We start from the raw sequence: 57,671 nt of genomic DNA on the forward strand, positions 1-57,671 counted from the left end.
GCCGGAACTCAAGTGACGAGCAAGCGCGGATCGGGTGGCGCTCAGGAAGGCTTCGCCCGCATTCTGGCGAACACCGGCTGGCTGCTGGGCGGCAAGGGCGTGGGCGCGGTGCTCAGCCTTGCCTATCTGGCCATCGTCACGCGCACCTTGGGCGTCGCGGATTTCGGTCGGTTCGCGCTGGTGCTGAGCGCCGCCAACGTCATCAAGACGCTGGTCAGCTTCGATAGCTGGCAGATCGTCGTGCGCTACGGCCAGCCGCATCTGGCCGCAGGCAATGGCGATGCGCTGAACCGGGTGCTGCGCTTCTGCATCCTGATCGACCTGGCCTCGGCCGTCGCGGGCGGGCTGATCGCGGCCTTCATCATCCTCGCCTTCGGATCGCTGATGGAATTGTCGTCCGCCCTGGGGTGGCAGGCCTGGATCTTCTGCATGGTGATGATGATCACCATCCGGTCCAGTCCGACCGGCGTGCTGCGGCTGTTCGACCGCTTCGATTCCGGCGCCTTTGCCGAAACGATGATCCCGGTCGGACGCATGATCGGCGCGGGGCTGGCCTGGGTGCTGATGCCCGACGTGACCGGCTTCCTGATCGCCTGGGGCGCGGCGGAATTGCTGTGCGCGGTCAGCTATTGGTGGCTGGCGCTGCGGGCCGGGGGGGAGAAACTGGGGAACTGGCGGGCGGGCCGGGCACTGGACGCGCGGGCGGAAAATCCCGGCATCGTCGGCTTTCTCACGGCGACCAATTTGCAGACGACACTGTCTTCGGTCGGCCAGCAGGTGGCCGTGCTGGTGGTCGGCCTGTTCGTCGGTCCGGCCGGAGCGGGGTTGTACCGGCTTGCCAACCAGCTCGCCAATTCCCTGACCAAGATTTCCAGCCTGCTGTCGCGCAGCATCTTCGTGGAGTTGAGCCGCACGCATTCGAGCCATGGCCATGAAGCGCTAGGCACGTTATTCCGGCGGACGAACAGGCTGGCGCTGATCGCAGGCGCGGTCATCATCGCCCTGATCCTGACCATCGGGCATCCTCTGCTGGGGTTGATCGCGGGCAAGGAATTTCTGCCCGCCTATCCCCTGCTGCTGCTGCTGGGCGTCGCGGCCTGCATCGATCTGGTCGGCGTGAGCTACCGCCCGCTGCTGATGGCGACCGACCGGGCCAGCCTGTCGCTGCGCATCACGTTGATTTCGACGGCGCTGCTGTTGGGAATGCAGGCGGCGTTACTGCCGATCTATGGAACGATCGGAGCGGCAAGCGCGAATATCATCGCCTCGATCGTGGGCTTCGCGATGATGGGATTGGCGAGCCGGCAGGCCGTGGGACGGCGTGCCGACAACGCCGAATAATGGAGTATCCGAAACCTTATTCCGCTTCTTCAACCGCCGCGCCGGGGCCGTTTTTCAAGATGGATTCGATAGCATTCTTCGCCCCAGCCTTGTTGGTGTAGCCTTCGGTCCAGAAGATCGTTTCACTATTATATTTGAACTTGGCGACGAACTCGCCAGCCTTGTTCTTCTCGATCACGAACTTGTGCGCCATGGTCCATCCTCCGGGCTTGTTGCGTTACCGAAACCGGGCCGGAGAATAGGGCGCCGCATCGATGCTGGCAACTGCCTGTGACGGCGCTTCGCTTCTGAGCAGGTCAGCAGCCAGCAAGGCGGCGGCGGGAGAAGTCTGGATACCGAATCCGCCCTGTCCCGCGAACCAGAAAAAGCCCCGCGCCGCCGGATCGAAACCATAGACTGGCGCCCGATCGCGGGAGAAGCTGCGCAGTCCCGCCCATTTGCGCTCCACCGCCTCCACCGGCCAATCCACCACCGCCTCGAACCGCGCAATCGCCTCAGCCACGGCCAGTTCCTCAGGCGCGGCATCGCAAGGCAGTGAGGGTTCCTCATCATGAGGAGTCAACCAGACGCGCCCCTCCCCCTCCGGCTTGAAATAGAATTGCGAGGCGAGGTCCATGACCAGCGGCAGATCGGCGGAGGGCATGGCTGGCACGCGCAGTTGCACCACCGTCCGCCGTAGCGGTGCGATCCCAATCGGCGCCACCCCGCAGGCTCTGGCCACATCGTCCGCCCAGGCGCCCGCCGCGTTGACGATAACACCGCAGTCGATCGCGCCCTCATCCGTTTCGATCCGCCAGCCATCGTCCAACGCCTCGGCCCGCCGCAACGCCGTCGCCAGCCGAACCTCTCCGCCCAGGCGCCGGAACCGCCGCAGCCAGGCCTGATGCAGCGCCGCCACGTCGATGTCGCACACCCCCGGCTCCAGCACGCCTAGCGTCCATTCCGGCCGCAGTCCCGGCACCAGCGCGGCAGGATCGACCATGTGCAAGGCCACCTTGCCACCAAATTCCTCCAGCAGCCGATCCCGCGCCGCCGCATCGCCCACCCTTCCGACATGCAGTGTCCGGCGCGGCGTCAGAAAGGAAGCGTCGGAAAATTCCGGATCGGGCGCGGCCAGCATTGGCCCCGACGCGGTGGTCAGCGGCTGCACCGCCAGCCCGCCATAGGTTTCCTCCCAGAAGGAAACCGCCCGCCCAGTGGCGTGATAGCCCGCGCTCGGCTCCATCTCCAGCAGCAGCACGCGCGCGCGCCCGGCCAGTGTCGCGCCAAGGCTCGCCCCGGCGATCCCGCCGCCGACGATGACGATATCGGGCCTGTTCATCGGGGTGCGACTTCATCCAGAAAGCCGTCGATCCGCGCCAGCGCATCCAGCCGCACCGGGTCCAGCTCCCGCAATATTTCATGCGCCGCCTCACGCCCATAGACGTGCAACCGCGCGCCCGGAATCCGGGCCGCGATCCGCCTGATGGCAGGTGTCGAAACGAGCTGGTCGGTCTGCGCGGCCAGAATCAGCAAGGGCACCGCAATCCCCTCAATCCCTCGCCCCTGCTCCAGCGCATGGGTCGAATGCAACGCCTGCTCCACCCATTTCCAGCTCGGCGGCCCCAGCGCCACGTCCCGGCTATGGTCGCGCCACCACAGCTCATCGGCATAGCGCTCCGGATCATGGGTCAGACGCTTTTGCCGCATGTGCCGCTGGCGCTCCGACTCCTCCTTCTGCGTCCAGGCCTGCTTCCGGTCAAAGCCCAAAGCGCACATCGTCTCGGCAATCGCCACCGCCAGCCAGCGTGGCAAGGGCGCGCTATGCACCCCCATCATCGGCGCGACCGTCACGGCGGCATCGGGCGACGCCATCCCCTCGGCCAGGGCGCGCAGCAGCAGATGCCCGCCCATGCTGTGCGCGACGATCACTGTTGGCCCGTCTCCTTCCGCGCGCCAGTCGGCGGCGAAGGCGTCGAGATCAGCGATCCACTGACCGAAATCCCCGATATGCCCGCAAAGCGGATCGTCGGTCAGTCGCCCGGAACCACCCTGCCCACGCCAGTCGAAGCTGGTGACGGCCCATCCGCGTCCGGCCCAATGGTGGATCACTTCGAGATATTTCTCGATCATGTCGCCCCGGCCGCCCAGCACCAGCATCCGGCCGCGCGCGCCATCGCCCAGCCGATAGCGACGCAGCGGCCAGCCGTCGGGGGCAGTCCAGTAATCGAGCCGCCCGTCCATCGGCCAGGCGCGGCGATCAAACAGGGCGGGAACGGAGCGGGGCGAATCCATCGGCGGCATGGTTACGCTTTGGTAAGCCATCGGGTCTACTGTTTCGAATCCATGACGGGGGATATTTTCAGAATGGCGCTGATCGGCGCCCTGGCACTGCTGCTGATCGTGGCGTCTGTCACGGATTTGCGGTCACGCATCATCTCCAACCGGCTGAACCTGACGGTGGCCGCGCTGGCGCCGCTCTGGTGGCTGGCCTGCGGTTTGCCGCTGTGGCCGGGCATAGCGGTGCAACTGCTGGCAGCCCTGATCGTGTTCATCGCCTTTGCCGTGCTGTTCTCTCTTGGCTGCATGGGCGGCGGCGACGTCAAGCTGCTGGGCGCGCTGGCGCTCTGGTTCCCGTGGCAGGCGACCTTGTCGATGCTGATGCTGATGGCGGTGCTGGGGGGCGTCGTCACCATCGTGACTGTCGTGCACCATCGCATGACCCGGCGGCTGGGTCAGCCGCAAATCCCCTATGGCATTGCGATCTCGTTCGCCGCGCTTTGGCTGCTTGGCGAACGATATATTAACCAATTTGCGTGAATATCCGGGGGCTCGGACGCAACTCGTCTGATTGAGGGAGGCGAATTTCATCATGGATGCCAAGAAGATCGTGCTGCTGGTGGGGGCGCTTATCATAGCGATCACTACAGCCTTGCTCGCACGCAACATGCTGAGTTCGTCAGGCACGCCTCAGGCCGGCGCATCATCCATGCCCGTCGAAGCGGACCAGCCCCATGTGCTGGTCGCGACCAAGGCATTGCCGGTGGGCACCATATTGGACGCGGAAAGCTTCCGCTTCCAGCCCTGGCCCAAGGACCTTGTCGAACAGGCCTATTATATCAAGGGCCAGTCCGATCCGCAGAAACTGGTGGGCAGCGTCATCCGCACCGCCATTTCCGCCGGCCAGCCGATGACGCTGGGTTCGGTGATCAAGCCGGGTGAGCGCGGCTTCCTGGCCGCAGCGCTCGGGCCGGGCATGCGCGCCGTGACCGTGCCGGTGTCGGCGCAGAATTCGGTCGCGGGCTTCGTCTTTCCGGGCGATCGCGTCGACCTGATGCTGACGCAGAGCGTTAGCGGCGGTGGCGATGGCGAACCGCTCAAAGTGTCCGAAACCATCCTGCGCAATCTGCGCGTGCTTGCCACCGACCAGCGCATGGACGCGCTGGGCGCCGACGGCAAGCCCGTCGTCCAGACCTATTCCAACGTCACCATCGAAGTGACGCCCAAGATTGCCGAGAAGATCGCGGTGGCGCAGACCATCGGCTCCCTTTCGCTCACGCTGCGTTCGCTGGCCGACAATTCGTCGGAACTGGACGCCGCCATTGCGGGCAGCGATGTCGACCTGTCCGCTGCCAGCAATCCCAATGCCGAAAAGAAGCTGCTCGCCAGCCTTTCGGCCCGCCCGGTCGACAAGGGCAGCACCTATTCCACCGGCGCCGACGTTTCGCGCTACCAGCGCAGCAGCGTCCCCGCCAAGCCTTTGCAAGCCATGCCCGCAGGCGGCGTTCCCATGGGCGGCGCGCCCTCCATGGCTGCCGTGGGCCAAGGCCCGGTGATCCGCATCGCCCGCGGCACCAGTGTGACCGTCGTTCCGGTCGGGGGGAAGTAAGATGAAGGGGTTCACTGTCCATACCGGCGCGGCCAGGCCGCTGCTCGGCCCGGCCATCGCGATCGGTCTGGCGGTTGCCGCCGCCGCGGCGCCGACCACCGCGCTCAACGCTGCGCCTGCCGCCATGCAGGACAATGCGATCCTGCTATCCGTAGGCGGAAGCAAGGTCATCAACCTGCCGTCCAAGATGTCGGACGTGGTGATCGGAGATCCCAATGTCGTCGACGTCCATGTCCGGTCGCAGAACCAGCTTTACCTGATCGCGAAAGCGGCCGGCGAAACCACGGTCTTCGTCACGGCCACCAACGGCAAGGTGCTGTTTTCCGGCACGGTGCGCGTCGGCAACAACCTGACCAGCCTCGATCAGATGCTGAAGCTGGCGATGCCGAACGCCGATATCGCGGTCAACAAGATGAACGGCATGGTCCTGCTGACCGGCACCATCGCCGCGCCGGAAGATGCGGCGGAGGCCGAACGGCTGACCCAGGCCTTTGTCGGCAAGGATGTGACGGTGGTCAGCCGCCTGCGCACCGCGACGCCGCTGCAGGTCAACCTGCAGGTCAAGATTGCCGAAGTGTCCCGCGATATCGGGCACAAGATCGGCATGAACTGGAAATCGCAAGACGTCAGCGGAGGCAAGTGGGCGGGCGGCATCGGCGGCGGCACGCGCGATGCCCTCACCTTCAACGCAGGCGGTGGGGGAACATTCAACTTCACCGCGGATGGCGGTTACAGCCTTGGCGGTGTCGCGCGCGTGCTGGGCCTGGATATTGGCGCCGTGCTGGACCTCGCGGAATCGAGCGGCCTTGCGACCACCCTCGCCCAACCCAATCTGACATCGCTGTCGGGTGAAACCGCCAGCTTCCTGGCAGGCGGCGAATATCCCTATACGGTCAGCAACGGCACGCAGGGCAACAGCATCGAATTCAAGCAATATGGCGTGCAGTTGGCGTTCACGCCGACCGTGCTGGCCGATGGCCGCATCTCGCTGCGTGTCCGCCCGACGGTGTCGAGCCTCGACTTTTCGGTCGACTCCAGCGTACCGGCACTCAAGAGCCGGACCGCCGAAACAACGGTGGAACTGGGTTCGGGCCAGGCCTTCATGATCGCCGGCCTGCTCAACAACGATACGGCAAACAATATCAACAAGGTTCCCGGCATCGGCAACCTGCCGATCCTGGGCAGCCTGTTCAAGTCGCGCAGTTTCCAGCGCCACGAGACGGAACTGGTCATCGTCGTCACCCCCTATCTGGTGAAGCCGATCAACGCATCCGACGTGCGCCTGCCGACCGATGGGTTCCGCAACGCCAATGAGGGCCAGGGTCTGTTCCTGGAGCAGATGCATGACGGCATCAGCGGCGCCCGCGCCCCGATGCCGAGTCGCGCGCCTAACGGCCCCGTCCCGGCACCCGGCCCGCAGACATCGGCCGCCCTGCCGCCCATCGCCGCCCGAGACTCCGGAAAGCGTTCGAAGGACGCCGCACCGGGCTTCAGCTTCTGATCCGAAGGACGAAAGACATGACTTTCCAGTCTCGCAAAACCCCCGTCCGCTTCGGTGTCCGCCTCGGCGCTCTGGCCCTGATGGCATTGCCGCTGGCCGCTTGCCAGACCGACCAGGCCGCCAATCGCGGCGTGGAATCAGTGCGCCAGCCGGTCGTCAGCCACAACGCCTTCACCTATGACGTGCAGGCCGGCCCCGACGGCGGCCTGACCGTTTCGGAGGCCCGCCGCCTGGACGACTGGTTCGTTTCCATCGGTCTTGGCTATGGCGACCAGGTCGCCGTGGCGACGGACGCAGCCTATTACAGCCCTGCCCTGCGCGAAGGCATAGCCGATGTCGTCGCCCGCCACGGCATGCTGGTGGGAGAGGACAGCTCTGCCGTCGCCGGCACCGCGCCGCAGGGCGCCGTCCGCCTGATCGTGCGCCGCGCCACCGCCAGCGTGCCGGGCTGCCCCAACTGGTCGGACAAGCCGGAAACCGACATCCAATTGGGCGCATCGACCAATTTCGGCTGCGGCGTGAACGGCAATCTGGCGGCGATGATCGCCAATCCGGAGGATCTGGTTCGCGGCCAGACCACCGACAGCGACCTGCGCACCGCCACGTCCAACCGGGCGATTTCCACCTATCGCGAAAAGGCGCCGACCGGCTCTGGCGACCTCAAGACCCTGTCGGGAGGCAAGTGATATGAACGCACCCTGGAAACCCGGCGCGTCCGGCCAGCGTGACCCCTTCCACGCCTTCGTCTGCGACGATCACAGCTTCGATCTGCTGCGCGTGGTCGCAGCCGAAATGGGTTGGGCGCCGGAAAAAGTGAACAAGGGCGGCATGCGCAACGCAGTGCAGAGCCTGTCGATCACCGCTTCGCCGCAGATATTGTTCATCGACATGTCGGAAAGCGGCGATCCGCTCAATGACATCAACAGCCTGGCGGAAGTGTGCGAACCCGGCACGGTCGTCATCGCGGCGGGTCAGGTCAATGACGTGCGCCTCTATCGCGACCTGCTGGCGAGCGGCATTCAGGACTATCTGCTCAAGCCCTTCGGCGCCGATCAGTTGCGCGACGCGCTGGCGCAGGCGCAGGCGGTGTTCTTCGCACCCCGTGACGCTGGGCCTGAACGCCCGCACATGACCACGGCGGTCATCGGCACGCGTGGCGGCGTGGGCGCGTCCAGCCTCGCCACCTCGCTCGCCTGGCTGCTGAGCGACAAGAAGAAGCGACCGACCGCGCTGCTCGACCTCGACGTCCATTTCGGCACCAATGCGCTGGCGATGGACCTGGAGCCGGGTCGTGGCCTGACCGACGCGATCGAAAATCCCAGCCGCATCGACGGGCTGTTCATCGAACGCGCCATGGTCCGCGCCAGCGACACGCTGGCCATCCTGTCAGCCGAAGCGCCGATCAGCCAGCCGCTGCTGACCGATGGCGGCGCCTTCTACCAATTGCTGGAGGAGTTCCGCGCCGCCTTCGAATGCAGCGTCATCGACCTGCCGCGCGCCATGCTGATTCAGCATCCGCACCTGATGAGCGACGTGAACGTCACCGTGGTCGTCACCGAACTGACGCTGGCGGCGGCACGCGATTCGATCCGCATCCTGTCCTGGCTCAAGACCAATGCGCCGCAGTCCCGCGTGCTGGTGGTTGCCAACCGCGTCCATCCCGGCTCGCCGGAAATCAGCCGCAAGGATTTCGAACAGTCGATCGAACGCAAGGTCGACATCCTCATCCCGTTCGACATCAAGGTCGCGTCGCAGGCGGCCAAGCTCGGCAAGACGCTGGCGGAAACCGCGAAGGGCAGCAAGGTCGGCGCCGCCTGCACCATGCTGCTCGACAGCGTATTGGGCGCGGCGGAGGAAGGCGAAGCGGCGGAAAACGGCGCTCCCCCGGCCAAGAAGGGGGATTCCCTGCTCGGCAAGATCACCGATCTCAAGAGCATGATCCCCTCGCGCCGCAAGGACAAGGCTTCGGCCTGAGCATGACGGGTCACGCCGCTTGAACGCGGCATGACTCCTTTGACGGAACCGGATTTGGAACGGGCAGGCACATGAACGGCAATTTCATCCTGATCGCGGTGCTGCTCGCAACCTTGCTGGGTCTGGTCGCCATGGCCTTTGGCGGCCCCTCGCCCGACAAGGCCCGCAAACGCCGCATGGAGCTGATCCGTGGACGGCACAGCGATTCCACCGACGCGATTCTGGAAGCGCGCATGCGCAAGGCGATTTCCAACCGCCCCGTCGGCACCGAATCGACGATGCTGGTGTCGCTGGTGCCCAATCCGGAAAATCTGGCCAAGCGCATCCGCATGACCGGCAAGAAATGGACGGTCAGCCAATATATGACCTCTTGCGCGGTCATATTCCTGGTCCTGTGCGCCCTGCTGATGCTGCGCGGCTTCCCGCCGCTGTTCGCGGTGATGCTGGGCCTCGCCGCCGGACTGGGCCTGCCGCATATGTGGGTCAGCCGGCTGATCAAGGGTCGGGTGCAGAAGTTCAACGCCAAATTCCCGGACGCGCTGGAACTGCTGACTCGCGGTCTGCGCTCGGGCCTTCCCATCGCGGAAACCCTGAACGTGGTGTCGACCGAAGTTCCCGGCCCGGTGGGCGAGGAATTCAAGATGATCACGGAGCGGATCAGGATCGGCAAGACCATGGACCAGGCGCTTCAGGAAACCGCCGACCGGCTGGGCACGCCGGAATTCCAGTTCTTCGTGATCAGCCTGGCTATCCAGCGCGAGACGGGCGGCAACCTGGCCGAAACCCTGTCGAACCTGGCCACCGTGCTGCGCCAGCGTTCTCAGATGAAACTCAAGATCCGCGCCATGTCCTCGGAATCCAAGGCATCCGCCTATATTATCGGCGTGCTGCCGTTCCTGGTCTTCGGCCTGATCTGCTATATCAACTACAACTATATGTCGCCCTTCTTCACGCCCGATCCGGCGGGAGTATTCGGCCTTTCGACCATGCAGGTCATCGGCATCGGCGGCATGTGCTGGATGGCGATCGGCGCCTTCATCATGGCACAGATGATCAACTTCGAGATCTGACGAGGAAGCCGACCAGATGGAAAATGTTCCCGTCCCCGCCGGCACACTGTTCGGTCTGACCGCCACCGATTTCGGCACGCTGCTGGCCGCGCTGGCGACGCTGGCGACCCTCTTCGCGCTCTATGCGGTGATGACCGTGCGCGACCCGATGGCGAAGCGCGTCAAGGCATTGAACGAACGGCGCGAACAGTTGAAGGCCGGCATCACCGCCTCCACCGCCCGCCGCCGCGCCAAGCTGGTGAAGAAGAATCAGGCGACCGATCAGATGCGGTCGCTCCTCTCCAGCCTGAAGGTTTTGCAGGACGATCAGCTTAAGGACGCGCAGATCAAGCTGGCGCAGGCGGGCATCCGGTCGAAGGACTGGGCCGTCGCGGTGATCTTCAGCCGCATGATCCTGCCGATCGTGATCGGCGGCATGGCCGCGCTGCTGCTTTATGCCGTCGGCATCTTCCCGGAATGGGGCGGGGCCAAGCGCTTCATGGCCTTCGCCGCCGCGCTGCTGCTGTCCTACAAGGCGCCCGACATCTTCATCGACAACAAGATCGCCAAGCGCTCCGCCGCGATCCGCAAGGGGCTGCCCGACGCGCTCGACCTGCTGGTGATCTGCGCCGAGGCGGGCCTGACCGTCGACGCCGCCTTCAGCCGCGTCGCCCGCGAATTGGGCAAGGCCTATCCGGAACTGGGCGACGAGTTTCACCTGACGGCGATCGAACTCAGCTTTCTCACCGAACGGCGCATGGCGTTCGAAAACCTTGCCAACCGCGTCAAGTTGGATGCGGTGAAGGGCGTGGTGACGACCATGATCCAGACCGAGAAATATGGCACGCCGCTGGCGTCCGCACTTCGAGTGCTGTCCGCCGAGTTCCGCCATGAGCGCATGATGCGCGCCGAGGAAAAGGCCGCGCGCCTGCCCGCGATCATGACCGTGCCGCTGATTCTCTTCATCCTGCCGACCCTGTTCGTCGTCATTCTGGGCCCGGCCGCCTGCTCGATCAGCAAGGCCTTCTAAAAATAAGAGGGGGCGAAGGGGCGCTGCCGTAGCGTCCCTTCGAAATCCACGGAAAGCCGTTGATTTTCGGCCTTGGCGAAGCGTCCGATCCTGTCTTATCCCCTTCCGCAAAGACGCAAATCCGGAGAGGTCCATGGTCGCCATCACCCGCATCGCCGCCCGCGCCGCGCTGCTCATCCTGCCCCTGGTCACGGCTCTGCCCGCCAAGGCGGCGCAGCCCATCACCGGCCGCTGGGCCACAGTGGACGGCAAGGCCATCGTCCAGATCGCCCCTTGCGGAAAGACGCTGTGCGGCAGGATCGAGAAAATCGTGAAGCCCACCCCCGGGCGTCCGCAGACCGACATCAAGAACCCCGATCCCGCCCTGCGCAGCAAGCCACTGGCGGGCCTAGCGCTGCTCACCGGGTTTAAAGATGCGGGCGATCTCTGGAAGGGTTCGATCTACGATCCGGAAAGCGGCAAGACCTATAACAGCAAGGTCAGCCGCAATGGCGACGGCACGCTGAAGGTGCAGGGCTGCATCATGTTCTTCTGCAAAACCCAGACCTGGACGCCGATGCGTTGAGTTGGTGTTCGGTTTGGCTGGATTCCCGCCCTTGCCATGATCGTCATTCCCGGAAAATCGGGAATGACGGAGGCAAACGCACTCAATCCCTGGTCGGAACGAAGGCGCCCTTGACGCGATCCTTCACGACCTTGCCGGCGTTAAAGACGGACCCGCTCATGGTGATGTAGACGCCGGGCGCCGCGACCTGGACCGTGGCGAAGGCCATACCGAGATTGAAGCTGGCGTCACTCTCCCCGAAGCGCGCCGGGGCAAGCGCACCGACCAGAACCACCGTCTTGCCGGGGATGGCGGAGAGAAATTTCGCCGTTTCCGTCATCGTATCGGTGCCGTGGGTGATGATGACATGGCTTTCCGGCGCGGCGGCGACGCGATCGCGGATCAGCGCCCGGTCGGCATCGTCCAGTTCCAGACTATCCTTGCGCACCACTTCCTCGATGCGGAAGGGCCGCTTGACCCGAGCGATGTCGAGCAGCTTCGCCATCACCGTCTCCCCGACCTGATAATCGGACAGCGCATCGAAATAAATCTTGTCGATCGTCCCGCCGGTGGTGAGGACAAGAATGGGCGTTTCGGGCGACAGCATTGCAGGACTCCAGAGGGGGAAGGCCGCCCCCTTAAAGCATTTCCGTAGTGACGTGAACCGCCGCGGCCTTATTGACCCCTGGCCATTTCCTCGCCCCGGTCGCGGGCGGCGACCAACGTATCGGTAAGCAGCTTCAGCAACCGATCATCGGCGTCGAGCACGTTCAGCCCCTGCCGCGTCATGCCGCCGGGGCTGGCTACGCGGTCGGCCAGCACGGCGGGGCTTTCGCTGGCCATGGCCGCCATGCTGGCCGAACCGCGCACCGTGGCGAGCGCCATGCGGGCGGCCTGATCGGCGGGCAGGCCAAGCGCTTCACCGGCACGCGCAAAAGCGTCGATAAAGCGGAACAGAAAGGCGGGGCCGCATCCGGACAGCGCGGTGACTTCGTTGAACTGGCCCTCATCCGCGATCCATTCGGCAAGGCCGAGCGGGGCGATGAACGCCTCCACCGCCGCTCGCGACGGCGCCGCGATGCCAGCATCCGCATGGAGCGCGGTCACACCCTCCCCTATGCCCACCGGAAGATTGGGCATGGCGCGGACGATCTCGCCCGCCGCCGGAAAGGCGGAGCGCAGATCGGCCAGCGGCGTTCCCGCCAGAATCGAGATGATCCGCACATCGGCACCGCAAAGCGGCGCGAGAAAGGCCGCGACATCGCCAAGCTGATAGGGCTTCATGCCAAGCAATATCGTGGTGCCGGCGGGCAGCGATGCCGGATAGTCCGTGACCACGGCCACCCCGTCCGCCACCGCCTTGCCGCTCGGGCGCAGCACGGTGACTTTTGCCGGATCGAGGCCGCAGGCGAGCCACCGCCGCAGCATCTGTCCCGCCATATTGCCGCAGCCGACAAGGAAAAGATGGTCGGGCCAAATATCGGTCATGGGGAATGTCTCAGGCTTCACCGCGGGTTTCGATGAGGCTGGCGGAAATGGCTTCGGCCGGGGTCTTGCCGCCCCACAGCACGAACTGGAACACCGGGTAGAAGCGCTCGCATTCGTCGATGGCGGTTTCGACGAGTATCTGCGCCTGGTCGAGCGTCAGCACGCCGCCTGCGCCTAGCAGCGCACCGTGACGGAAGAGGACGATGCCGCTCGACGACCAGAGTTCGAAATGGCCAAGCCAGAGCTGTTCGTTGATCAGACCCAGCGTTTCATAGATGGCGGAGCGCTTGTCCTCGTTCACCCGGATGTCGGGCAGGGCGAGCAATTGCAGCACCTGATCCTCGTCGCGCCAGATGCCGCGCAACTCATATTGCGCCCACGACCCCTGCGTGCTGGCGACGATTTCATCCTCACCGACCTGATCGTAGCTCCAGCCATGCGCCTCGAAATAGGCGGCCAGCATGTCGATCGGCGCAGCCTCCTGGCCGCCATTTTCATATTCGTCGCTGTCCATCATTTGCGCGCCTTAAAGCATTTTTACCGCCGGAGGAAACCGGGGCGAGGTGGAAAATGCGTGGACAACTTCGCTTCTGCCGTGGAAACCGGCAGTTATTCCCCATCCTTGGGCTTGGCGCGTACCGTCTTCTTGACCGGTTCGGGCGCCTTGCCCTCCAGCGCGTCGAGGCGGGCCTTCAGCAACTCCACCTCCTCGCGGGCGGCGGCGGCCAGCGCCTTGACCGCGTCGAATTCGTCGCGGCTGACGAAATCCATGCCGCCGATCCATTGTTTGGCCTTTTCGCGGGCGTTGGTCTCAAATTCCCGGCTCATGCCCGCAACCGTTCCGGCCGCGCCGTTCACCAGCTTGGCAAGGTCGTCGAAAAAGCGGTTTTCGCTCTGCATGATGCTTCGTCCTTCCGTGCGGCGCCATTCTGTCCGGCGCCAAAAATCATATCTGGGTCTGGAATGCGGGTTTGCCAAGGCTTTCCGCATCCGGATTGAGGCGGCCGATCTCATAGTTGAGGTAGGAGGCGAAGGCCAGCCAGCACAGATAGGGCAGCAACAAAAGGCCCGCGACGCGGCGGACGCGCCAAAAAAGCACGGTCGTGACAGCGACCAGCACGGCCAGCGCGACGATCAGGACCAGAGCCTGATCCACCTGATGCGCGCGGAAGAAAAGAGGAGACCAGAGGAGGTTGAGGATGAATTGCGCGACGAAGGCGACGATGGCCGTCCCCCTCCCCCTTGCGCCACGCGCATGCAGGACGATGGCGAAGGCCAGGGCCATCAATATGTAGAGAACCGTCCAGGCCACGCCGAAGGCCCAGCCGGGCGGGATCAGATCCGGCTTGGCCAGCGCCGCGAACCAGCGATTGCCATAACCACTATTGGCGAGCTTGCCGGAAAGAAAGCCAAGGAAAACAATGGCGGGCACAGTAATCAATGCCCAGCGCGCATAGGCAAGACGTAATTGACCCGGAGACGCAATCTCGTTCATCGGCAACGAAGCTCCACCTTTTACTCAGCGGCTTCGGGCGAATCCTTCAAGGCCGAGTCAAGCCGCCGACTGACGGTTTGCGGTGAAACGGTTCGTCCTGCAACCCGCGAATAGAGGATGGGGATCAGGAACAGCGTGATCAGCGTCGCCAGGCTGACGCCGGACACCACCACCACGCCGATCGAATGGCGCGCCGCAGCCCCCGCCCCGCCGCGAATGACCAGCGGAACCGCGCCGATGACCGTGGCGATGGACGTCATCAGGATCGGACGCAGGCGGCGGGCGGCGGCCTGACGGATGGCCGCGCCGATCTCCAGCCCCTCGTCGCGTAGCTGGTTGGCGAATTCGACGATCAGAATGCCGTTCTTCGCCGCCAGCCCCACCAGCATGACGATGCCGATCTGGCTGTAGAGATTGACCGACCCACCCGTCAGCGCAAGGCCCAGCACGCCGCCCGCGACCGCCAGCGGGACGGTGGCGATGATGATGCCGGGATGGATGAAGCTTTCGAACTGCGCGGCCAGCAGCAGATAGACGATCAATATGGTGAGCCCGAAGACCAGCCAGATCGACCCGCCGGTTTCGCGCAGCGACTGGCTCTCCCCGCGATAGCCGATGGCAAGGATCTCCGGCGATTGGCGGGCCTGGTCTTCCAGGAAGTTCAGCGCCTCGCCCAGCGAATAGCCGGGCGCCAGCGCGGCGGTCAGGGTGATAGCGCGCAGCTTGTTATAGCGGTTGAGCTGGCGCGGGCCGGCGACTTCGCGGACGGTGACGACGGCGGACAAGGGCACCAGGGCGCCTGTGCGGCTGCGCACATTGATGCGTTCCAGGTCCGCCTGGGTCTGACGCCCCTCCCGCTCGGCCTGCACCAGCACGCGATATTCCTCGCCCCGGTCGACATAGGTGGTGACGCGGCGGGAGCCGAGCAGGGTCTGCAACGCCTGGCTGATGTCGTTGGCCGACACGCCCAGATCGCCCGCCCGCTGCTGATCCACCTCGATCCGCATCTGGGGCTTGGTTTCCTTGTAATCGGAATCGAGGTTGATGAAGCCCGGATTGGTCGCGGCGGCGGCCATGATGCGGTCGCGCGCGGCGACCAGCCCCTCATAGGTCGATCCGGCCAGCACCAGATTGACCGGCAGGCCACGCCCCCGGCCAAGCCCCGAACGCGGCGCGACATTACCGCGCACGCCCGGCTGGTTGGCGATCACCTTGTTGATCGTGTCGGCCACCTGCGCCGTGGTGATCGTGCGATTCTCCCACGGACGCAGGAAGGCGATGATGTTGCCGCCGTTGAAATCGTCGCTGCTGCTGAAACCGGCGGGCGCGCGGATGTTCAGCACCTGAAGCGTCCCCTGGTCGCGCAGCGGCTGAAGATCGGCTTCAATCTTTTGCATATAGGTCTTCATGCGGTCGAAGCCGGTGCCTTCGGGCGCCGTCACCTGTCCATCGACGACGCCGGTATCCTCCGCCGGGGCGAGTTCGGTCGGCAGCATGGTGAACAGGGCGCCCGCGGCGGCGAGGAACAGCAGCACAGGGACGATGGCCAGAACAGGCCGTTGAAGCACGCGGTCGAGCAGGCGCGCATAGGCCGCCTCCAACCGCTGGAACCGGGCATCCACCCAATGCGACAGGCGGGATCTTTCGGAATGCCGCAGCAGCTTCGAACAGAGCATCGGCGCGAGGCTCAAGGAGATGAAGCCCGAAAAGGCGATGGCGGCGATCATCGCAATGGCCAGTTCACGGAACAAAAGGCCGGTCTGCCCGGCCAGGAACATCACCGGCACGAACACCGCGCAGACCACCAGCGTCGTCGAAATGATCGCAAAACCCACCTGCCGCGTGCCAAGATAGGAGGCGACCAGCGGGTCTTCCCCCTGTTCGATGCGGTGATAGACATTTTCGAGCACGACGATGGCGTCGTCCACCACCAGCCCGATCGCCAGCACGAAGGCGAGCAGGGTCAGCAGGTTGATCGACAGGCCCAGCAACCACATGACCGCGCAGGTCGCCAGCAGGCAGATCGGCACCGTGATCGACGGGATGATCGTCGCCCGCAACGAGCCGAGGAAGAGAAAGATGACGAGGACCACCAGTAAGGCCGCTTCGCCCAGCGTGTCATAGACATTGTCGATGGCGCGGCTGATGAACAGCGATTCGTCCGATCCGATGGTGACCTTCATGCCCGCCGGAAGCGTGGGACGCAGTTCAGCGATCAGCGCCTTCGCCTTTTCCGCGACGTCCAGCGTGTTGGCGCCCGACTGGCGGATGATGCCCACGCCGACGCCGGTCGCGGCATTGGAGCGGAAGGAGGTGTAGGGATTTTCCGCGCCCTGCTCGATCCGCGCCACATCGCCCAGCTTCACCTGATAGCCGTCCGCGCCGCGCCCGACGACCAGCCCGGCAAATTGTTCTGGGGTGGAAAAGGCGCGCTCGACACGCAGCGTCTGGTTCTGGTCCTTCGATTCGAAGCGTCCGGCCGGCAGCTCCACATTCTGGGCGCGCAGGGCGGCTTCGACGTCACCGGGCGTGATGCCGAAGGCGGCGAGCTTCTCGGCATTCAGCCAGATGCGGGTGGAGGGCCGCTCGTCGCCGCCGCCGGTAACGCGGGCGACGCCGTCAATGGCCGAAAAGCGGTCCAGCACGTTGCGGTCGAGATAGTCGGCAATCTGCGTGGGGGTCCAGCCATCCCTGGTGAAGACGATGAACAATATCGCCCGCGCATCGGCATCGACCTTCCGGATTTCCGGGGCCAGCGCATCCTCGGGCAAATCCTCCACGACGCCGCCGACGCGATCGCGCACGTCATTGGCGGCGGAATCGATGTCCCGCGACGGATCGAATTCGATGCTGACCGATGAAACGCCGTCCCGCGAGGTCGAGGTGATGTTCTGAATGCCCTGGACGCCCGCGACGCCATCCTCGATAATCTGGGTGATGCGGGTTTCCACCACCGAAGCCGCCGCGCCGGTATAGCTGGTCTCGACCGAAACGATCGGCGGGTCGGTATCGGGATATTCGCGGATGGAAAGGCTGAGATAGCCGACCACCCCGACGATACAGAGCAGCACCGCGATGACCGCCGCGAAGACCGGACGACGGACGGACAGGTCCGAAAGCTGCATGGCCCTGCCTCCCTAACCGGCCGCCCGGTCGGCGCTCGCGCTTTTCGCTTCCGGCTTGTCGCCCGGCAGGCGCACCGGCACGCCATCGGTCAGCTTGACGACACCATCGGTGACGACGGTCTGGCCCGGCTTCACCCCGCCCAATATCTCCACCAGGCCGTTTTGGCGGATGCCGGTATCGACCTTGGTCCGCTTGGCCTTGCCTTCCTCCACCACGAAGACGAAGCGATCCTCGCCGTCGCCCACCACCGCCAGTTCGGGGACGGCCAGCGACTGGCGCTGCTTTGCGATCACGTTGACGGTCAGCAGCATGCCGGGTTTCAGGGCGCGGTCGGGATTGGGCAGGATGGCGCGTATCCTGACAGCGCGGGTGGCGGGATCGATCACCGGGTCGATGGTCGCGATCGTGCCGGTGAAGGGCCGGTCGGGCCAGGCGGCGGAGACCGCCTTGATCGCCTGCCCTTCCCGGATCATCGACAGGCGGGTTTCGGGAATGGTGAAGTCCAGCTTGATCCGCGAAATATCGCTGACCGTCGCAATCGGCGTGCCGGCGGTGACGATGGCGCCGGGCGATACGGTGCGCAGGCTGACCCAGCCGGGGAAAGGCGAGCGGATCACCCGGTCACTGATGGAAGCGCGGGCCTGTTGCGCGCTGGCGCGGGCGGCATTGGCCAGCGCGACCTGTTGGTCGAGGCTGGCGGCGGTCGCGAAGCCACGCGCTTTCAACGCCTGGATGCGGTCCAGTTGCTGCTGGGCTGCAAGCGCCTGGGCCTGGGCGGCGGCGAGTTCGGCCTGTTCCTGCCCCACGGCCAGAGTGGCGATCACCTGCCCCTTGCTGACAAAGCCCCCGTCGCTGAAATGGATAGAGGTTATACGCTCCGTCACCGGGGCGGACAGCACCACCTGTTCGTTGGCGAAGGCGGTGCCGACGGCGTCCAGATTGTCGGTGAAGCTTTCGGACGCGATCGGCGCGGCTTCGACCAACGCTGGCGGACGCGCCTTCTTTTCCTTTTGACCGCCACAGGCGGAAAGGGTCAGCGCGATCAGGAAGATAGGCAGGATGGTGCGCATGGGATCGGGCTAATCGGCCTTTGCAAGCGACTCAAATGGGCATTTGTCGCGAATGGTAACTATAGCGACGAAACGAATAGGGCGGGATTATCCACCAAATATTGCGGAGAGAAGAAATTCGACATTGCCCTGCGGTCCGGTGATCGGGCTGGCGGTGATGCCTTCGACCCGCCATCCTTTGGAAAGCGCCCAGTCCCGGACTTCGTTGCACACCCGTTCATGGATGGCAGGGTCGCGCACCACGCCGCCCTTGCCGACTTCCTCCCGCCCCGCTTCGAACTGCGGCTTGATCAGGGCGACGAGGCGCGCGCCGGGGCGGGCGAAGCTCAACGGGCGGTCCAGCACTTTGGCGAGCGAGATGAAGCTGGCGTCGCAGACGATGATATCCACCGGCTCCGGGATATGATCGGCGGTCAGGATGCGGGCGCTGGTCTGTTCATGGACGATGACGCGGGGGTCGGAGCGCAGCTTCCATGCAAGCTGGTTGGTGCCGCTGTCGACCGCATAGACCCGCGCCGCGCCATGGGTGAGCAGGACATCGGTGAAGCCGCCGGTCGAGCTGCCCACATCGATGGCGACGGCGCCGGTCACGTCGATATGAAAATGCTCCAGCGCATGGGCGAGCTTGATGCCGCCGCGCGATACCCAGGGATGATCGCGGCCCTTCACCTCCAGCTCGGCGTCGGCGGCGACCTGCTGGCCCGCCTTTTCGATCTTTCTATCGCCCAAGAAGACGAGGCCGGCGAGGATGAGCGCCTGTGCGCGGGCGCGGCTTTCGGCCAGGCCGTTGTCGACAAGCAACTGATCGGCGCGGATCTTGGCCATCAGGGCACCAAAGCCGTCAGGGTGGCGGGGGTCAGGAGTTGGGGCAATGTCTGCGCCTCCCTGCCGGGGGCGTACCACAGATAGAGCGGGACGCCGGAACGCCCCTGCCCTTCCAGAAACCGGGTGATGGCGGGGTCCGCATTGGTCCAGTCGCCCACCATCACGGTGACGCCTGCCTTCCCGAAAGCGGCGCGGGTTTCGCTGCGGTCGATGGCGGCGGCTTCATTGGCCTTGCAGGTAAGGCACCAGTCGGCGGTGAAATAGAGGAAGACCGGCTTCCTGGCGGCGCGCAAGCTGGCGAGACGGGCTTCGTCGAAGGGCACGCCCCTTGCCGATGCCGCAGCGGCAGGCGCGTGGGTGGGGAGCATCGCTGCGGCTCCGGCGAACAGGATGAACGCGGCGCAGACCACCGCCAGCCCGCCGCGCAGGCCGTGCCGCTGCCTGCGCCCCAGCCACCAGAGGAAGACCGCAAGCATCAGCGCCGCGCCAAGACCGAGAAGGATGGCCGGAACGCCCCTTTGCTGGCCGAGCAGCCACAGCAGGCCAAGCGCGGTCAGCGCCATTGGGATCGCCAATATCTTCTGAAGGCGCCCCATCCACGGACCGGGCTTGGGCAGGCGGGTGCGGAGCGCGGGGACATAGGCCAGCGCCAGAAAGGGCAGCGCCAGTCCAAGGCCAAGGCCCGCGAAGATCGCCAGCGCCGCGGCCAACGGCAGGATGAGGGCCGCCCCCATGGCCGCGCCCATGAACGGCCCAGCGCAGGGCGTCGCGACGAAGGCGACCAGCGCGCCGGTCCAGAAGGCGCCGGAAGCCCCACCCTTCCCCGCCAGCCTGTCGCCGCCGCCAAAAGCGCTGAGTTCGAACAGTCCGGCAAGGTTGAGCGTGATCGCCGTCACCAGCAGCAGCAGCAGCAGGATGATGCGCGGATCCTGCAACTGGAAGGCCCAGCCCACCGCCGTACCTGCGGCGCGCAGGCCAAGGAGCAGGCCACCCAGAGCGAGGCAGGTAAGGATGATGCCGAGACTATAGGCCAATGCTTCGTGCCGAACGATGCGCTCATCGCCGCCCGCGCGGGCAAGCTTCATCGCCTTGAGTCCGAGAATCGGAAAGACGCAGGGCATGATGTTGAGCAGCAGACCGCCCAGCAGCGCTCCACCCAGCGCGATCAGGACGGTGTGGAGCGTGGCGGACCGGACGGCGGGAACGGCGCCGGGCTGGGCCGTCAACAGGAAGCCCACATGATCGCCGGTGCGCAGGACGGCCTGGACCGGACCGGATTTCAAGCCCTGCCCGGCTTCGGTTTCGATCAGCAGCCGGTCGCCCTGGCGCGTGACCTTTTGCGGGGCGGCATAGCGGGTCAGGCCATCGGCAAGCGCGAACAGATGGACGTCGCGGGCGCTCGCCGCCGCCGGGAAGGGCACGGACAGGCGCAGGCGGCCATCGACAACCGCATAGCTCGCCTCGCTGCCCAGGGGGCGTGGAAGGTGACTGCGCCAGCCGTCGAACTGCGCCCTGTTGCCGGGCAGGATCGCGCCGTCGCCTGCGGTCAGGTCCAGCGTCAGTTCGGCGCCTTCGGGCACGCAGACCTTGTCCGTGCAGGCTAGCCAGTCGGCGCGGACCCGGATCGGCAGCTTTGTGCCCACGAGCACGTCCTGCGCGATAGTCAGGTTCGCCAGCACGCCATAGGAGCCTTCATAGACATGGTTCATCAGGCCCGAGATCAGCAGCGTCTCCGGCACCGGATAACGCAGCGCGCCGACGGTCACGCCCTTGGGCAACGTCCATTTGACCGTCATGCCCAGGCCCGCATCGCCCGGATTTTCCCAATAGCCGTGCCAGCCCGGCTCGGGCGTCATGGAAAAGGCGATGGCCGTGCCTTTCCCCGGCTGCGGCGTCGCGCTTTCGGTGGTCAGTTCCGCCGCGATATGGGGCGTGCCCTGACCAAAGGCGCCCTGCGCCCGCGCCGCAGTCGGCGCGAGCAGCAAAAAGACTGTCATCAGAAGGACATGAAAAAACCGCATCGGGCCTCTGTTCCGGTAGACGCAAGGGGGCTAGGTCCCGATGCATCCGCCGTCAAGGCATCAGAAGGTATCCCATAATGTTGAAAAATATCGTGGCCGCCCTGCTTCTGGCCAGTTCGCTGCCGGCCCTGGCCCAGACCCCGGCGGCGCCTCCCGCCCCGGCAACCGCTCCCGTCACTCCGCCCAAGCTGATCGTCGCCATCTCCGTCGACCAGTTTTCCGCTGATCTGTTCAGCGAATACCGGCAATATTACAGCGGCGGCCTCAAGCGGCTGACCGAACAGGGCATCGTCTTCCCTCGCGGTTATCAGAGCCACGCCGCGACCGAAACCTGCCCCGGCCACAGCACCATCCTGACCGGCAGCCGCCCTTCGCGCACCGGCATCATCGCCAATAGCTGGTTCGACCTTGGCGCCGCCCGCGCCGACAAGTCGGTCTATTGCGCGGAAGATGAGACGCAGCCGGGAACAAGCAGCGACAATTATCAGGCCTCTCCGGTGCATCTGAAGGTGCCGACGCTGGGCGGACGGATGAAGATCGCCAATCCGGCCACCCGCGTCGTATCGGTCGCGGGCAAGGACCGCGCCGCCATCATGATGGGCGGGCCGACCGCCGATCAGGTCTGGTGGCTTGGCGGACCGAAAGGCTATGTCAGCTACAAGGGCGTGGCGACGCCGCCACTGGTGGCCAAGGTCAACGACGTCATGGCCCAGCGGCTGGCAGAGCCCAATCCCGGCTTCGAGCTGCCGCCGCAATGCATGGCCAAGGATTTCCCGGTGAAGGCTGGGGACCGCACCGTCGGCACTGGCCGTTTCGCGCGGGAAGCGGGCGATTACAAGGGTTTCCGCATCTCGCCCGAGCAGGACGCGATGACCCTGGCCTTCGCGGCGGCGGCGATCGAGAATATGGCGCTGGGCAAGCAGGCGCAGACCGACATCATCTCCATCGGCCTGTCAGCCACCGATTATATCGGCCACACCTACGGCACAGAAGGCACGGAAAGCTGCATCCAGGTCGACCGGCTCGACCGCGAACTGGGAGCCTTTTTCGACCGGCTGGACAAGGATGGGCTGGACTATGTGGTGGTGCTGACCGCCGATCATGGCGGCCATGACCTGCCCGAACGGCATCGGCTGAACGCCATGCCGATGGAGCAGCGCGTCGACAAGGCGCTGACGCCCAAGGCTCTGTCGGCGGCCATCGCGGAAAAGACCGGCATCTTGGGCAAGACCTTGATCTGGGGCGACGGCCCGGCGGGCGATCTTTATTTCGACCGTAGCCTGACGGCGGCGCAGCGGACCAAGGTGGAGGCCGCAACGCTCGCCCTGCTGCGCGCCCATCCCCAGGTGCAAACCGTGTTCACCAAGGCGGAGATCGCCGCCACGCCTTCACCTTCCGGCCCGCCGGAAAGCTGGTTGCTGATCCAGGAGGCGCGGGCCAGCTTCGACCCGCGGCGTTCGGGCGATCTGCTTCTGCTACTGAAGCCGCGAGTCATGTCGATCCCCGAACAGGCGGTGATGGGATCGGTCGCGACCCATGGCTCGCCCTGGGATACCGACCGCCGCGTGCCGATCCTGTTCTGGCGCAAGAGGCTGACTCATTTCGAACAGCCGCTGGGTATCGAGACGGTCGACATCATGCCGACGCTGGCCGCGCTGATCAAATTGCCTGTGCAGAAGGATGAGATCGACGGTCGCTGCCTGGACCTGATCGCGGGGGATGGGGATAGCTGCGCCAATTAATATCAAGCACCGTGCTCCTGCGCAGGCAGGAGCCCAGTTCAAACCTGGCCTCATCGGATCAACTGTGGAACTGGGCTCCTGCCTGCGCAGGAGCACGAGGCGCTTAGCGCTGCCTAAATATTCTCCGCTATCCCTTCGCGTCCTTCCTCCACCAGCGCGTGAACGCGATGGGGGGCGGAGACTTCCACCCGGCTGGTCACTTCATAATGCGCCTTGGCCTGGCGGACATTGCTGTCGGCGGGCACGCTGTCGGTCAGCCAGACATTGCCGCCAATCACTGACCGGCTGCCAATGATGATGCGGCCCAATATCGTCGCGCCGGCATAGATCACCACATCATCCTCGATGATCGGATGGCGCGGCAGAGCCTTTTCCAGCGCGCCCTTCTCATCCGCCGGAAAGCTGCGCGCGCCGAGCGTCACGCCCTGATAGATGCGCACCCGGTCCCCCACGATCGCCGTCTCCCCGATCACCACGCCGGTGCCATGGTCGATGAAGAAGCTGCGGCCGATCGTCGCGCCCGGATGAATGTCGATCCCTGTGCTGCCATGCGCGATTTCGGAGATGATCCGCGCCACCAGCGGCGCACCCAATTGATAGAGCCGATGCGCCAGGCGATGATGGGTGATCGCCATCATCGATGGGTAGCAGATCAGCACCTCGTCCACGCTGCGCGCTGCCGGATCGCCCAGAAAGGCCGCCTCCACATCGCTGTCGAGCAGTTCGCGCAGGGCCGCCAGACTTTCCGCGAAGGCGCCGATGATGCGCATCGCTTCCCGGTCCACGGTTTCGATCGGATCGTCCTTCATCGCGTAGATGAGTTCGAGCCGGATTTGCCCGTAAAGGCGGCTCAGCACCGTCTGCAACGTCTGGGCGACATAGGCGTCCTCATTATGCAGGCGCACGAAGCTGGGGCCGAGACGCAGCGGAAACAGCGCGCCGCACAGCGCCGCCATGATCTTGGTCAGCGTGGCGCGGGAGGGAAATCCCTCCGCGCCATATTCGGCATGATGATCCTGCGCCTGCCGCCAGCGCCGCCGCACCGCGCCCAATTCGGCCGCCAGCCGGTCTATATCCCAATAACCCTGGGCGATTTCCTTTTCGCCTTCTGCCGTCATATGCGCCTCTTTTGATACAGGTGCCCGGCATAGCGCGGCATCTCGCTCCGCGGTAAATGAGTTTTGCTTGGGGGTGGGCAGATTCTCTTTGTCAGCGTTTCTGGACATCGGCCGGAAGATGCAGACAGATTTCCACCCTCAATCCGCCCTCCGGCCGATTGGCGAGGGTCAGATCGCCCCCCTCCAGCTCCACCGCCCGCGCAACGATAGCGAGACCCAGGCCAAGCCCCCGCGTGTTGCGCTGCCGCGCCTCGTCCAGCCGGGCGAAGGGCTTCAACACCTCATCCAGCTTGTCGCGGGGGATGCCGGGACCGTCATCATCGACGCGGATCAGGACTTCCCGGTCTTGACGCGCCAGCGTGACGCGTGCGCGACTGCCATAATGCAGGGCGTTTTCGATGAGGTTGACGATCGCCCGGCGCAGGGTGAGCGAGCGCACCACCATTTCCAGATGGACGGGCCCGGCATAGTCCACATCCCTGCCCTGATCCTGAAAAGCGTCGACCACCGTCGCCACCAGCACCGCCAGATCGGTACGCACCGGCGGCTCGCCATTTTTCTCGCCCCCCAGGAATGCGAGCAGCGAGTCGATCATCTCGCCCATTTCCGTGAGGTCGCCCTCGATCGCCTCCCGCGCTTCATTGTCGGGAAGGCTTTCCAGCCGCAGCCGCAACCGGGCAAGCGGCGTGCGCATGTCGTGCCCGACGGCGGCGAGCGTCTCGGTCCGCTCGGTGATCAGGCGATGGATGCGCGTCTGCATCGCGTTGAAGGCGCGGATGAGGTTGCGGACATCGTTGGAGCCGCCCTCCTCCACCACGACTTCGTCGCTGAGGCCGATGCGCTCCGTCGCCCTGGTCAGGTCGCGCAGCGGCGCCAGCGTGCGGCGGATCAGGATGCCGCCAACGATCAGCAGCGCCAGCACCGGGATCAGCGCCAATCCCATGCGCCCGATGGTGAAGGTCCATTTGCCGCCGCTATGCCGCATACCGAAATAGAGCCAGCTTCCGTCCGCCAGCCTGAGGCCGCCATTGATCTCAGACACGCGCCCCGGCGAAGCGAGCCTCAGCCAGAGACCCGATTGCTCCAGCGACGGTTCCCAGGTGATGATCTGGCGCCGCATCCGCTCCAGCCCCGGCGCCAGCGGCGGCGGCGGCGGTGAGGATGGGGTCCAGTGCACGTCGTAACGGTCGGTGGTCAGTTGCAGCGCCAGCGCGTGACGCTCGTCCGGCGGTTGCTCGATCAGCAGCTTGCGGGCGATGACCAGATGCTCGGCCAGGCGCCGGGCCTCGTCATCCTGCAACGAAAGATGGTTGGCCCGCTCATAGACCAGCGTGCCGACGGCAAATTCCAGCATGAGGGTCAGCAGCAGGATCGCGAAAATCTGCCCGACCAGGCTGACATGCCGTCTCAAGCGCGGCTGACCTCCGCATTGAACATATAGCCGACGCCCCGGACGGTGGTGATCGGCGCCGACCGATCATCCGTCGTCAGCTTGCGGCGCAGGCGGCTGACCAGCACATCGATGCTGCGGTCGCTGCTGTCGCCCATGCGGGTGCGGGACAGTTCGATCAGCCGCTCGCGGGCGATGACGCGCTGCGGGTGGCTGAGGAAGCTGCCCAGCAGGTCGAACTCCGCGCCGGTCAGGTCGACGACCGCGCCAGTGGGCGAGCGCAGTTCGCGGCGGGGGAAGTTGACGGTCCAGCCGTCGAAGCGCGCTTCATTTTCGCGATGCTCGTCCGGGCCGCGCTCCACGCCGACGCGGCGCAATATGGCGCGGATACGGGCGATCAGCTCGCGGGTGCCGAAGGGCTTGGGCAGATAATCGTCCGCGCCCAGTTCCAGCCCGACGATGCGGTCGGTCTCGCTGCCCTTGGCGCTGATGAAGATGATGGGGACGTCGCTCTTGCGCCGGATCTGGCGGCATAGGTCGATGCCGTTGGTCCCCGGCAACATGACGTCCAGCACGACCAGATCGACCGGGCCCGCATCGAAAGCCACCCACATTTCAGGGCCGGAAGAAGCCGGACGGACCTGATAGCCATGTTCCTGCAACGCCCGCGCGGTCAGGGTACGCAGCGGCGGGTCGTCCTCTACCAGGATGATGGTCGGGGCGGTCATGCCGGAAGGCAGTGAAATTTGCACATGGGGAGCGAGATAGGTGCCACCGGGCGGAGGGTCAACCGGACGTTGCCGCAGCAACAGGGCGAAGGAACCCTAGCAACAATTTGTCACGCTCGAGACAATCATCTGTTCTGCCGCAGCAATTTTTGTCATGCCGGGCCTCGCATGGAGGCCCGGCATGCATCGCGTCAGAAGGCGGCCGAAAGGGAGAAGACCAGCTGGCTGCGCGCGATCGACTTGCCGAAATTATCGGCGTCCTGAACCATGAAGTTCGGGCGGAGATAATTTTCCTCGACCCGCGCGATGTCCGTGTCGACATAGGCGATGCCCAGCGTCAGCGGCGTGCCGGGAATGGCGACGTCCGCGCCCACCAGCCAGTCGAGATATTTGCCGGTCGGCGCGACCGAGGTGCCGTTGGGACCAAGACCGGAGTTGCCGTTCGACCAGCCCAGATGCGCCTTCAGCGTGACCGGCGTATTCGGCACGGCGCCGCTGATGTCGCCCCAGACATAGAGATTGTCTTCCTTGTCGCCCGGATCGAAGACGGTGCAGGCGGCATCGCTGCACCATTTGCCCAGCGCCTCCTGCTTAGGCGCATAGGCGACGCCGATCAGACCCTTGACCGGACCCAATTGGCTCGACAGCTTCACATAGGGTTCGGCGAAGTCGGTGATGTCCGCGCCCGAGGGATACATGTACCAGGTGAGGCCAACGTCCAGCGTCGCGCCGCCCAGCGGAATCGCATACCCGGCGAACAGGTCGAGTTCCATATTGGCGCCGCCGAACTGGCCCCAGCCGGCCAGGCTCGATCCCCAGGTGCCGACATAGACGCCGCTTTCATGCGTGGCGGTGACGCCGCCCTGAACGGCCATGGCCTTGTCGGACTGCGACACGCCGCGGAAGCGGTAGTCGGACACCAGCGCGACGCTGCCGGAAACGGTGACAGGGCCTGCGGGCTCTTCCTGAGCGAAAGCCGGAGCGCTGAAAAGCAGCGCAAGCGCGGCACAGGCAATCTGATACTTCATGAACATTCCCCTTTTAGGCAAGAATGTTCCGTCCTGCGTCCGCTCCGTCCGAAGATCTGTTGTTTGTTCGTCTTCGATACCGGCGGATCGAAAGCAGATTACGGAGATATGAAGGGTTGGGGAAACAGCTTTTTCGCAGATGCGAAAGGGAAGGGCCGCACTGTGCTATAGGCAACACGATTATTTTCTTGGACCATTCCGAATGTTTCTATTTCATTTCTGTTCGACAACATAAAACCGCCGCATCACTGGGAGATGATGCGGCGGTTCGTTCATCGCCTGACGAGGGGGATGGGTGTCAGGCGACGAGGTGACGCATGCGGCCGGTGGCGCCGAACAGTTCGACCTCAGCCCCCGTACCCCGGCGGCGATCGACCCATTCGCGGACCATTTCCGCGCACGTATGGTCGATATGGCCAAGGCGCTCGACATTCAGGATGACAAGGCGGCCGGCGGGTACGGATTCCAGCATGGCCGACAGCTTCGGCAGGCTGAGGAAGGTGGCGGTGCCATGCAACGCCACTTCATGCGCGTCGTCGCGCGCTTCTTCGTCCATGCCCAGGCGCAGGCGGCGAGCATGGGGCAGAAGCTCGATCAGCGACAGGCCGATGCCAACCAATACGCCGGTCAGCAGATCGGTCGCCACGACACAGATCAGCGTCGCCGCCCACACCACGGCCGGGAGCGGGCCGTAGCGGTGGAGGAGATGCTTCACATGGTCGACGCTGACCAGACGGATGCCGGTGACGACGAGGATGCCCGCCAGCGCCGCCATCGGAATTTCCCGCAGCAGCCAGGGCAGCAGGGCAACGAAGCCCAAAATCCAGACGCCATGCAAAATGGTCGACAGCCGCGTCTTGGCCCCGGCCTGGACGTTGGCGGAACTGCGGACGATCACGCCGGTCATCGGCAGCGCGCCCGCCACGCCGCAGAGCAGATTGCCGACCCCCTGCGCGCTCAGTTCGCGGTTGTAATTGGTGCGGACGCCGTCATGCATCCGGTCGACCGCCGCCGCCGACAGCAGCGTTTCGGCGCTGGCGATGAAGGCGATGGCGATGGCCGTGGTGATGACGGCCGGGTTCATGAGCTGCTGGAGCAGCCCCTGTTCCGGCAGCGAGATCGCAGCGACGATCGATTCAGGCACGACCACGCGCGCAACCGGCAGGCCCAGGAAAAAGGCGACCAATGTCGCCAGCACCACGCCGACCAGCGCGCCCGGCAGCAGCTTCATCGAGGCGGGGCGCAGCTTTTCCCAACCCAGCATGCCGCCGATGGTGACCAGGCCGACCGCGAAGGCGGTGGCCGCGTCCTGGTTGGAGAGGCCGAAAAGCTGACCCGGCATAGCGACCAGATTGGCAAGGCCGCTGGACAGCGGCTTGTCGTCGAACAGCACATGGAACTGGCCGACGACGATCAGCACGCCGATGCCCGCCAGCATGCCGTGCACCACGGCGGGCGAGATGGCGCGGAACCAGCCGCCGACGCGCAGCAGCCCCGCAACCACCTGAATGGCGCCGGCGAGGATCAGGATCGGGCCAAGGGCGGACAGCCCCTGTTTCTGCACGATTTCGAAGACGATGACAGCCAGACCCGCCGCCGGGCCGCTCACCTGCAGGGGCGATCCCGCGAACAGGCCGACGATCAGGCCGCCGATCATGCCGGTGATCAGACCCTTTTCCGGCGGCACGCCGGAGGCGATGGCGATGCCCATGCAGAGCGGCATCGCCACCAGAAAGACGACGATGGAGGCCGTGAAGTCGCGGCTGAAAGTGCCGCCGGAAAATGCCTTGAGCATGGACTTACTCCGCAGCCTCGGCATAAGCGACATCGGCCGCCAGACGCCGGGCATGCGGCAGCGCGACGGGCAGCGGCTGGCCTTCGCGCAGGGGCAGGAAGCGGCCGGTCTCGCCGTCCAGACCCAGAACCTGACCCGCATGAATGTCGACATACCAGCCGTGCAGCGCGATCTCGCCGCGAGCGATGCCCGACGCGACCGAGGGATGGGTGCGCAGATGGGCGAGCTGGACCACGACATTTTCCAGCGCCATGTTGCACAGCTTCTCCGCGTCGCTCAGATCGGCGGGATAGCTTTCGCGGCAGACCTTCTGCGCGGCATGGCTGTGGCGCAGCCAGGCGGCGACATTGGGCATGGCCGTCAGATCGGCGTCGGTGGACAGCGCCTTCATCGCGCCGCAATCGCTATGGCCGCACACGATGATGTCGCGCACGCCCAGCACCATGATGGCATATTCGACGGTCGAGGTGACGCCGCCATTCTGGGTGGCATGGGGCGGCACGATGTTGCCGGCGTTGCGGCAGACGAACAGGTCGCCGGGATCGGCCTGCATGATATGTTCGGGCACGATACGCGAATCCGCGCAGGAGATCATCAGCGCCTTGGGGTTCTGCCCGTCGCTGGCGAGGCGGTTGTAGAGCGCGCTCTGGTTCGGAAAGACATGGCTTTCGAAGCTGAAGACGCGACCGATCAGATCGTTCATGTCATTGCATCCTTCTTGTCTGATGGCCGGTCAGGGGGAAGACCGGCCTTGACGATGAAAGATAGGGAAGCGTTTTTGCTGCGGCGCAGCGGCTTTGTTAAATAATATGTCTGAGCGATCGAAAGCGCGATCGGTGCGGCAGCTCGTCAGATTTCTCCGGATAAATCAATGCAATGAATGGGAAATATTCGGCCATTCCAAAGCGACTCAGCGCCGGTCGACCACGGCGCTGAACATATATCCGCCGCCCCGCACCGTAACGATCGGCGCCGTCCGCCCGCCATGACTGAGCTTGCGCCGCAAGCGGCTGACCAGCACATCGACGCTGCGGTCGGAGGATGGCGTGTCGCGCACTCCGGCCAGTTCCATCAGGCGGGAACGGGCGATCACCACCTGCGGATGATCGAGCAACACAAGCAGAAGCGAAAATTCGGCGGCGGTGAGGTCGACCTGCGCGCCGTCGGGGTCGAGAACCTCGCGCCGGGAGGAATCGACCACCCAGCCATCGAAGCGCGCCTCGGTCGGGCGCCGCTGGCCCAGGGCGCGCTCATTGCGGCCTCGGCGCAGCACAGCGCGCAGCCGGGCGGCCAGTTCGCGGGTCGAATAGGGTTTCGCCATATAATCGTCGGCGCCCAGCTCCAGCCCGACGACCCGGTCGACTTCGCTGCTGTTGGCGCCGACCAGGATGATCGGCACGTCGCTGCGTTCGCGGACGTCACGGCACAAATCCATGCCGTCCGGCCCGCGCAGCGCGGCGTCCAGCACGACCGCACCCACGGCCATGCTGTCCATCGCATTCCAAATGTCGCTCGCGGAGGCGGCGGAGAGGGCGCGAAAACCGCTCTCCTCCAGCGACTGGCGCACCTCATGGCGCGCCTCCCGCTGAGCCTCCGCGATCAATATCAGCGGTGGGCTCATCCGCCTGTCACGGCGCCTTTCACGGACAGCGCGTGAATGCCGTCCAGTTCATTGACCAGAACGGCGCGGTCCTGCCGGGCCACGGTGACGGCTTCAACCGAACGGGCGCCGTTATGGCGGGCGACTTCCGCCTCGATCTGGCCACGGGCGGCAGTGCAGTTGCCGGCGTGGCTGCCCGACAACGGGGCGAAACGGTGGATCGGCTTGGCGACGGCAGCGAGCGTGCGGCCCTGCACCGCGACGTCGCGGTTCACCACCAGCTCAGCCTGCCAGCGACACACCGGCACCGACGGGCGGTTGGCGAAACGGGATTCGACCTGGCGCAAGCGAACGGTCGATTCCGTCTTGTAGCTCGCCGTATAGGCGTTGGACGCATGGCTGATTTCAGCGCTGTGGATCTGGGTCGCAACGGCAAGGGCAGCCGCGCTGGACGCGAGAATGAGAAACATGGGAGTTCTCCTCAACAACCGGAAATGGTCGATCGGGATTTAGGCCTCCTGAATGTCTCCGTAATTTGCCGGGCGTTACAAATTGTTGCTGGTGCGAAATATGGGCAGGATTAGTCCATCAGACAGAGGCTAATTCATCCGCACCAGCGCGCGCCGCTCCATGGCAGGTTGACCGGCGATATGATCCAGCAGCGCCGACAGCCACAGCGCATCGCTCGCCGCCCGGTGCCGATCGGCGTGGCGTCCATCGGCAAAGGCCACGGCAGCGCCGATCCGCTGTTCATCGGCCCGATGTTCGTCCAGCAACAGCGAGACATGATCGATGAAGAAGGGCGTCGCCTGCCCCGCCGCATCGGCCAGCGTATCGAGCCAATATTGGTCGATCATGCTGTCGGCCACCATGCGCCGCCCCTGACAGGCGGCGGCCAATTCGGCCAGCACGGTTTCGACTGGCAGGCCTTCGCGATTCACTTGGTCGAGGCTCAGGCCATGCAGCGCCTCCGCCTCGGCCGACCAATGCCATCCGGCCCAGTCATCATGCGGCCGGATCAACCAGCTTTGCGCCTTTCCATCACAGGCGATGCCAACTTCGATGGGATAGGACAGGCCGTGCCGGGGAAGGCACGACGCCTCGAAATCGATCGTGATGATCGTCAATTTACTCTCCATATTTCAAGGCCGTGTCCGCCCTTCTTCAGACCGGCCAGCCAGCTTTTCGATGCTCCCTTCCTATAAGGGGACTATGTCAGTCCGAAGTCAGCCGCGCGAAAAATGATGCGGACGGGCGCTTTCCGGCGACCAGCCGAACAGGGTCAGCGCCCGGAAAATTCGGACATGCGGCCACAATCACTTTGCAACTTGCGGCGCTCTCAGGCTTTTAGGAAGGGCGCACGCTGCATGGTCGGGGGATCGGTGACGGCGCGCTCTTCAAAAGGAATGCCCGGCCATGAAAATCGCCCAGATTGCCCCACTTGCCGAAAGCGTGCCGCCGCGCCTGTATGGCGGCACCGAACGTATCGTATCCTATCTGACCGAAGAACTGGTGCGCCAGGGCCATGAGGTGACGCTGTTCGCCAGCGGCGATTCGGTAACGAGGGCGGAACTGGTCCCGGTGACGGAGATGGCGCTGCGGCTGAACCCCGAGGTACGCGATCCCATTCCCTATCATATGATGTTGCTGGACGCGGTGCGCCGCCGGGCGGACGAATTCGATGCGCTGCATTTCCACATCGACCTCATCCACATGCCGCTGGTGCAGGATTTCATCGGTCGCTGCGTGACGACACTGCATGGGCGGCTGGACCTGCCCGACCTGCCCGCTTTCTACCGCGCCTTTCCCGATCATAGCATGGTGTCGATCTCCGACCATCAGCGTCTGCCCATGCCGCCGGTCAACTGGGCAAGGACCATCCATCACGGCCTGCCGGCGGACCTGCTGCCGGCCCGAACGGGGGCAAGCGACGGCTATCTGGCTTTTCTGGGCCGCATTTCCCCCGAAAAGCGGCCCGACCGAGCGATCCACATCGCCGCACGGGCAGGGTTGCCGTTGCGCATCGCGGCAAAGATCGATGCGGTGGACCGGCTTTATTGGGAACAGGAAATCGCGCCGCTGGTCGAGCGCTACCCCAATATCCACTATATCGGTGAGATCAATGAAGCGCAGAAGGCCGAGTTTCTGGGCCGGGCGAGCGCCCTGCTCTTTCCCATCGACTGGCCCGAACCCTTCGGGCTGGTGATGATCGAGGCCATGGCCTGCGCCACGCCGGTCGTCGCCTTCCGCTGCGGCTCCGTGCCCGAGGTGATCGACCATGGCGTGTCGGGTTTCATCGTCGAGAGCGAGGATGAAGCCGTGGCCGCCGTCCAAAATCTGCACGCGCTGGACCGCGCGCGGGTGCGCGCCGCCTTTGACGCACGCTTCACGGCAGAGCGGATGGCCGCCGATTACGTCCAGCTTTATCATGACCTGCCCGGCGCGCGGACAGAGGCCGCCATGCTGCGCCGATTGCGCGGAGAAGGCGCGGAACTTCAGATCGTGGGATGAGCGATTTTCGAAACGATCACAGGAGAGTGGCATGACGGCAAGCCAGTTGCAGCCGGAAAACCCAGGCCCGTCAGTCCAGAACATCAATCCCGGACAGGCTCTGTCGCAGGCGCAGACCCAGTTCTTCATTCCGGCCACGGCGTCGCTGCATGAACGCCGCCCCCGGACGCTGAAACATGGGGACAGCTTCGCCGTCTTCGACCATAGCGGCGATGCGATCGCTGGGCCGGGCAGTCCGGAGGGACTGTATCACCGCGACACGCGGCATTTGTCGCATCTCTACCTCACCATCAACGACACGCGGCCGATCCTGCTGAGTTCCGGGCTTCGCGACGACAATGCGATGCTGACATGCGACCTCACCAATCCCGACTTCACCGGGGGGGACGACCGGGTGACGGTGGAGCATGACCTTATCCACCTGCGCCGCACCCGCTTCCTGTGGGAAGGGGCGGTGCATGAGCGCATCACCATCCGCAATTTCGACACCGAAATCCGCACGGTCGAGGTGAATATCGGCTTTGCCGCCGATTTCGCGGACCTCTTCGAGATACGGGGCATGACGCGGCTGCGGCGGGGCACGCTGCGGGAGCCGGTGATCGGCGCGGACGCCGTGCTGCTGGGCTATGACGGGCGGGACGACAAGCGGCGCGAGACGCTGCTGCGCTTCGACCCGGTCCCCCAGACATTGACCGAGAGCCAGGCCCGGTTCCAGGTGACGGTGCCGCCGGACGAGCGGCGCACCATCTATCTCAATATCTGCTGCCAGCCCAAGGAGCAGCCCGTCGGGGATCTTTCCAAATATTTCCTCAAGACCCTGCGGGAATCGATGCAGGCGCTCAAGCAGGCGCGATCGCGCGGCGCGACGCTGTGCTCCTCCAACCAGCTTTTCAACGAAGTCGCCCGGCGGTCCGTGGCCGACATCTCCATGTTGTCGACCGACACCGAATATGGCCCCTACCCCTATGCGGGCATACCCTGGTTCAGCACGGTGTTCGGGCGCGACGCGATCATCACCGCATTGGAGACCTTATGGATGGACCCGGCGATCAGCCGGGGCGTGCTGGGCTATCTCGCCGCGCATCAGGCGACCGCGTTCGACGCCACCGCCGATGCCGAACCGGGCAAGATCCTGCACGAAGTGCGTCATGGCGAGATGGCCGAACTGGGCGAAGTGCCCTTCCGACATTATTATGGCAGCATCGATTCCACGCCCTTGTTCGTGATGCTGGCAGGCGCCTATCTGGAGCGGACCGGGGACAGCGCGTTCATCGCCTCCATCCTGCCGAATATCGAAGCCGCGCTGGCCTGGATCGACCAGCATGGCGACCGCGACGGCGACGGCTTCGTTGAATATGGGCGCTTCACCGATCAGGGACTGGTCAATCAGGGTTGGAAGGACAGCCATGATTCCATCTTCCACGCCGACGGCAGCATCGCGCGCGGGCCGATCGCGCTGGCGGAGGTGCAGGCCTATGTCTACGGCGCCTGGCGGGCGGCCGAGGCGATCTTCATCATGCTGGACGATCCGGACAAGGCGCTGAACTATCGCACGCGGGCGGAGGATCTGCGGGAGCGGTTCGACGCCGCCTTTTTCGATGCCGGGATCGGCACCTATGTGCTGGCGCTCGACGGCGAGAAACGGCCCTGCCGCGTGCGCTCCTCCAATGCGGGCCATGTGCTGTTCACCGGGCTGGCCAAGGAAGAGCGGGCGGAGATGGTAGTCCATACGCTGATGGCGCCCGCCTCCTTTTCGGGATGGGGCGTCCGAACCATCGCCTCGACCGAGGCGCGCTACAATCCGATGAGCTATCATAACGGCTCGATCTGGCCGCATGACAATGCGCTGATCGCGGCGGGCTTTTCGCGCTACGGCTACCCGGCGCAGGCGGCGAAGATCTTCGAAGGGCTGTTCGCGGCGGCAACCTATGTCGACCTGATGCGCCTGCCCGAACTGTTCTGCGGCTTCCCCCGGCGACGGGCGCAGGGACCGACCTTCTACCCGGTCGCTTGCAGCCCGCAGGCCTGGTCGGCAGCGGCGCCCCTGTCGCTGATCCAGTCGAGCCTGGGCCTCGGCTTCGATGTCGGCGCCGCGGAGATATTGTTGCGCGAGCCCACTTTGCCCCGCTTCATCGATGAACTCACGCTCTACGGGCTGCGCGTGGGGGACGCGGCCGTCGACATCGCTTTCGACCGGATGGGCGACAAGGTGGTGGTGAAGCCGCTCGATCGAAAGGGCCAGGCGCGCGTCGTGACCATTGCCTGACAAATGGCGCTTGGCATTGCCGGAAATAGGCTTACATCCCCAGCCATTGGGCTGAAAGGATGGAAAAAGGCATGGCAGGAACGGCGCTGATCACCGGAGCAACCGCGGGCATCGGCGCCGCATCGGCACGACGGTTCGTGGCGGCGGGCTGGAAGGTGGTGATCACCGGACGCCGCGCCGAACGGCTGGACGCGCTGGTGGCGGAACTGGGCGCGGACAAGGTTCACGCGATCAGCTTCGACATGCGCGACGAATCCGCCATCGACGCGGCGCTGGCTACCCTGCCCGCCGATTTTGCCGATGTCGACCTGCTGATCAACAATGCGGGGCTGGCGCTGGGCACCGCGCCCGCGCAGCAGGCCGATCTGGGTCAATGGCGCCAGATGATCGACACCAACATCACCGGGCTGGTCACGATCACTCACAAGCTGCTGCCGCGCCTGATCGAGCGCAAGGGCGCGATCATCAACATCAGTTCGGTCGCGGCGACCTACCCCTATGCGGGCGGCAATGCCTATGGCGGGACCAAGGCGTTCGTCAGCCAGTTCTCGCTGGGCCTGCGATCGGACCTGCACGGCACCGGCGTCCGCGTGACATCGATCGAACCGGGCATGGTCGAAACCGAATTCACCCTGGTCCGCACGGGCAGCCAGACGGCGTCCGACGCGCTTTATAGCACCGCCAATCCGATGACGGCGGACGATATAGCGGAAACCCTGTTCTGGGTCGCCACCCAGCCGGCCCATCTCAACTTCAATCGGATCGAATTGATGCCGGTCAGCCAGTCCTTCGCCGGATTCCAGGTCGCGCGCGAAGGTTAGGAATGAAATTCCGGCCTCCCGCCCATCCGTCATGCTGAACCTGTTTCAGCATGACGGATGAGGATGGCCTGCCCGATCACTCAACTGCCGCTGTTCACCGCCCAATTGTGACACCATCGTCACGAAATTGTCTCTCCTCGGTCAAGCACCGCACATCGCAGTGCAATATTGAACGGCTAGGGCGCCCCCCAATCCACGATTGCGGAAAAAGGGGAAGTCCACATGCGTATCGCCACCATCCTGCTGATGGCCTCCACGGCCATGGCCGCCATGCCAGCCTTCGCGCAGGAACCTGCGCCCGCCCCATCTTCCACCGATGCCGCCGCCGAAGGCGCGAACATCATCGTCTTTGGCCGGGGCGAAACCCGCCAGGTACAGGAGATCAAGGCGCAGGACATCGTCACCCTGACGCCCGGCACCAATGCGCTGAAAGCCATCGAAAAGCTGCCCAGCGTCAATTTCCAGTCGGCCGACCCGTTCGGCAATTATGAATGGTCGCAGCGCGTCACCATCCGCAGCTTCAACCAGAACCAGCTCGGCTTCACCTTCGACGGCATTCCGCTTGGCGACATGAGCTATGGCAATCATAACGGCCTGCACATCACCCGCGCGATCAGTTCGGAAAATATCGGCAGCGTGCGCGTGTCGCAGGGCGCCGGTTCCATCGGCACCCAGGCGACCAACGCGCTGGGCGGCACGGTGGAAAGCTTCTCCGCCGACCCCGCCGATTATCTGAGCGGCGGCGCGCTTTCGGGTCAGGGCAACCTCACCTATGGCAGCGACGAGACTTGGCGCGCCTTCGCCCGTCTGGCTCTGGGCAGCCGGGACGGCATTCGGGGCTATGTCTCCTACGGCTATGGCTCGACCGATAAATATAAGGGGCAAGGCACACAGGACCAGCATATGGGCAATGCCAAGGTCGTGATCCCCGTCGGTGACGTGACGGTCGACGGCTGGCTCAGCTATTCCGACCGGCGCGAGCAGGATTATCAGGACATGTCGATGTCGATGATCCAGCGGCTGGGCTGGAACTGGGACAATACATATCCCGACTATGCCCGCGCCATCGACTATGCCAGCCGCCTCAACGACGTCGATCGGATCAGCAACAGCGGCGGGTCGCCCTTCCCCGACGGGCGCTACGACTATAGCGGCGCGCTGGTTGCCGGAGGTCAGGTCTATCCCGGCAATGTCACCAGCGCCGACGACGCCTATTATGACGCGTCGGGCCTGCGCAAGGACTGGCTGGGCGCGATCGGCGTCTCCGCGCCGCTGGGCGAGCATGCCAGCTTGAAGCTGAAGGGCTATTATCACAACAACAAGGGCATGGGCCTGTGGGCGACGCCCTATACCCCCAGCCCCAATGGCGTGCCGATGTCTGTGCGCACCACCGAATATCAGATGGACCGGATCGGCGTGTTCGGCAGCGTCGACTTCGCGCTGGGCATCCAGAATTTCACGGTCGGCGGCTGGTATGAGAATAACAAGTTCAACCAGGCCCGCCGCTTCTACGCCTTCGCCAGCCGGACCGAGCCGGGCCTGAGCTTCCGCGACTATCCGAAGAATCCCTTCGCGACCCAGTGGGAGTTCGATTTCACCACCGACACGATCCAATATCATGTCCAGGACCAGATCGATTTCGGCATGGTGAAGATCAACCTGGGCTGGAAGGGTTTCAAGGTCACGAACGAGGCCGACGCCGTGGTCCAAGCGACCTTCCCGCAGGGCCGCATCAAGGCGGAGGACTGGTTCCAGCCTCATGCCGGTTTCGCGGTCGAACTCTCCCCGGAGGCGGAAGTCTTCGGCGGCTTCACCCAGGCGACCCGCGCCTTTGCCAGCGCCACGACGACCGGTCCCTTCTCGACCAACCAGAAGGGTTTCGACGCGATCAAGGACAATCTGAAGCCGGAAGAGTCGGACACCTATGAACTGGGCCTGCGCTACAACACGCCGATTTTCAACGGCGTGGTCGGCGCTTATCTGGTCAACTTCCGCAACCGCCTGCTCGCGGTGCAGGTCGGCAGCCCGATCCAGGGCTTTGCCTCCGCGCTCCAGAATGTCGGCAATGTCCGCGCTGTCGGCGTCGAGGCGGCGGGCGACCTGAAGCTGGGCGGCGGCTTCGGTCTTTACGCCTCCTACAGCTATACGGACGCCACCTATCGCGACGATGTGGTGAACGGCGACGGCACGCTGGTCGCGGCGATCAAGGGCAAGACCGTGGTGGACAGCCCCAAACATATCGCCCGGGGCGAGATCAACTATGAGCATGAGGGCGCCTATGGCCGGATCGGCGTCAATTACATGTCGCGGCGCTATTACAGCTATACCAATGATGCCTCAGTGCCGGGCCGGGTGATCGTGGACGCGACCGTCGGTTATCATTTCAGCCCGCATCTGGAATTGCAGCTCAACGCCACCAACCTGCTCGACAAGCGCTATGTCGGCACCATCGGGTCGGGCGGCTTCGGCAATAGCGGCGACGCGCAGACCCTGCTGGTCGGCGCCCCGGCGCAGTTCTTCGCCACCCTCAAGGCGGGGTTCTGAGCCGATGACCAAGGCCGCGCTGCTTATGATCGCCCTCGCCGCCCTTCCCGGCGCGGCGCTGGCGAACCCGGTCCTGCTGATCTCCATCGACGGGCTGCGGCCCGGCGACGTGCTGGAAGCGGACAAGCGCGGCCTTGCCATTCCCAATCTGCGCCGCTTCGTCAAGGAAGGCGCATCGGCATCGGGGGTGACGGGGGTGCTGCCCACCCTCACCTATCCCAGCCATACGACGCTGATCACCGGCGTTGCGCCCGCCCGGCATGGCATCACCGCCAATAACAGCTTCGATCCCATGCAGATCAATCAGGGCGGCTGGACCTGGTATGCCTCCGACATACAGGTGCCGACCTTGTGGGAAGCGGCGACGAAGGCGGGTCTCACCACCGGCAACGTCCATTGGCCGGTCAGCGTCGCGGCAAAGGGCGTGACCTGGAACCTGCCGCAGATCTGGCGCACCGGCCATGCGGACGACGCGAAGCTGCTCGACGCGCTGTCGACGCCCGGCCTGAGAGCGGAACTGGAAAGGGCGACCGGCGCATCCTATGCCATGGGGATCGACGAAAGCCTGCCCGGCGACGAAAATCGGGGCCGCTTCGCCACCGCCCTGATCGAAAACCACAAGCCCGATTTCCTGACCGTCTATCTGACCGCGCTCGACCATGAGCAGCATGCGAAGGGACCGGGCACGCCGGATGCAAAGGCCGTGCTGGAGAAGATCGACGGGATCGTCGGCCAGCTCATCGCCACGGAACGCAGGGCGCATCCCGACGCGGCCATCGCGCTGGTCAGCGACCATGGGTTCCAGGCGACGCACAGCGCCGTCAACCTGTTCCGTCCCTTCATCGATGAAAAGCTGATCACGCTCGACAAGGACGGCAAGGTCGCCTCCTGGCTGGCCATGCCCTGGATTTCCGGCGGATCGGCGGCGATCATGCTCGCCCAGCCGAAGGATCAGGCTCTGACCGCGCGGGTCAGGGCGCTGCTCGACAGGCTGGCGGCCGATCCCGCTCATGGCATCGCGCGGATCGCGGATCGCGGGCAGATCGCGCAAATGGGCGGCAATCCGCAGGCAGCCTTCTATGTCGATCTCCAGCCCGGCTTCGTGACCGACATTTTTCGCGGACCGGGCGCGCCGCTCGTGGCGCCTGCCCCGGTCAAGGGCATGCATGGCTATTTTCCGGGACCGGCCAATTTGCAGTCGACCTTTCTCCTGATGGGCAAGGACATTCCCGCGGGCAAGACGCTGGGCCAGATCGACATGCGCGCCATTGCCCCCACCTTGGCCCGGATCATGGGGGCAAGCCTGCCGGACGCCGGGAAGCCGCCCATCGACTTGCGGCCTCGATCGGTCCGGCCCCGCATTTCATTGGCATTGCAGGACGGGAATGCTAAGGCCGATCGGCAGGGGACAATCTCATCATTGGAATGGATAAGTGGCCCTGCATCTGCTGATCGTCGAGGATGACGAACCTCTCGCCCTGCAACTTGCCGAACAGCTTCGCCTGATTGGGCATAGCAGCAGCATCGTGCAGGATGGCCGGCGCGCCATCGAAGCGGTGGCGGGCACCCAATTCGATGCGATCATCCTGGATCGCATCCTGCCCGGCATGGACGGCATCGCCGTGCTGCGCAGCCTGCGCGACAATAATATCCTGACCCCCGTGATCATGATGACCGCATTGGGCCAGTCCCGGCAGAAGATCGAAGGGCTGGACAGCGGCGCCGACGATTATGTGGTGAAGCCGGTCGATCCGGCCGAACTCAACGCCCGGCTCCAGGCGCTGGTCCGGGCGCGCGGCTGGGTGGAGCACGGATCGGACGAAACGCTGCGCGCAGGCGACCTGCTCGTCAGCCCGACAAAGCATTGCGCCTGGCGCAACGGCAAGGTGCTCAACCTCCAGAAGATCGAATTCAAGCTGCTGACCGAACTGGTGCGCAATGCCGACAGCACGGTCACGCGCGCCATGTTGCTGGAGCGCGTATGGAATTATGATTTCGAACCGGCGACCAACATCGTAGAGGCCTATATCCGCAGGTTACGGATCAAGCTCACCGAATTTGGCGACGATGATCCCATCAGGACCATTCGCGGCGTCGGCTATATGTTGAGGGGATGATTTGCAGTTGCGATCGCTGCGGGCGCTGACGCTCGCCTTCCTTGCGGTTTTTCTCTGCGCGACGCTGGCGACCGCCTTCGGCATCTATTTCGCGACCTTCCGGACGATCGACCATCTGGTCGGCCAGCGCATCGAAAGCGCCAGCAATGTGATCGCGCCGGAGGGTGAGGCCTATCGGGCGCGGCGCATCGGCCTGCGGATCATGACCGCGTCGCGGGACCGGGACACGGGCGATCTGGGCTTCATCCTGTCCGAAAATGGGCGGCAGATCGCGGGCAATGTCCGGGTGACCCGGCCATTGCCGCTTGGCGTGTCGCGGGTCGACGTTGCGGACAGGATCAAGGGTCTCAGCCACGGCCAGGTGCTGGTGCGGGATCTGGGCAACGGCCTGCGCCTGGCGGTGATCGCGGAAACCGAGCCGTTCGACCATTATAATGCGGCGCGGGCGCGCATCTACCTGATCGGCTTCGGATCGATCATCGCCATCGCCCTGACGGCCGCGACCACTTTCACGCTGATCGTGCGGCGGCGTATCGTCGACATGCGCCGCACGGTGGAGGCGATATTCGACGGCGACCTGTCGCAGCGGGTGCCGGTCGACGGATCGGGCACCGCCTTCGACAGACAGGCCGCCGCCTTCAACCGGATGCTGGACCGCATCAATGAGTTGATGGAGGAGGTGCGCAACGTCACCAACGGCGTCGCGCATGAATTGCGCACGCCATTGGCGCGGCTGCGTAATCAGCTCAGCCTGATCGCGGCCGATCCGGGGGCGGAGCGTGTGCGTCCCGGCATAGAAAAGGCGCAGGCGGAGGCCGATCGGCTGCTGGCGCTGTTCGCGGCATTGCTGCGCATCGCGGAGGTGGACAGCGGGGCGCGGCGGGCGAACTTCGCCCCCGTGGACCTGCGCGCGCTGGTCGAGGAGACGATCGAAGCGCTGGAGCCGGTGATCGAGGAAAGCGGCCACCGCATGGCCACGCTGACGCTGGAACCGGCGGTGCTGAATGGCGACCGGCCATTGTTGACGCAGATGATCGTCAACCTGATCGAGAATATCCTGCGGCATACCCCTGCGGGCACGGACATGACAATCACCTTGCAAGAGGGAACGGAGGTTACGTCCCTGATCGTGTCCGACAACGGCCCCGGCATCGCGGCGGAGGACAGGGCACGCGCGCTGGATCACTTCGGTCGTCTGACCGTCGAGGGCAATGGGGCGATGGAGGGCAAGGGTCATGGCTTCGGCCTGCCTTTGATCGCTTCCATAACGCGGCTGCATGGCGGCACGCTGGAACTCAGCGATGCGCTGCCAGGACTGCGGGTGACGCTACGCTTCCACCACGCATGAAAAAAGGGGGCCGCAGCGTAAGCCACGGCCCCCTTTTTCTTTCTTCGGAAATCAGAACTTCACGGACGCTTCCACGCCATAGGTGCGCGGCGCATTGAAATTGCCATAGTCGCCCAGGACGTTGTTGACGCTGCCCTGTGTCACGTTACCCGTGGGCGCGCCCGGCAGGCTGTTCGACGGATCGCGGCGGAACACATATTGCTCGTTGAACAGGTTGCGACCCCAGATGCTGAGCGTCAGGTTGCGGCCATTACCCGTCCCGATGTCGGCCAGCGAGATGCGGCCATTGAAGATCAGCGAGCTGTCATTCTTCGTGGCGAACTGGTCGAAGGCCTGGGTGGCCTGCGAATAGTTGCCGTCGAAGTGGAACTTCAGCTTCGTGTCGCCGCCGCCAATCGGCAGAGCATAGTCGATCGACCCGCTAGCGGCGTTGCGCGGCGTGAAGACGATGTAGAAGTTCTGGTAAACGCTGGTCGAACGGTTCGCCGAATCCGTGGCGGTGATCAGCACCGGCGGGATCTTCGTATAGGTATAGGCATAGGAGGCGTTGAGCGTCAGCCCATCGATCGGTTCCACCGTCAGGTCGGCCTCGATACCGCGGATCTTGGTGATGCCCGGCGCATTGATGGTGACGAGGTTGTTGAAGCTGCTCGTCCCCACGAACTGGATCGAGCTGATATCCACCTGGCTGTTCTTGCGGTCCATGATGTAACCGGCCAGGTTGAAGCGGGCGCGGTTGTTCCAGAAGTCCGACTTCAGGCCGACTTCATAGGACTTCACATCTTCAGGATTGAAGGCCTGATAGTTGGACGTGCGCGAGCTGGCGCCGCCTGCGCGATAACCGGTCGCATATTTGGCGTAGACGTGCAGATCCTTGTTGAAGTCATAGGCGACGGTCGCCATCGGGTTGAAGCGGTTCCACGTCGCGTCCAGCGGCTTGTAGCCGACACTGGCAGCGGGCGGGGTGAGGTCATAGTTCACGTTGCGCGAATAGTGCAGGACGCCCTTCTTCTCGTCACGCGTGTAGCGGCCGCCCACGGTGATGTGCAGAGCATCCGTGGCGTTCCAGGTGAGCTGGCCATAGGCGGCATAGCTCTTCGACCAGACTTCCGAAGCGCGGTCGATCGAGCAGCCATTGACCGCCGAGCCGACAAAGGCTGGCGTGGACGTGGTGCAGAACGGGATGCGGACATAGGTCGGCGTGCCGCCAACCAGAGCCAGGCCCATTGAGCTGGGCGTTGCGGCATCGTCGCTGACATGTTCATTGAAGTAGAACAAGCCCGCGACATAGTCGATCGAACCGACCGTGCCGACGGCCTGGAGTTCCTGGCTGAACTGGCGCTGACGCAGGTCGGCAAGACTGTAACGGCTGAAGGCGCAGGGCTGGGCCAGGGTGCACGCAGCCTGGTTGGCCACCACCGGCGGACGGTGGCCACCGCCGCTATTGTCCCACTGGGTCGCATCAACACCGCGCCATGCGGTGATCGAGCGCAGTTCGATCTCAGGCGAGACTTCCCACTTCAGCAAGTTGGTGAAGCCGTGCGTCTTGTCGACGCTGACCTGCTGCGGCACGCCGATGTCGGCCACGCCCATGCGGGTGTCGCCATTGGTGACGAGGCCGGGCAGGCGCGGTTTTACCGTGCCGGTAAGGTCGGTGTAGTTGGTGCCCGGCAGATAGCAGGCGGGGACAGCCGACTGCAGCGTGCTGGCGCTAGTTGCAGTGGTGCCCTGGCAACCATTGGGATTGTAGTTCAGCAGTTGGCTGTAGAAGGGCGTGTTCTCATCCTTGGCGACATCATAGGAGAAGTCGTTGGTGATGGTGCTGGTCGGCTGCCAGCGCACGGCAGCGCGCAGACCCTTGCGGTTGTAATAGTTCCAGCCGGCCTGGCCCGCCATCGGGTTGCGGGTGGTGGCGTCCTGATGCTGGATCACGCCGTCCAGCTTGACGGAGAAGCCTGCGATCTTGGGCAAATCGATGTGGGCATCGGCGGTCCGGCCGCCATAATTGCCCGTACCCGCTTCAACGCGGCCGCCGAACTCACCAGTGGGAGCTTTGCTGACGATGCTGAGCGCGCCGCCTTCGGTGTTGCGGCCGAACAGCGTGCCCTGCGGTCCCTTCAGCACTTCCACGCGCTCGACGTCGAACAGCGCGGCGTTCAGGCCGTGCTGGCGGCCCATATAGACGCCGTCGACATAGATGCCGACGCCCTGTTCGCGGGCGGGCTGGTTGGCGTCGAGCGGCACGATGCCGCGAATGCCGATGGTCAGGGCCGACTGGCGCGCTTCGAAGGTCGCGATGCGCAGCGACGGGACGGCGCCGTCGGCGAGATCGTAGAGGCTGGACACATGGCGGTCCTTGAGCGCCTCGGTGCTCATCACCGCCATGGAGATCGGCGTTTCCTGCAAATTGGTTTCGCGCTTGGTGGCGGTGACGACGATCGTGCCGAGACCGGCGTCGTCGACGGCGGCGGCGGCATCGACGGGCTGCTGCTCATCGGTCGCGGCGCTGGCCAGCGCAGGCGCGGAAACCGACGCCAGCAGCAGGCCGCAAAGCGACGCGCGCAGCAAGGAGGCGGAAGGACGAATCATGCGTGTAACCCCTTTTCAAATCCATCGAGTGGATGTTTTGCGGGGCCGCCATTAGGTCTCGATCACAACATTTTTGTTACATTGATTGTAACAATAACTCTACATGTCCTGTAATTTTCGTTTCATAATTCATATTATTATAGAAATTATCAAATAATATTTCAGTTTAATCAAAAATTGAATTGTGAATTTATCGATTATTATCAATAATTATTTCTCAATAAATCAAACTATATTTCATTATATTGTATGAATTATCCAAAATTATTTTCAACGATAAATAAAAATGAGAGACATGGACCGAACCGGAATATACCCATTCCGAAACGAAATCATGACAGACAGATTGCATTTCGGTGAAAAGGTCGACTTTTAAATTTCATCCCATTGCAGCGCTACCGCCACTGCTCTGACTCAATGACCTGCTAGTTGCGCCCCCAAAGCGGGGGGTCATCATCATGCTCAAGGCATTTCAGCCGTTGCTCTTCGTCGGGCTGGCGATGCTTGCCACGTCAGGATCAGGCAGGGAAGATCCGCATCTTGCACTGATGGCGCCAGCTACGGCGGCGACGGACAGCCATGCGCTGTCCGTCATGACCTACAACATCAAGGGATTGCCCTGGCCGCTGGCCCTGGGCCGCGACGAAGCGCTGAGCCGGATCGGCGGAAGACTGGCGGCCATGCGCCAGGCGGGCCAACAACCCCATGTCGTGCTGTTGCAGGAAGCTTTCTCGTCGGAAGCTCAGACGCTTGCCGAACAGGCCGGTTATAGGAACATCGCCTTCGGCCCCGATAGCGGACTTCGAACGAACGCCCCAACGGACGCAGCCGACATCGCCTATCTCCAGTCAGCGCGCTGGGACCGGGGCGAGCGCATGGGGAAATCGTTGAGCAGCGGGCTCATGATCCTGTCCGACTATCCGATCACGGGGATCGATCGGATGGCCTTTCCGGACTTCGCCTGCGCCGGGTTGGACTGCATGGCGAACAAAGGGGTGCTGATCGCCCATCTCCATGTGCCGGGCACCGGCCCCATCAGCATCGTCAATGCGCATCTGAATGCACGCAAGGCGGCTATGGTGCCCGTCGAGCGAACGCAGCAGGCCTTTGGGCGGCAGGTCGATCTGATGGCCCGATTCGTGGCCCGCCATGTGCCCAAAGGACAGGCGCTGATCCTGGGCGGCGACATGAATATCGGCAGCGACATGCAGCGCCGGACCGCCTTTTTCACGGGATTCGCCCGGTCCGGCCTGCGCTTTGTCGCGCCCGCTCTCGACGGCGCCCGCCAAGCCCTGGCCCAGACGACCGCAGACAAAGGCGCGCGCCTCGACCTGCTCCACGCGGTCGAACATGGCAAGGACTGGATCTTCGCCCGCGACGGACAGGACATGCCCTTGACTGTCCTTCAGGCGCGGGTACCCTTCGGCACCGAAGCCGGAGGCGAACCGCTGTCAGATCATTTCGGCTATGTCATCCGCTACCGTACGCCGGTCCGCCGCTTGCATGAACCAGTCCACTTCGCCAATCGCGATCCCTTGCCCACCCGCCTGGGAGACATGCATTGATGTACCGCAGCCCCCTGGGACGCTTGTCCGCCGCACTGCTGGCGGCAGTCATGATCCCCGCCATCGGCGGCATGGCAGGCGCGCAGCCATCCGACGCCCCGTCGCCCGCTCCGTCCCCGGTGACATTCCGCATGACCGCCCCCGAAGCCAATCAGGGCGCGGCGTCCGACGGCAGGTTCATCTATGCCATCGACAATGACCGGATCGGCAAATATCGCATCGCCACCGGCGAGCGCGTCGCCCAATGGCAGGGGGAACGGCGGCTTTTCCCGCATATGAACAGTTGCACCGTGGTGGATCGCGAATTGGTTTGCGCCGCGTCCAACTATCCGGCGGTGCCGCAGACCAGCGCGGTCGAATTTTTCGACACCGCCACGCTGCGCCATGTCCGCACGGTCAGCCTGGGTTTCGGCCCCGGATCGCTGACGGCGCTGGACCGGCATGACGGCAAATGGTGGGCGATCTTCGCCAATTATGCGGGCAAGGGCGGCGAGCCGGGCCGGGACACGCGCTATACCTTGCTGGTCCGCATGGACGACCGATTCCGGCAGGAGGCCGCCTGGACCTTTCCGCCGGAAGTGCTGGCCCGCTTCACCCCCTATAGCTGCTCGGGCGCCAGTTGGAGTGCGGACGGTCGGCTTTACGTGACCGGCCATGACCGGCCGGAACTTTACGAACTTGCCTTCCCGGAAGCGGGCTCCACGCTGGAGCTGCGCCGCACCATCGGCATCGCAACGCCCGGACAGGCGATCGACTGGGATCCTGTGCAGCCGCGCCGCCTCTGGTCGATCGACCGGGCGAAGAACATGGTCGTGGCCAGCGAGATCGCTCCCGCCCCGGCGGAACGATAGCCGCAATCGATGCATGCCGGAGAAGCGCATCTGCGGCTCCGAGCCTGTTGATCATCCGGGACTTCTCCTACACTCTGATGCTGCCGGAAGCAGGAGACAGATGATGCGCGTGATGGTGCTCGTAAAGGCCACCGAAGACAGCGAACGGGGCTTCGCCCCCACGCCCGAGGCGATGGAAGCGATGAAGGCGATGGGCCAATTCAATGACGAACTGGCCAAGGCCGGCGTCCTGCTCACCGCCGACGGCCTCACGCCCTCCTCCCAAGGCAAGCGCGTCGCGTTCGACGGCGCCGGCCGCACCGTCATCGACGGGCCTTTCGCGCAGGTCCGCGAACTGGTCGCCGGTTTCTGGCTGTGGGAAGTCAAGGACATGGACGAGGCGGTCGCCTGGGTGAAGCGCTGCCCCAATCCCATGCCGGGACCGAGCGAGATCGAAATCCGGCCACTATATGATCTGGCCGATTTGCCGACATAGGGGGTGGAGACGCCGGGACAAACGACAAGGCCAATCAACGCAGGAAAACCGGCTGATCGCCCTCCCGCCAGGCTGCAACGCGGATCATGACGCGGGTGAAGACCTCCGACGCGACATGCCCCGCCAGCCACGCCTGCAAGCGTGGAAAAGGCTGAGCCGAAAACCAGTCCGGATCGGTCGCCGCAAATTGACGCACAAAGGGAAACAGGGTGACATCCGCCATCGTTCGCCTGTCGCCGCATAGCTGATAGTTCCGCTCCAGCCGCGCCTCCAGCTTGTCGAGCCATGCAGCAGCCTCGGCGCGATGGACCAACGGGTCCGCCCCATGGCGGCTAGCATATTTGTAGCGGTCCAGATGATGTTTGAACGGCCCGTCATTGGCGGCGATCAATTCGGGATCGTCGCCCGCCAGCCAGGCTTCGGGATCATTGCACGCCAGCACCCAGCGCATGATGTCCAGACTCTCATCCAATACCCGCCCATCGGGCAAGGCCAACACCGGCACCGTGCCCTTGGGTGACAAAGCGAGCATCTGCGCGGGCTTGTCACGCAGCACCACTTCGCGCAGTTCCACGGGCTGGCCGCTTGCCAGCAAAGCCATGCGCGCCCGCATCGCATAGGGACAGCGGCGGAAACTGTAGAGGATGGCGGTCATAGCTCGTCCAGCAATCAATCCCTGCCGCTTATCCCAATTCGCCGCTCGATCAAGCCATTGCGATCGCCGCAACCCACGCGTTGTTCCAGCGCAGAGGAACAGATAGACATCGGCTATGAGTTTGCTTTCGGCGGCCCTTCTCGCGCTTGCGATCGTCCTGCTGCTGTTCGGGATCGCCACCATCGTGGAAAGGCGCGGCGGCCTTGCCTTCGGCCGTTACGATGTGCGCCACGGCGCCTATGCGCTGGCGCTGGGCGTCTATTGTTCGAGCTGGACCTTCTATGGCGCGGTCGGAAGCGCCGTGCGCGACGGTTGGCACTATCTGCCCATCTATCTCGCGCCCATCTGCCTGCTGATCGCCGCCCCGCGATTCCTGCGCAAGCTCGCTGAGGCGGTCGCGGAGGAGCAGGCAACGACCGTTTCCGACTTCATCGCCGCCCGCTTTGGCCATGATGTGGTCGTGGCCCGCCTCGTCACGGTCATCGCATTGCTGGGAACCGTTCCCTATGTCGCCCTGCAATTCCGCTCCATCGGCGGTGCGATCTCGATCGTGACGGGCCGTCCCGTCGCCACGCTGGCCATGTTGACCGCCGCCTGGCTGCTTTCCCTGTTCGCCATGCTCTTCGGCGCCCGCCGGTTCGAACTGGCCGGGCGCAGCGAGGGTCTCGTCTATGCCATCGGCATCGAATCCCTGCTCAAGATCATCGCGCTGACGACCGTGGCGATCCTGGCCCTCTTCCTGCTGGGCCAGGCGGACGCCACGGGTCTGGCGCGGGGCGTCGCCATCTTGTCCGCCAATTTCCGGCCGGAGAGGCTGTCGATCGAGGTCGGAATCATCTTCCTCATCTCGGTCATGGCGATCATCGTCCTGCCGCGGCAATTCTACATGGGGCTGGTCGAGGCCCGCGAGCCGGGCGATCTGGTGGGCGCCCGCTGGGGACTCGCGGCCTATCTCGGCGCGATGGCTCTGATGGTGCTGCCCATCGCGCTGGCTGGCGCAAGCCTGCTGCACGGCGCCCAGCCCGATCTCTACATGCTCCAACTGCCCGAAATGAACGGACAGGGCATTGTGCTTGCCCTCGCCCTGCTGGGCGGGATCGCGGCGGCCGCATCAATGGTCGTTGTCGATTCGACCGCACTGGCGACGATGGTCTCGAACGACCTCCTCTTTCCCACATTGCTGGCACGCGAGAGCGGGGCGGAGGCTGGTGCGGGGACGCTCGGCCGGCGCATGCTGCTCGTGCGGCGCTTTTCGATCGTCGCCATCATCGCGGCGGCGCTCGCCTGGGCGCTGCTGGTTTCGGCCGAACAATCGCTCGCCTCGATCGGTCTCGTCGCCTTCGCCGCCATGGCGCAGTTCACCCCGCACCTGATCCTTGCCACCTACGCGCCGGGCCGCGACGCCCTCGCGGCGCGAGCGAGCCTCGCCGTCGGGCTGGTCATCTGGTTCTACACCCTCGCCCTGCCGCCCATCCTGCCGTCCGCCTGGCTGGCCGCGCTTGCGGGAAGCGCGTTCGATCCGCTGCGCCTGTTCGGCATCGGAGCCGCCTCCCCGCTGGTGCACGGCGTCGCATGGAGCCTTGGCGCCAACCTTCTCGTCTTCGCCCTCGTCGCGGCGCGCAAGGTGAAGGCGCCCGTCCTTCCCCGCCTCGGCAGCCAACGCCCGATCACCGATCTTGCCGAACTCGCGCAGCTCACCGCCAGCTTCGTCGGTGACGAAGAGGCGGCCCGCGAATTTCCGGCAGCGGCACGCGGCACGCCCATCGACAGGCGGTCGGCGCAACGCGCCCGCGAGTTGATCGCGCGCGTCGTTGGCGCCTCATCGGCCCGCGCCCTGGTCGCCTCAGCGCTGGCCGGGGGACAGATGAGCCTCTCCGACGTCACCCGGCTGCTTGGCGAAAGAGGGCAATCGCTGCGCTTCTCCCGCGAGCTGCTGGCCGCGACCTTCGAGCATATCGACGCCGGCATCAGCGTCGTCGATGCCGACATGAACCTGGTCGCCTGGAACAGCCAATATCTCGACCTGTTCGACTTTCCTCCCGGCTTCCTGCGGGTGGGCGCCCCGATCGCGGAAATTATCCGCTATAATGGCCGGCTGGGCGATTTCGGGGGTGAGGATATCGAATTCCACGTCAAGAAACGTCTGCGCCATATGCGCCGGGGTCTGCCGCACAGTTTCGAGAGGCGGCGCAAGGACGGCCGCGTCATCAAGACCATCGGCGGCCCGATGCCGGGCGGCGGCTATGTCACGAGCTTCATCGACATTACCGAGGACGCCCGCATTCGCGACGAACTTGGCCGGACCTTGGGAGAGCTGGAGACCCGTGTCGCGGACCGTACCCGGGAACTCAGCGACACCAATGCACGGCTTGCCGAGGCGACGAAGGACAAGACCCGTTTCCTCGCCGCCGCGAGCCATGACCTGCTCCAGCCGCTGCACGCAGCGCGATTGTTCGCCGCGGCCCTGCAACGCGAGGTCGAGGGAACGCCGCATATGCTTGCCCAGCGCATCGACGGCGCGATCGTTGCGGCAGAGGGTCTGCTGCGCGCGCTCCTCGACATCAGCAAGCTCGATGCCGGTGGCGTGCAACCGAGTCCGGAGCCGATCGATCTCGCCCCCTTTCTCACAAATCTCGCTGAAGGGTTCGCGCCGATGGCGAAGGAAAAGGGGCTGCGTCTGCTGACCGGCCCGCTTGCCGGTCATCTCGATACAGATCCGGGCCTGCTCCGCTCCGTGTTGCAGAATTTCGTCTCCAACGCCCTGCGCTACACGCAGCATGGCGGGATATTGCTCGGCGTCAGGCGCAGGGGCGACATGATCCGCATCGACATCGTCGACACCGGAGTCGGCATCGCCGCCGACCAGATCGAGGCAATATTCGGGGAATTCACCCGCCTGGGGGCGCTGGACGTCGAAGGATTGGGCCTTGGCCTGGCCCTCGCCCGCCGGATCGTCCGGCTGCTCGGCGGCAGCATCGAGGTGCATTCCGTTCCGGGAAAAGGCAGCCGGTTCAGCCTGCTCATGCCCGAAGGCACAGGGCGGACCGCGCCGGAACCGGCCCCAGCAGTCAAGGCCGCTCTCCCGGAGGCGCGAGACCTTGCCGTGCTTGTGGTCGATGACGATCCGATGATCGTGGCGGCGACGGAGGCGCTGCTGGCCAGCCTAGGCCACCGTGCCCTGACCGCCGGGGATGGCGAGACCGCCCGAAAGCTCGCGCGTAGAGCGGACGCGGCGCTGGTCGACTTTCAGCTTGGCGGCGACGAGGACGGCCTCGCCCTGATCGCGGCGCTGCGGCGTCGACAACCGGCCTTGCCCGCCGCGCTGGTCACGGCGGAAGATGAGGCGAGCCTTGCTGCACGCGCCGCCATGCTCAATGTCGCCTTCATCTCCAAACCCGCAGCGCCGGAAGCCATTTCGGCCTTCCTCGCGCGCGTCAGTGGTTGAGATCGAGTCCCAGCGAACGCGCAACCAATGCCGCCTGGGTGCGGTTGTTCACATCGAGCTTGCGCATGATCGCCGTCATATGCGCCTTCACGGTCGCCTCGCTCATCATGAGGTCGTGCGCGATCTGCTTGTTGAGCTTGCCATGCAGCACTTCCAGCAGAACCTTCAACTGCGTCGGCGTCAGGGAGGCGATCTCCTTCTGCACCGCATCTTCGGGCCGTGGCGGAGCGGGCGGAAGCCTATGGCCGCCCATGGCCCGCGCAATGGCTGTCTCTATCGTGGGCAGGTCGCTGTCCTTCGAGAGGAAGCCGACCGCGCCCAGCGCCTGGGCTTCCTCCGCCGCCTTCGCCCCATCGGCGCTTGAAACGACGAGGATCGGCACACCGGGCTGTTCGGCATGCAGCAGCGCGATGCCCGAATAGCCGACCGCGCCCGGCATCTTCAGATCGAGCAGGATGAGGCGCAGGGACGTGGCCTCGCTCGCCGCCCGCACGGCGGCGGCGAGCGTGCCTGCCTCGATGATGCTGGCTTGCGGAGCGACCTTCATCACCGCCACCATCAGCGCCTGACGGAAGAGCGGGTGGTCGTCCGCGATGAGAATCGTCTCTATTGCGCCTCTTCCAACCGTGGTCTGTTGGCCAGCAGATTATCGACCACGGAGGGATCGGCAAGCGTCGACGTGTCGCCAAGGTTCGAAACATCGTTTTCCGCAATCTTCCGCAGGATGCGCCGCATGATCTTGCCGGAGCGCGTCTTGGGCAGGCCGGGCGCGAACTGCACCACGTCCGGCGAGGCGATCGGGCCGATCTCGCTGCGGACCCAGCGGATCAGCTCGCCGCGCAGCGCTTCGTCCGGCTCTACGTCGGCATTAGTCGTGACATAAGCATAGATGCCCTGCCCCTTGACCTCATGCGGCATGCCGACGACGGCGGCCTCGGCAACCTTGGGATGCGCGACGAGCGCGCTTTCGATTTCCGCCGTGCCCATGCGATGGCCGGAAACGTTGATGACGTCATCGATGCGGCCAGTGATCCAATAATAGCCATCCTCGTCGCGCCGGCATCCGTCGCCAGTGAAATAGCGCCCGGCGAAGGTCGTGAAATAGGTCTGGAAAAAGCGGTCATGATCGCCCCAGACGGTACGCATCTGGCCCGGCCAGCTATCCGCCAGGACGAGACAGCCTTCGCCCGGCCCCTCGATCAGCCGCCCCTCGCCATCGACCAGCTCGGGTTTCACGCCAAACATCGGCAATGTCGCGGAACCCGGCTTCAGTGCCGTGGCGCCGGGCAGCGGGCTGATCATCGCGCCGCCGGTCTCGGTCTGCCACCAGGTGTCGACGATGGGGCAACGCCCCTCCCCCACGATATGGTGATACCATTCCCAAGCCTCGGGATTGATCGGTTCACCGACGCTGCCAAGCAGGCGCAATGTCTTGCGGCTGGTCTTGCGCACCCATTCGTCCCCCTCACGCATCAGCGCGCGCAGGGCGGTGGGCGCGCCGTAGAAAATCTCCACGCCGAACTTGTCGACCACCTGCCAGAAACGGGAGGGATCGGGGAAGTTGGGCACACCCTCGAACATCACGGTCGTCGCGCCGTTCATCAGCGGCCCATAGACGACATAGCTGTGCCCCGTGACCCAGCCGATATCGGCGGCGCACCAATAGATCTGGCCGGGGCGATAGTCGAAGACATATTGGTGGGTCATCGCGGCCCACAGGGCATAGCCGCCGGTCGTGTGCAGCACCCCCTTGGGCTTGCCGGTCGAACCTGAGGTATAGAGGATGAACAGCGGATCCTCGGCGCCCATTTCCTCCGACTCGCACTGGGCAGACTGGTTTTCGACCGCCGTGGTCCAGTCGATGTCGCGTCCTTCGACCATGTTCACCCCGGCGCCCGTGCGGCGGAGCACGATGACGGTCTCGACATCGGGGCAATGGGCGAGAGCGGCGTCGACATTCGCCTTCAAGGGAACCTTCTTGCCGCCCCGCAGACCCTCGTCTGCGGTGACGACGATGCGGCTCGCGCAGTCCTCTATGCGACCGGCGAGCGCTTCGGGTGAGAAGCCGGCGAAGACGATCGAGTGGATAGCGCCGATGCGGGCGCAGGCCAGCATCGCGACCGCCGCCTCCGGCACCATGGGGAGATAGAGGGTGACGCGGTCGCCCCGCTTCACGCCCCGCGCCTTGAGCAGATTGGCGAAACGGCACACGGCCTCGTGCAGTGCGTGATAGCTGATGCGCCGCTCGGGCTCCGCCGGATCGTCCGGCTCCCAGAGAATCGCTATGGCGTCGCCGCGCTCCTCCAGATGGCGGTCGAGGCAATTGGCCGACAGGTTCAGCGTGCCATCCGCGAACCAGCTTATCCCAAAATCCTCCGCCGAAAAGCTCGTCGCCTTCACCTGGCTGAATGGCCGCATCCAGTCGAGACGCCGGGCTTCTTCGGCCCAGAAACGCTCCGGCTCCGCAATCGAGCGCGCATACATTTCCTGATATTGCGCGGCGTCGACCAGCGCTTCTTTCGCCCACTGTTTCGGAACGGGATAAACGCCCTGGTCCATAGTCTCGCACTCCTCTCCTCGATCGCTACCGATCCGTGGACCGCATCCTAAAGGCCGCTGGCGCATATCGGACCCTAGACGAAGGTCGTAGATCCCCGACCATGGTTCGGCTGTCGCCTTGCCGTGGCATGCGCGATCTTCTCCCTATCCGGACAACGAGCCGGGCCATGGAGAGGTCGATGCCAAAGCAAATGAGGCCATTGTTGCGCATCCTGCTGGGAGCGACGGCGCTTGCCGCGCCCCAACTGGCTCATGCGCAGACCACGAAGGAGGCGGATCTGGCGGCGCGTCTGGAACGGCTGGAGAACGAAGTCACCCAGCTCCGGACCGAACTCGCCGCAGCGCGCAGTCAGCAGGACGAAACCGCGGCCACCGCAGCCACCGCCGTCCGCAAGAGCGACGAGACGTCCGCCCAAATGACCCGACTGGCGGACAGCACGCCCAAGCTCGGTTTCCGATCGGGCAATAGCAATGTCGTCCTGTCCGGCTATGTGAAGCTGCTCGCAAGCAGCGCCCGGTACAGCGGCGGCGACGATCCGAGCAATACGCTCGGCCGCGATCTCTATCTGCCGCAGTCGGTCCCGGTCTTCAATCCCGCCTCCCCGACTTCACCCACCCGCGTCACTGATTTCTCCGCAAAGCAGACGCGCTTCTGGGTGGACGCCACGACCAAGCTCGGCAAGCATGCGCTCAAGGCCTATATCGAGTTCGATTTCCAGGCCGCGCCCGGCACCCCACAGGCGCTGGGCCAGGGCACGCAGCGCACGACCAACGCCTATGATCTGGCGATGCGCCGCGCCCTCATCCAGTTCGATCGCTGGACCTTCGGCCAGGACTTCACCAATTTCTCGAACCCGGCGGTTTTCCCGGAGAGCACGGATTATGTCGGCGGCGTCGACGGCCTGATCTTCGTGCGCCAGCCGATGGTGCGCTACAGCATGCCGCTCAGCCACGGCCTGACCCTTCATCTGGCCGCCGAAAATCCGGAAACCGCTTCCGCCACCGCCGGCGCGCCCGCCCTCATCGAAAATGGCGAGGATCATGCGCCCGACATGACCGGCCGCCTCGAATATGCGGGTGGGTTCGGCTTCCTCGACCTTGCAGTGCTGGGGCGCCAATTGCGCGTCGACAATGCGAAGACGGGCGCTGCCCATATCGTCGACTCCCGGCTTGGATGGGGCATCAGCACCTCCGGCAAGATATTCCTGGACGCCAAACATGGCAGCGACATCCGATTCCAGGCGACCTATGGCGAAGGGATCGGGCGCTATCTCGGTCTGAACTTCGGGCCTGACGCGGTTCTCCAGACCAACGGGCAGCTCGCCGGCGTCCGCAACCTCGCGCTGTTCGGCGCGGGGCGATATGCCCTGAACGACCAGTGGCGCGTGAATCTGATCGCAAGCTACCAGCGCATCTTCTACGCCGATACCCTCAATCCAGCGACGACTGCGGGTATAGCGATGTTCAATCGTCAGGCATGGAGTGTCGCGGGCAACCTCTTCTATTCCCCGGTGAAGAATGTCGACCTCGGCATCGAGTACCGACATGGCGAGCGCCGGCTCGTCAACGATCTCAACGGCCACGTCGATCGCTTCGACGTCGCGGCGAAGTATAATTTCTAACAGGAGGGACTGTTATGGCTTCGACATATGACGGACTGCCAAAGCATCACCAGGCGACGCGAAGCGAGAAGCTCATCATCACCGCCAGCTCGCTCGGCACCGTGTTCGAATGGTATGATTTCTATCTCTACGGCCTTTTGACCGCGATCATAGCGGCGCAGTTCCTGACGGGCCTCAACCAGACGACCTCCTTCATCATGGCCCTGCTGATCTTCGCGTCCGGGTTCATCGTCCGCCCCTTCGGCGCCATCTTCTTCGGCCGCATCGGTGACCTGTTCGGGCGCCGCTACACATTCATCATCACGCTGCTCGTCATGGGTCTGTCGACTTTCCTCGTGGGTTGCCTTCCCACCTACAAGTCGGTCGGCGTCGCCGCGCCGATCATGCTGGTGGTGCTGCGCATGTTCCAGGGTCTGGCGCTCGGCGGCGAATATGGCGGCGCGGCGACCTATGTCGCGGAGCATGCGCCCAACAACAGGCGCGGCTTCTACACCAGTTGGATTCAGATCACCGCGACCGCCGGTCTCGCAATGGCGCTGCTGATCGTCATCACGGTCCGTTCGCCCATCACCGGCGTCGGAGAGGAAGCGTTCAAGGATTGGGGATGGCGCATTCCCTATCTGGTCTCCGGCCTGTTCCTCATCGTCGGCCTGTGGCTGCGTCTGAAGCTGCATGAATCGCCCGTCTTCCAGAAGATGAAGGCGGAGGGCACCGGCTCCAAGTCACCGATCAAGGAGGCGTTCGGCCAGTGGAAGAACCTCAAGATCGTGCTCATCGCCTTTTTCGGCGCGATCGCGGGCCAGGCGGTGGTCTGGTATTGCGGCCAGCTCTACGCGATGTTCTTCCTTGAAAAGATGCTGAAGATCGACGGCCTGACCGCCAACACGCTCATCATCATCGCACTCATGATGGCCGCGCCCTTCTTCCTGTTCTTCGGCTGGCTGTCCGACCGCATCGGCCGCAAACCCATCATTCTCTCGGGCTGCGCGCTCGCCGCGCTGACGCTGTTCCCGGTCTTCCACGCGCTCACCAATGCCGCCAACCCCGCGCTCGCCCGGGCGCAGGCCGCCGCCCCGGTGACCGTGACCGCCGACCCGTCGGAATGCTCTTCGCAGTTCGACCCGGTCGGCGCGAACAAGTTCGACAAGACGAGCTGCGACATCGTCAAGAACGCGCTGGCCAAGGCTGGTGTGAACTACACCAATGTCGTCGCCGCGCCCGGCACCGTCGCGACCGTCGCGGTCGGTGACAAGCGCTTCACCGCGCCCGATCCGTCCCGGCTTTCGGGCGAAGAGAAAAAAGCGGCCATCGCGGCCTTCTCCGCCCAACTGATCGGCGCGCCCGCCAGCCCCGCAAAGGCGGCCGAAGGCGACAAGCCAGCCGTCGCCGCCCAGCCCGCGGTCGAGGGTGAACTTGCCCGGGTCGGCTATCCCAGCAAGGCCAACCCCGCCGAGATCAACAAGCCGCTCGTCGTCGCGCTGCTCTTCTATCTCGTCCTGCTGGTGACGGCGGTTTACGGCCCGATCGCCGCGATGCTGGTCGAATTGTTCCCCAGCCGCATCCGCTACTC

The 57,671-nt window shown here is 64.6% G+C and carries 48 protein-coding genes (1 of these 48 only partly in view); 23 read left to right on the plus strand and 25 right to left on the minus strand.

What is annotated here, in order from left to right; translation table 11 throughout:
• Positions 1–12: 12 nt before the first annotated feature.
• Positions 13–1,341 carry a lipopolysaccharide biosynthesis protein gene (locus tag K426_RS14885; RefSeq protein ID WP_066558611.1) on the plus strand — a complete coding sequence of 443 codons (1,329 nt, stop codon included), beginning with the start codon at positions 13–15 and terminating at the stop codon, positions 1,339–1,341.
• Between the two features lie 16 nt (positions 1,342–1,357).
• Here the strand turns inward: K426_RS14885 and K426_RS30355 are convergent, their stop codons facing one another.
• Genes K426_RS30355 through K426_RS14895 form a run of 3 tightly spaced genes read right to left on the minus strand, consistent with a single transcriptional unit; the run spans position 1,358 to position 3,624 of the window.
• Positions 1,358–1,534 carry a YegP family protein gene (locus K426_RS30355; protein WP_082748606.1) on the minus strand — a complete coding sequence of 59 codons (177 nt, stop codon included), beginning with the start codon at positions 1,532–1,534 and terminating at the stop codon, positions 1,358–1,360.
• Positions 1,535–1,558: 24 nt separating this feature from the next.
• Entirely contained in the window at positions 1,559–2,662 is a 1,104-nt protein-coding gene (locus K426_RS14890) for an NAD(P)/FAD-dependent oxidoreductase (protein ID WP_066558614.1), read from the minus strand.
• The gene (locus K426_RS14895) at positions 2,659–3,624 is read right to left on the minus strand and encodes an alpha/beta hydrolase (RefSeq protein ID WP_082748608.1); all 966 of its coding nucleotides are present in this window, start codon (positions 3,622–3,624) and stop codon (positions 2,659–2,661) included. The genes K426_RS14890 and K426_RS14895 overlap by 4 nt, the downstream gene beginning before the upstream one ends.
• A gap of 42 nt (positions 3,625–3,666) precedes the next feature.
• Between K426_RS14895 and K426_RS14900 the strand changes: the two genes are divergently transcribed.
• From K426_RS14900 to K426_RS14935, 8 genes are all read left to right on the plus strand, one after another.
• On the plus strand, positions 3,667–4,140 hold the full coding sequence (locus tag K426_RS14900; protein ID WP_066558617.1) for an A24 family peptidase: 474 nt from the start codon (positions 3,667–3,669) through the stop codon (positions 4,138–4,140).
• 52 nt (positions 4,141–4,192) lie between these two features.
• A complete protein-coding gene (gene cpaB, locus K426_RS14905) occupies positions 4,193–5,209 on the plus strand; it encodes a Flp pilus assembly protein CpaB (protein WP_066558619.1) in 1,017 nt (338 codons plus the stop codon).
• Between the two features lies 1 nt (position 5,210).
• Entirely contained in the window at positions 5,211–6,710 is a 1,500-nt protein-coding gene (locus tag K426_RS14910; protein ID WP_066558622.1) for a type II and III secretion system protein family protein, read from the plus strand.
• Positions 6,711–6,727: 17 nt separating this feature from the next.
• Positions 6,728–7,396 carry a CpaD family pilus assembly protein gene (locus K426_RS14915; protein WP_066558625.1) on the plus strand — a complete coding sequence of 223 codons (669 nt, stop codon included), beginning with the start codon at positions 6,728–6,730 and terminating at the stop codon, positions 7,394–7,396.
• A 1-nt stretch (position 7,397) separates the two neighbouring features.
• Positions 7,398–8,684, plus strand: coding sequence for a pilus assembly protein CpaE (locus K426_RS14920; RefSeq protein ID WP_066558630.1), 1,287 nt, complete (start codon positions 7,398–7,400; stop codon positions 8,682–8,684).
• 71 nt (positions 8,685–8,755) lie between these two features.
• A complete protein-coding gene (locus K426_RS14925) occupies positions 8,756–9,754 on the plus strand; it encodes a type II secretion system F family protein (RefSeq protein WP_066558633.1) in 999 nt (332 codons plus the stop codon).
• Positions 9,755–9,770: 16 nt separating this feature from the next.
• Positions 9,771–10,763, plus strand: a complete 993-nt coding sequence (locus K426_RS14930; RefSeq protein WP_066558635.1) for a type II secretion system F family protein — start codon at positions 9,771–9,773, stop codon at positions 10,761–10,763.
• A gap of 133 nt (positions 10,764–10,896) precedes the next feature.
• Positions 10,897–11,328: a DUF2147 domain-containing protein gene (locus K426_RS14935; protein ID WP_066558636.1), complete on the plus strand. Its 432-nt coding sequence runs from the start codon at positions 10,897–10,899 to the stop codon at positions 11,326–11,328.
• 82 nt (positions 11,329–11,410) lie between these two features.
• Here K426_RS14935 and K426_RS14940 read toward each other — a convergent pair whose 3' ends face one another.
• From K426_RS14940 to K426_RS14980, 9 genes are all read right to left on the minus strand, one after another.
• The gene (locus K426_RS14940; RefSeq protein WP_066558638.1) at positions 11,411–11,914 is read right to left on the minus strand and encodes an asparaginase domain-containing protein; all 504 of its coding nucleotides are present in this window, start codon (positions 11,912–11,914) and stop codon (positions 11,411–11,413) included.
• 68 nt (positions 11,915–11,982) lie between these two features.
• Positions 11,983–12,795, minus strand: coding sequence for a pyrroline-5-carboxylate reductase family protein (locus K426_RS14945; protein WP_066558642.1), 813 nt, complete (start codon positions 12,793–12,795; stop codon positions 11,983–11,985).
• Positions 12,796–12,805: 10 nt separating this feature from the next.
• Positions 12,806–13,312, minus strand: a complete 507-nt coding sequence (locus K426_RS14950) for a YbjN domain-containing protein (protein ID WP_066558644.1) — start codon at positions 13,310–13,312, stop codon at positions 12,806–12,808.
• 92 nt (positions 13,313–13,404) lie between these two features.
• Positions 13,405–13,695 carry an accessory factor UbiK family protein gene (locus K426_RS14955; protein ID WP_066558646.1) on the minus strand — a complete coding sequence of 97 codons (291 nt, stop codon included), beginning with the start codon at positions 13,693–13,695 and terminating at the stop codon, positions 13,405–13,407.
• 46 nt (positions 13,696–13,741) lie between these two features.
• Positions 13,742–14,290, minus strand: coding sequence for a TspO/MBR family protein (locus K426_RS14960; protein WP_066558651.1), 549 nt, complete (start codon positions 14,288–14,290; stop codon positions 13,742–13,744).
• A gap of 20 nt (positions 14,291–14,310) precedes the next feature.
• Entirely contained in the window at positions 14,311–17,415 is a 3,105-nt protein-coding gene (locus K426_RS14965; RefSeq protein ID WP_066558653.1) for an efflux RND transporter permease subunit, read from the minus strand.
• Positions 17,416–17,427: 12 nt separating this feature from the next.
• The gene (locus K426_RS14970; RefSeq protein WP_066558655.1) at positions 17,428–18,486 is read right to left on the minus strand and encodes an efflux RND transporter periplasmic adaptor subunit; all 1,059 of its coding nucleotides are present in this window, start codon (positions 18,484–18,486) and stop codon (positions 17,428–17,430) included.
• An 87-nt stretch (positions 18,487–18,573) separates the two neighbouring features.
• Positions 18,574–19,311, minus strand: coding sequence for a TlyA family RNA methyltransferase (locus K426_RS14975; protein ID WP_066558661.1), 738 nt, complete (start codon positions 19,309–19,311; stop codon positions 18,574–18,576).
• Entirely contained in the window at positions 19,311–21,332 is a 2,022-nt protein-coding gene (locus tag K426_RS14980; RefSeq protein WP_066558663.1) for a protein-disulfide reductase DsbD family protein, read from the minus strand. Before K426_RS14980 ends, K426_RS14975 begins: the two co-directional genes overlap by 1 nt.
• Before the next feature lie 77 nt (positions 21,333–21,409).
• Here K426_RS14980 and K426_RS14985 point away from each other — a divergent pair, with 77 nt between their 5' ends.
• Positions 21,410–23,074 (plus strand): alkaline phosphatase family protein, encoded by a 1,665-nt coding sequence (locus K426_RS14985; protein WP_066558665.1) that lies wholly within the window; start codon positions 21,410–21,412, stop codon positions 23,072–23,074.
• Positions 23,075–23,187: 113 nt separating this feature from the next.
• On the opposite strand, the gene epsC is transcribed toward K426_RS14985, so the two are convergent.
• From epsC to K426_RS15030, 9 genes are all read right to left on the minus strand, one after another.
• Positions 23,188–24,192, minus strand: a complete 1,005-nt coding sequence (epsC, locus tag K426_RS14990) for a serine O-acetyltransferase EpsC (RefSeq protein ID WP_066558668.1) — start codon at positions 24,190–24,192, stop codon at positions 23,188–23,190.
• A 91-nt stretch (positions 24,193–24,283) separates the two neighbouring features.
• Positions 24,284–25,603, minus strand: coding sequence for an ATP-binding protein (locus K426_RS14995; RefSeq protein WP_066558669.1), 1,320 nt, complete (start codon positions 25,601–25,603; stop codon positions 24,284–24,286).
• Positions 25,600–26,310, minus strand: a complete 711-nt coding sequence (locus K426_RS15000) for a response regulator (protein ID WP_066558671.1) — start codon at positions 26,308–26,310, stop codon at positions 25,600–25,602. Before K426_RS15000 ends, K426_RS14995 begins: the two co-directional genes overlap by 4 nt.
• Before the next feature lie 191 nt (positions 26,311–26,501).
• The gene (locus tag K426_RS15005; protein WP_066558674.1) at positions 26,502–27,344 is read right to left on the minus strand and encodes a TorF family putative porin; all 843 of its coding nucleotides are present in this window, start codon (positions 27,342–27,344) and stop codon (positions 26,502–26,504) included.
• Positions 27,345–27,636: 292 nt separating this feature from the next.
• The gene (locus K426_RS15010) at positions 27,637–29,133 is read right to left on the minus strand and encodes a SulP family inorganic anion transporter (RefSeq protein WP_066558677.1); all 1,497 of its coding nucleotides are present in this window, start codon (positions 29,131–29,133) and stop codon (positions 27,637–27,639) included.
• A 4-nt stretch (positions 29,134–29,137) separates the two neighbouring features.
• Positions 29,138–29,836 (minus strand): carbonic anhydrase, encoded by a 699-nt coding sequence (locus K426_RS15015; RefSeq protein WP_066558679.1) that lies wholly within the window; start codon positions 29,834–29,836, stop codon positions 29,138–29,140.
• A 207-nt stretch (positions 29,837–30,043) separates the two neighbouring features.
• Positions 30,044–30,754, minus strand: coding sequence for a response regulator transcription factor (locus K426_RS15020; RefSeq protein WP_066558682.1), 711 nt, complete (start codon positions 30,752–30,754; stop codon positions 30,044–30,046).
• The gene (locus K426_RS15025) at positions 30,751–31,203 is read right to left on the minus strand and encodes a hypothetical protein (RefSeq protein ID WP_066558684.1); all 453 of its coding nucleotides are present in this window, start codon (positions 31,201–31,203) and stop codon (positions 30,751–30,753) included. The genes K426_RS15020 and K426_RS15025 overlap by 4 nt, the downstream gene beginning before the upstream one ends.
• 129 nt (positions 31,204–31,332) lie before the next feature.
• Complete coding sequence (locus K426_RS15030) at positions 31,333–31,872, minus strand: 3'-5' exonuclease (RefSeq protein ID WP_066558687.1); 540 nt, start codon at positions 31,870–31,872, stop codon at positions 31,333–31,335.
• A gap of 277 nt (positions 31,873–32,149) precedes the next feature.
• Between K426_RS15030 and K426_RS15035 the strand changes: the two genes are divergently transcribed.
• The 7 genes from K426_RS15035 to K426_RS15065 all read left to right on the plus strand — a co-directional run bounded on the left by K426_RS15035 (position 32,150) and on the right by K426_RS15065 (position 42,340).
• A complete protein-coding gene (locus K426_RS15035; RefSeq protein ID WP_066558689.1) occupies positions 32,150–33,244 on the plus strand; it encodes a glycosyltransferase family 4 protein in 1,095 nt (364 codons plus the stop codon).
• 31 nt (positions 33,245–33,275) lie between these two features.
• Positions 33,276–35,510 carry an amylo-alpha-1,6-glucosidase gene (locus K426_RS15040; protein WP_066558691.1) on the plus strand — a complete coding sequence of 745 codons (2,235 nt, stop codon included), beginning with the start codon at positions 33,276–33,278 and terminating at the stop codon, positions 35,508–35,510.
• A gap of 71 nt (positions 35,511–35,581) precedes the next feature.
• Positions 35,582–36,331 carry an SDR family NAD(P)-dependent oxidoreductase gene (locus K426_RS15045; RefSeq protein ID WP_066561831.1) on the plus strand — a complete coding sequence of 250 codons (750 nt, stop codon included), beginning with the start codon at positions 35,582–35,584 and terminating at the stop codon, positions 36,329–36,331.
• Between the two features lie 222 nt (positions 36,332–36,553).
• Positions 36,554–38,875 carry a TonB-dependent receptor gene (locus K426_RS15050; RefSeq protein ID WP_066558693.1) on the plus strand — a complete coding sequence of 774 codons (2,322 nt, stop codon included), beginning with the start codon at positions 36,554–36,556 and terminating at the stop codon, positions 38,873–38,875.
• A 4-nt stretch (positions 38,876–38,879) separates the two neighbouring features.
• Positions 38,880–40,340, plus strand: a complete 1,461-nt coding sequence (locus tag K426_RS15055; protein WP_082748612.1) for an alkaline phosphatase family protein — start codon at positions 38,880–38,882, stop codon at positions 40,338–40,340.
• Positions 40,309–40,992: a response regulator transcription factor gene (locus tag K426_RS15060; RefSeq protein WP_335339735.1), complete on the plus strand. Its 684-nt coding sequence runs from the start codon at positions 40,309–40,311 to the stop codon at positions 40,990–40,992. Before K426_RS15055 ends, K426_RS15060 begins: the two co-directional genes overlap by 32 nt.
• Position 40,993: 1 nt before the next feature.
• A complete protein-coding gene (locus K426_RS15065) occupies positions 40,994–42,340 on the plus strand; it encodes a sensor histidine kinase (protein WP_066558696.1) in 1,347 nt (448 codons plus the stop codon).
• A gap of 51 nt (positions 42,341–42,391) precedes the next feature.
• On the opposite strand, the gene K426_RS15070 is transcribed toward K426_RS15065, so the two are convergent.
• A complete protein-coding gene (locus tag K426_RS15070; RefSeq protein WP_087573385.1) occupies positions 42,392–44,929 on the minus strand; it encodes a TonB-dependent receptor in 2,538 nt (845 codons plus the stop codon).
• Between the two features lie 458 nt (positions 44,930–45,387).
• Between K426_RS15070 and K426_RS15075 the strand changes: the two genes are divergently transcribed.
• The 3 genes from K426_RS15075 (at position 45,388) to K426_RS15085 (ending at position 47,820) form a co-directional block, all read left to right on the plus strand.
• A complete protein-coding gene (locus tag K426_RS15075) occupies positions 45,388–46,494 on the plus strand; it encodes an endonuclease/exonuclease/phosphatase family protein (RefSeq protein WP_145907340.1) in 1,107 nt (368 codons plus the stop codon).
• Complete coding sequence (locus K426_RS15080) at positions 46,494–47,345, plus strand: YncE family protein (protein ID WP_237229812.1); 852 nt, start codon at positions 46,494–46,496, stop codon at positions 47,343–47,345. Before K426_RS15075 ends, K426_RS15080 begins: the two co-directional genes overlap by 1 nt.
• 103 nt (positions 47,346–47,448) lie before the next feature.
• On the plus strand, positions 47,449–47,820 hold the full coding sequence (locus K426_RS15085) for a YciI family protein (RefSeq protein WP_066561837.1): 372 nt from the start codon (positions 47,449–47,451) through the stop codon (positions 47,818–47,820).
• A gap of 34 nt (positions 47,821–47,854) precedes the next feature.
• Here K426_RS15085 and K426_RS15090 read toward each other — a convergent pair whose 3' ends face one another.
• Entirely contained in the window at positions 47,855–48,475 is a 621-nt protein-coding gene (locus K426_RS15090) for a glutathione S-transferase (RefSeq protein ID WP_066558698.1), read from the minus strand.
• Positions 48,476–48,590: 115 nt separating this feature from the next.
• On the opposite strand from K426_RS15090, the gene K426_RS15095 reads away from it, so the two are divergent.
• Entirely contained in the window at positions 48,591–51,920 is a 3,330-nt protein-coding gene (locus K426_RS15095) for a PAS-domain containing protein (protein WP_066558701.1), read from the plus strand.
• Here the strand turns inward: K426_RS15095 and K426_RS15100 are convergent.
• Both K426_RS15100 and acs read right to left on the minus strand, forming a co-directional pair.
• Positions 51,910–52,530 (minus strand): LuxR C-terminal-related transcriptional regulator, encoded by a 621-nt coding sequence (locus K426_RS15100; protein WP_066558705.1) that lies wholly within the window; start codon positions 52,528–52,530, stop codon positions 51,910–51,912. The genes K426_RS15095 and K426_RS15100 overlap by 11 nt on opposite strands.
• On the minus strand, positions 52,527–54,479 hold the full coding sequence (gene acs, locus K426_RS15105) for an acetate--CoA ligase (protein ID WP_066558707.1): 1,953 nt from the start codon (positions 54,477–54,479) through the stop codon (positions 52,527–52,529). Before acs ends, K426_RS15100 begins: the two co-directional genes overlap by 4 nt.
• Positions 54,480–54,658: 179 nt before the next feature.
• Between acs and K426_RS15110 the strand changes: the two genes are divergently transcribed.
• Together K426_RS15110 and K426_RS15115 are read left to right on the plus strand one after the other, a co-directional pair.
• A complete protein-coding gene (locus K426_RS15110) occupies positions 54,659–56,101 on the plus strand; it encodes a DcaP family trimeric outer membrane transporter (protein ID WP_082748912.1) in 1,443 nt (480 codons plus the stop codon).
• Between the two features lie 14 nt (positions 56,102–56,115).
• Positions 56,116–57,671, plus strand: the 5' portion of a protein-coding gene (locus K426_RS15115) for an MFS transporter (protein WP_066558714.1). The gene runs 193 nt beyond the window's last position; 1,556 of the gene's 1,749 nt are visible here — the first part of the coding sequence; it begins with the start codon at positions 56,116–56,118; its stop codon lies off the right edge, out of view.

It is taken from the genome of Sphingobium sp. TKS (genome assembly GCF_001563265.1).
Classification (GTDB): Bacteria; Pseudomonadota; Alphaproteobacteria; order Sphingomonadales; family Sphingomonadaceae; genus Sphingobium.

What these genes read in the sequence shown, in the direction of transcription:
- K426_RS14970 (WP_066558655.1), bottom strand. Translation starts at nt 18,486, where the DNA reads ATGCGCACCATCCTGCCTATCTTCCTGATCGCGCTGACCCTTTCCGCC.
- K426_RS15050 (WP_066558693.1), top strand. Translation starts at nt 36,554, where the DNA reads ATGCGTATCGCCACCATCCTGCTGATGGCCTCCACGGCCATGGCCGCC.
- cpaB (WP_066558619.1), top strand. Translation starts at nt 4,193, where the DNA reads ATGGATGCCAAGAAGATCGTGCTGCTGGTGGGGGCGCTTATCATAGCG.
- K426_RS30355 (WP_082748606.1), bottom strand. Translation starts at nt 1,534, where the DNA reads ATGGCGCACAAGTTCGTGATCGAGAAGAACAAGGCTGGCGAGTTCGTC.
- K426_RS14955 (WP_066558646.1), bottom strand. Translation starts at nt 13,695, where the DNA reads ATGCAGAGCGAAAACCGCTTTTTCGACGACCTTGCCAAGCTGGTGAAC.
- K426_RS14965 (WP_066558653.1), bottom strand. Translation starts at nt 17,415, where the DNA reads ATGCAGCTTTCGGACCTGTCCGTCCGTCGTCCGGTCTTCGCGGCGGTC.
- K426_RS14945 (WP_066558642.1), bottom strand. Translation starts at nt 12,795, where the DNA reads ATGACCGATATTTGGCCCGACCATCTTTTCCTTGTCGGCTGCGGCAAT.
- K426_RS14940 (WP_066558638.1), bottom strand. Translation starts at nt 11,914, where the DNA reads ATGCTGTCGCCCGAAACGCCCATTCTTGTCCTCACCACCGGCGGGACG.
- K426_RS15000 (WP_066558671.1), bottom strand. Translation starts at nt 26,310, where the DNA reads ATGACCGCCCCGACCATCATCCTGGTAGAGGACGACCCGCCGCTGCGT.
- K426_RS14910 (WP_066558622.1), top strand. Translation starts at nt 5,211, where the DNA reads ATGAAGGGGTTCACTGTCCATACCGGCGCGGCCAGGCCGCTGCTCGGC.
- K426_RS14960 (WP_066558651.1), bottom strand. Translation starts at nt 14,290, where the DNA reads ATGAACGAGATTGCGTCTCCGGGTCAATTACGTCTTGCCTATGCGCGC.
- K426_RS15075 (WP_145907340.1), top strand. Translation starts at nt 45,388, where the DNA reads ATGCTCAAGGCATTTCAGCCGTTGCTCTTCGTCGGGCTGGCGATGCTT.
- K426_RS15035 (WP_066558689.1), top strand. Translation starts at nt 32,150, where the DNA reads ATGAAAATCGCCCAGATTGCCCCACTTGCCGAAAGCGTGCCGCCGCGC.
- K426_RS14925 (WP_066558633.1), top strand. Translation starts at nt 8,756, where the DNA reads ATGAACGGCAATTTCATCCTGATCGCGGTGCTGCTCGCAACCTTGCTG.
- K426_RS15030 (WP_066558687.1), bottom strand. Translation starts at nt 31,872, where the DNA reads ATGGAGAGTAAATTGACGATCATCACGATCGATTTCGAGGCGTCGTGC.
- K426_RS15010 (WP_066558677.1), bottom strand. Translation starts at nt 29,133, where the DNA reads ATGCTCAAGGCATTTTCCGGCGGCACTTTCAGCCGCGACTTCACGGCC.
- K426_RS15045 (WP_066561831.1), top strand. Translation starts at nt 35,582, where the DNA reads ATGGCAGGAACGGCGCTGATCACCGGAGCAACCGCGGGCATCGGCGCC.
- epsC (WP_066558668.1), bottom strand. Translation starts at nt 24,192, where the DNA reads ATGACGGCAGAAGGCGAAAAGGAAATCGCCCAGGGTTATTGGGATATA.
- K426_RS15070 (WP_087573385.1), bottom strand. Translation starts at nt 44,929, where the DNA reads ATGATTCGTCCTTCCGCCTCCTTGCTGCGCGCGTCGCTTTGCGGCCTG.
- K426_RS15080 (WP_237229812.1), top strand. Translation starts at nt 46,494, where the DNA reads ATGTACCGCAGCCCCCTGGGACGCTTGTCCGCCGCACTGCTGGCGGCA.
- K426_RS15025 (WP_066558684.1), bottom strand. Translation starts at nt 31,203, where the DNA reads ATGTTTCTCATTCTCGCGTCCAGCGCGGCTGCCCTTGCCGTTGCGACC.
- K426_RS14980 (WP_066558663.1), bottom strand. Translation starts at nt 21,332, where the DNA reads ATGCGGTTTTTTCATGTCCTTCTGATGACAGTCTTTTTGCTGCTCGCG.
- K426_RS14975 (WP_066558661.1), bottom strand. Translation starts at nt 19,311, where the DNA reads ATGGCCAAGATCCGCGCCGATCAGTTGCTTGTCGACAACGGCCTGGCC.
- K426_RS15090 (WP_066558698.1), bottom strand. Translation starts at nt 48,475, where the DNA reads ATGACCGCCATCCTCTACAGTTTCCGCCGCTGTCCCTATGCGATGCGG.
- K426_RS14930 (WP_066558635.1), top strand. Translation starts at nt 9,771, where the DNA reads ATGGAAAATGTTCCCGTCCCCGCCGGCACACTGTTCGGTCTGACCGCC.
- K426_RS15085 (WP_066561837.1), top strand. Translation starts at nt 47,449, where the DNA reads ATGCGCGTGATGGTGCTCGTAAAGGCCACCGAAGACAGCGAACGGGGC.
- K426_RS15095 (WP_066558701.1), top strand. Translation starts at nt 48,591, where the DNA reads ATGAGTTTGCTTTCGGCGGCCCTTCTCGCGCTTGCGATCGTCCTGCTG.
- K426_RS15110 (WP_082748912.1), top strand. Translation starts at nt 54,659, where the DNA reads ATGCCAAAGCAAATGAGGCCATTGTTGCGCATCCTGCTGGGAGCGACG.
- K426_RS14890 (WP_066558614.1), bottom strand. Translation starts at nt 2,662, where the DNA reads ATGAACAGGCCCGATATCGTCATCGTCGGCGGCGGGATCGCCGGGGCG.
- K426_RS14915 (WP_066558625.1), top strand. Translation starts at nt 6,728, where the DNA reads ATGACTTTCCAGTCTCGCAAAACCCCCGTCCGCTTCGGTGTCCGCCTC.
- K426_RS15015 (WP_066558679.1), bottom strand. Translation starts at nt 29,836, where the DNA reads ATGAACGATCTGATCGGTCGCGTCTTCAGCTTCGAAAGCCATGTCTTT.
- K426_RS14935 (WP_066558636.1), top strand. Translation starts at nt 10,897, where the DNA reads ATGGTCGCCATCACCCGCATCGCCGCCCGCGCCGCGCTGCTCATCCTG.
- K426_RS15040 (WP_066558691.1), top strand. Translation starts at nt 33,276, where the DNA reads ATGACGGCAAGCCAGTTGCAGCCGGAAAACCCAGGCCCGTCAGTCCAG.
- acs (WP_066558707.1), bottom strand. Translation starts at nt 54,479, where the DNA reads ATGGACCAGGGCGTTTATCCCGTTCCGAAACAGTGGGCGAAAGAAGCG.
- K426_RS14900 (WP_066558617.1), top strand. Translation starts at nt 3,667, where the DNA reads ATGACGGGGGATATTTTCAGAATGGCGCTGATCGGCGCCCTGGCACTG.
- K426_RS15005 (WP_066558674.1), bottom strand. Translation starts at nt 27,344, where the DNA reads ATGTTCATGAAGTATCAGATTGCCTGTGCCGCGCTTGCGCTGCTTTTC.
- K426_RS15020 (WP_066558682.1), bottom strand. Translation starts at nt 30,754, where the DNA reads ATGAGCCCACCGCTGATATTGATCGCGGAGGCTCAGCGGGAGGCGCGC.
- K426_RS15055 (WP_082748612.1), top strand. Translation starts at nt 38,880, where the DNA reads ATGACCAAGGCCGCGCTGCTTATGATCGCCCTCGCCGCCCTTCCCGGC.
- K426_RS14920 (WP_066558630.1), top strand. Translation starts at nt 7,398, where the DNA reads ATGAACGCACCCTGGAAACCCGGCGCGTCCGGCCAGCGTGACCCCTTC.
- K426_RS14950 (WP_066558644.1), bottom strand. Translation starts at nt 13,312, where the DNA reads ATGATGGACAGCGACGAATATGAAAATGGCGGCCAGGAGGCTGCGCCG.
- K426_RS14985 (WP_066558665.1), top strand. Translation starts at nt 21,410, where the DNA reads ATGTTGAAAAATATCGTGGCCGCCCTGCTTCTGGCCAGTTCGCTGCCG.
- K426_RS14895 (WP_082748608.1), bottom strand. Translation starts at nt 3,624, where the DNA reads ATGCCGCCGATGGATTCGCCCCGCTCCGTTCCCGCCCTGTTTGATCGC.